Genomic DNA, 57,671 nt, shown 5'->3' with positions numbered 1-57,671 from the left:
ATTGCTGAACACCAAGGTGTTGGCATCGCCGGCGGCGATAACGGCAGGATCATCCGTGGGCAGGCCTTGAATATAGTTGTCTATCCTTTGGACAAACACCCTAGGGGTCAGGTTGAAACCCTGACGGTGTAAATCCAGCCCCAGCTCCAGTTGCCAGGCGGTTTCCAGATCCAGGTCCATCTGGCCCACATAGGTGCGGCCATCGGCCAGCCCGCCGGTGGACTGCATCGGCACCCAGAGATAGCGCTGTTGATAGCTGGCACTGGCCTGTTTTCGTGCCAGGCCGATTATGGCATCCAGCTCATTGTCGATTTCGAAGCGGCCGTTGAGCACCAAGTCCAGCCCGGTATCGTTTTGGCTGCGATCGGCCTGATTGAATCTGTCCATCAGGGTCTTGATTGCCGGTTTCATGGCCGCCATAGAGTGACTCACGGCATCGGCATCAAACCTGTAGTGTTTCACCCGGCTGCCCAGTTGCCAGCTCCAGCGGCCAAAATCCTGTTGCCATTGGGCGTAGAGGCTATAAACACTGTCGTTGATACCGTTGAAGTTATCCACCCGGAACTTGCTGTTGCTGGGGTCTGTCACCACAGTATCGTGTTCGGCATGGCGCCAATCAAAGCCAAATTCCCAGCTGTCTTTCGCCATTTGCCAATGGCCGTCGAAACTCTTGGAGTCGGCTATGGTGTAGCGCGGTGCCATGGTAGGCATTTTCATCCGTAGGCTGAAGTTGTCCATGCCGTGACGGGCATCGCTGTAGCCCAGATGCCAGCGCATCTGCCAATCGGCCAGCAGGTGCTCACCACTGAGTTTGAATCTGTCAGTGCGGATATAGTCGATATCCATCGGCAGCGCCGGGGTGGCGGCATCAGTGGTTTCCAGATGCTGGAACGAGAAGGCTATCGACTCATCATCGGCGTTGCTGTCGGCCAGGTTGAATCTGTATTCACCGCCGAACACCTGCTTGTCGTAGACCCCTGGCAGTAATCTGTGGTTATCGCCGCTCTCGGGCACATCATTGCCCTTGAACAAGTCGCCATACAGCATGAGTGCCTGACGCTCGCCGCCGAAGTTGCTCTTGACGCCGATGCGACTCTGCTCGCCATTATGCTGGTATTGGCCGCTGACCAGGCCGCTGACTTCATCGAAACGGGCCTGGGACTCCACTACCCGGATACTGCCACCCAAGGTATCGACGCCGCTGGCGACTGGGGCTATGCCGCGATCCAGTTCGAGTTGCTCTGTGATTACAGGCACGGCATAACTCAAGGGAGTATCCATGGCGTTGGGACCGGCGCCGGCCATGCTCATGCCGCCGACCTGGGTTTCGACTCTATCGCCAAAGAGGCCTCGGTACTGGGCTATGCCGGTTAGTGGGCCGTTACTGTTGACGTTGGCGCCGGGCAGTGACTTGAGCAGACCACTGATATCGGCCTTGGGCGCGGTGGCTTCAGGCGAGGTCTGCAGCACGCTGCTCTGTACGCTGCCGCGCACCACCAGCACTTCCATGGGAGAATCACTGGCCTTGGCGGCAGTGCCCAGACCGATTATAGGCAGTAAAGCCAGAGCGAGAGGAGAAGGTGAAAAGCGCATATCTTATTGATTTTGGTTGTTTTGGGTGACCCATTCTGGGTCTTGTGCGCGGGCGGGGCAAAGCTAAACAACCAAAGTGCGACAAGCTGTCGCACCCGGGATGGGAGTCAAACCAAGGGAGTGAACTTGATCAGTTCGGCAATACTGTGGACGCCAAGCTTTTTCATGATCTTGGCCCTATGTACCTCTATGGTTCGCAGCGACAGATAGAGAGCTTCGGACATCTGTTTATTGGTCATTCCCTGCACCAGAAGTTGCAATACCTGCTGCTCGCGCTCGGTCAGGGTGGCGTATTTCTGCTGCAGTTGTTGCTGTTCATGGGTCTTGAGGCTGTAGTCGAAGGCTTTTTCGATAGCGGCGGCCAGCGCCTTGCCGGCCACGGGTTTCTGGAAAAAGTCGCAGGCTCCCTGACGAAAGGCGTCAACGGCCATTGGCAGATCGCCATGGCCGGTAAGAAAGATGATCCCCAAGGGACTGTTGGCCTCCAGTAGTCTCTGTTGTACCTGCTGGCCTGTGAGTTCAGGCATGCGGCTGTCGAGGATCACGCAGCCTGGCGCCTCCAACTCAGCGTCCTGGAGAAATGCCTGGCCGCTGTCAAAGGCTTGCAGCTGATAACCGAATTGGCTCAGCATAAAGCCGAGTGAATCCCGGACGGCGGCATCGTCGTCCACCAAATAAAGCGCTACGTCAGTCACATACTTGCCTCTCTCAGGTGAATAAGCCAATCCTAATCTTTGTCGTGGTGAGGCTCAAACTCGGTTGTTGGCTTTTAGAGCCAGATCACTGAGGTGTTGGCCGACATTTGCCCTCCATCAAGTTATTTTTTTGCTGTCTGTATTAGCTTATCTTCATGGATAAAAGGGGAGTGGGAATGGCCAGAATATTAATCTTGATACTGTTGTTGGGGGCCGGGTGTGCTTCGGCTTCGGCGCAACTGTATGAACCGGCGACCGATGCCGAAATGGGTGACGAGCCCATAGAGGCCGTGTTTCGGGTCGGAGTGCTGGCCAATCATGGTGTGGCTCAAGCCAAAGAGAGATGGCGCCCCATGATGCAATATCTCAGCCAAGAACTTCCAGGAAATCGCTTCGAGGTCGAACCGCTGACCTTTGATCAAATGAGCCAGCAATTGCTGGAGCACAGGATCCACTTTATCGTGACCAACCCAGGGCAATACCTTAGCCTCAGCAGCAAGCTGCCCCTGTCATGGCTGGCTACCATGCGTAGTCGCAAGCACCTGGGAACTACCTTTGCTATCAGCTCGGCTATCATAGTGCGGGCCGACAGCCCGGTGCGCAATATTGAGGAGCTGCGTGGTGCTACTGTGGTGGCCAGCGATCCTCAGGCGCTGGGGGGATATCAGGCGACAGTAGGCTTGCTCAACAAGCGTGGCTTTGCTGCCAAGCGTTTTTTCGGCGAAGTGCGTTTTTTGGGGTTTCCGCTGGAGCCTCTGGTTTACCAGGTGCGTGACCGCACTGTCGATGCCGCCATTACTCCCTTCTGTACCCTTGAGGAGATGGTGGAAACCGGCTTGGTGCAACGTCAGGACTATCGGGTAATCAACGGCGTCAAGCCCGAGGGGTATGACTGCGAGACCAGCAGCGCCCTCTATCCCAACTGGTCATTTGCCGCCTCTGATCTGGTGCCCAGTCATATCACCCAAGCGGTGACCCGGGCGCTGTTCGACTTGCCTTCCGACTCTGAAGCGGCGATCAAGGCCGACACCATGGGCTGGACAGCTCCTATCAGTCAGCTCAAGGTGATCAAACTATATGAGGAGCTGGATCTTCACGGCGGCCCACCTCCTCTGTATGAAGCCGCCATCGACTGGGTACGCAAGAACAAGGAGTGGGGCGGAGCGCTGCTGTTACTGTTCCTGATCTCCACTCTCTACCACCTGTGGCTGGAATATAAGTTTCGCCAGAAGAGTGAATTCCTGTTGGCAACAGAGCGACAACTGCGGGACAAAGAGTTGCAACTGGAACGAATGCAAAGTGCCGCTATTCTGGGCGAAATTGGTGCCGGGCTGGCGCATGAGCTCAATCAGCCGATTGCCGCTATTACCCAATACAGTGAAGGCGCCATGATGGTGCTGGAGCAGCGCGCTGCCGAGGGCTGTGGCGAGCGCGCCGATGCCATGCGTGAGGTGTTGACCAAGATCAATAATCAGTCTATCCGCGCAGGGGCCGTGGTGCATCGTATTCGCGGTTTGCTGCGTCGGCGCCGGGCCGAATCTGAGCCAGTGGTGATAGAGTCACTGCTCAGGGATGCACTGGCGCTGTTTCAGCGGCCGATGGAGCAGCAGGGCGTCGAGCTCAAAATAAGTCGCCGCGGGTCGGAGCGGCCGTTGCTGGGGGATGCTGTAGGGCTGAGTCAGATGCTGGTTAATCTGTTGAAAAATGCTATGGATGCCCTGGATGAAGTTTCGGGTAAACGGGAGATCCAGCTCAAACTCGACTATCAGGCTGCGCCCCCCGCAGCCGGGACCAAGGGAGAGTGGCTGCTGCTGGAACTCTTGGATACAGGCATAGGCCTCAGCGCCTCGGCGGCGGAGTTGATGCTGTCTTTTGCTACCACCAAGGAGGATGGCTTGGGGCTGGGATTGGCTATCTGCCGCGACGTGGTGACTCAGCATAATGGTCATCTGGAGCTGGAAAACCGCCGCGAGTGCCGCGGTTGCCGAGTGCGGGTGTGGCTGCCTATGGGGGCACCATCCCGGAATGAATGATTATCCTTGACTCAAGTCGCTGGTGTCGGCTTTATCGCAGTGCCCCAAGGGTTTGCCACTGACGGCGGCCGAACTCCAATACCACGCCTACAGCCAAACCGGCGGCGGCATTGACGGCCAGGCTCACCACAGCGGTCGCCAGGATAACAAAGATACAGAAAGGCTTGCCGTCCAAGAGGCGTTTGGACCAGGCCAACTGCAAGCCGGCGGTGGACAGCAGACTACCGAGAATAGCCAGCGGAATAAGGCTCAGCAGCCAGGCCACGTTTTCCCCCCAGGAGAGGGCTATCAGCAGGCAACTGCCGCCGAAGATTAGCGGCGCCCACAGGCGGCGGGCACCGAAATGGTATTGCACCGCCAACCCTCCGGCACCGTGGCACATGGCCGAAGCACCGAAGGGACTCAGCAGCAGATTGGCCAGGCCAGAGCTGGTGGCAAAGGCCTTGGGGCTGAAACGCTTGCTGTCTTCGGGGAACTTCTCTTTGGCCATTACTGAGGTGGCGATAACGGCATTGGTTAAAGTCAACGCCAGTTGCGGCAGCACCAACAGGGTTGCCGCGGCTCCCCAGTCATTTAACTCGGGCCAGCTCAAGTGCCAAGGCGTGTTGTTGAACACAAAGCTGCTGTCGCTGCCGCCTTGCTGGTATTGCCATAGCATGCCGAGGGCAATCACCAAGGGCATGGCCAGATAGCGCAACGGGATAAAGCGGGCAAAGAAAATCAGTGCGAAGGCGCCGAATCCCAGCACAGGCTCGTCGGCCATCATCTTGAAGCCCATCCACAACAGTTGCAGCCCTATGGCCAGTTGGATGCCGACACTGATAGCCTGGGATATTTGCCGCGACAGCCAACTGATGGCGCCGGAAGCCGCCAGTACCAGCAGTATTACTCCCATCAGCATGGCGCTGGCTTGCATCATGCCAGGTGTCAGCCCCTGGGCGATGACCAGGGCGGCAATCACTTTCATGGGTTGCACGGGAATGGGGCGGCGATAAAACAGGGCTGTGGCCAGGGCAAAGAGACCGAAACCGAGAAAAATGCCTTGGGGAGAAAACTGATTCAGAGCTATCAACCCAAGCACCAGAGGGAGAAAGGTTCCCAGATCGGCAAAGGCGCCGCTAAGCTCACCCAGGGAGCGGTTTAATGAGGAAAAAGTCTTGCCGTTTGTTGTCATTGCACTTGCCACAGAAAAGGATGCCCAGACAACGCAAGAAAAATGCCATTTTTTGTAGGGAGTTGCATCATCAATGACCCGAATTTACCGTCATAGTCTAATTCAGTGTAGTGCCGCTTGGACACTTTGGCCCGATTCTGGGTCTAAATGTCTTTTTTGGGGATAAGTGGCATCTCGTTTGGAGAGTACCAGATGAGAGAGTGGCAGATGAGAGAGTACCAGATGAGAGTGACCGGCTCCCGGGAGGCAGGGAGATGCGGGAGCCGGTCTTCAGGGCTTGCCTGAATCGGATCAGCGGGCGTGGCGAGCGCCGCCTTTGTGCTTCATGGGGTCGCCCTCATAGCCCAGCGCCTGCCAGTCGAGGCGGTCACCGCCGTTGTGGCAGTCGGCGCACTTGAGCGCTTCACTCTTGGGCGAGACCATGTGGTTGATACGCCACCACATTTCGGTTTGAGCAAAGCCGTACTGACCGCTGTAGCTGATGCCCTTGGCCTGCATGGGCTCGCTGGCGGCCATCCCTAAGCGAATCGCCTTATCCCAGTCAAACTCAGACCAGAAACCGCCCTTGCCATAGGTCTTGGGATTGAGCAGCACCTTGTTGACCTTATCGTACACCTGCTTGCCTGTGTGTACCTTGAAGGGGTAGATCTTCGCCTTGGGATCCTGAATGTCACCCAAGGGGAAGGTCAGACGGGTGACCTGCTCGGGATCCATCTTGTCACCGGCCATATAGGCATCGGCGCGGCCGTTGTACCAGGCGTAGCTGGGCTTGACCATCTTGCCCCAAACGAAGCTGCCCTTTTTCTTGGCGTAGCTGTGACGACCATATTGATCCAGGCTCTCTTCCCTGTCTTCACCGGCAGTTGACCAGTCCCAGTGCAGCTTGGTGGGCTCATGGCGGGCAAAGAAGGGAATGTGGCAGGTCTGACAGGCCACGGTCGCTGCGTGCTTGTTCAGCTGTTTGTTGCCGTGTGGTGCACTGTCGTGGCAATTGTCACAGCCGATATGATCTTCACCGCCGGGGGACACACCCATGGCGTTACCGCTGATCATATGCTTCTGGGTGGTGTGGCAGTCCTGACACTGGAAGTCGTTGCCGTCGCTGTCCATATGTACATCCGTGGCCTTGTCCGGGTAGGCCATGGAAGAGTCGAGGTCGCCATGCTTGACCGCATCTCCGCCGCCACCATAGAAGTGGCAGCTGCCGCAGTTATCCCGCACCGGCTTGCCGACATTCTGGGCGACCCGCAGCAAATCTACTGTCTTGAATACCTCACCGGCTGCAACGGGATCTTTAACATAAGTACCCGTGGTGTCATGGCACACCAGGCAGTCCACTTTGGTCTTGTCCTTGAAGTCGAAGTTGTTGTCTTTCCAGCCGTAACCGGCATGGCAGCCGGTACAGCGCGGCTCGTTACCGGCAATGGAAACACAGAAGTTGTTGATGGAGTTTTTCTTGCCCCGTTCGACTGTGCGTCCGGGCAGTTTCTGCTCCAGTTCCCAGGTCCAGTGGGATGACAGCATAAAGTCATCGGCATCCTTTTCATGGCACTCAAGACAGGCCTGGGTGACTTCCGAGCCTGTGTTGAAGGGGCCCTTGAGCACCTCTTTGTGGGGGCTGCTGGCCTGGGCCTGGCTCAGGAGGCCGAGCCAGAGTGCCGTGGCTATAAATGGCAGATAAAATGTTTTCATCTGTGTTCCTCCCTAGAAATTCACTGTCAGTGAGGCGTTGATATCCAGCGCCGTATCCACCACGGGCAATAGCGAATAGGCGCTGCCGTCCAGTACATCATCCACCTTCACAGGTGCACCCACGGGCGTGCCCGAGCCAGTGTATTCATAGTCGTAGTAGAGCCCCGCCAGCTTGATAAACATCCTGGGGTTGATATCGAAGATGTAGTAGGCCTCGGCCACATGGCCGCGGGTGGCCAGCTTGCTGCCGACCGGGTCGTCCTGGGCCTGAGTGAAGGGCGTCCAGTACTTGGAACCATAGTTGTACTCCAGACCGAACTTGCCGTAAGGCGCCGGGATCTGCATGCCGATATAGATGCCGTAACCATCGTGGGAGGCATCGGACTCGGCGCTGGATGGCACCATCAGCAGTTCATCGCCACTGCTGTTGAGCTCTGCTTGAAACACGGCGTCGGTCAACATGCCGCCGAACATGCCGGCGTTGCCGTTGCTTTCAGCGCGGGTCCAACCGAAGGAGGCAAACAGCTTGAGATCGTCATCGGACTCATAGGCATAGCCCAGGCCGCCCAGATACATGTCGCCTATGACCCCGCTGGGTTGCACCCGGGTAACAAAGTTGAAGTTGTCGAATTTCTGCAGATCGCTGTATAGAGTGGGGGCGAAAATTCCGGCCAACTCGTTGGGGAAGGCCATGGTGCCCTTGAAGCCGTCGTTGATATCCCGCGCGGCAAACAGGGTCAACTGCAGGAAGTGGTTACCGTCGTTGATCACATCAATGTTGAAACCGCCCAGATGGGTGTCCTTGCTGACGGTATCGCCATAAAGCTCGCCATTGCCCCATTGGGACTCAAAGCCCTGACCGTAACAGAAACGCACCACCTGGCCTTCTATCCCGGTGAGCTCTCCAAGCTTGTAGCCCAGAGTGGCACCGTCAAAGTTGAAGTTGACCAGGTGTCCGGAAGGGGTGCCGCCACGTTTTTCATTTTCCCGGTAGTGGCTCGGTGGGCCATAGGTGGAGGGACGACGGCCGACAGACAGATAAAACTCGCTGCCGCCGATGTTTTTCCAGTCAAAGTAGGCGCGCTCGACCCGCAGCCAGTCGCCGCTGGGGTTGCCTGAGTTGGTGCCGTCCATGGTGAAAGAGCGCCAGGAATCAAACACCTGCACACCGGTGGAATCGCCCCAGTCCTTGAACATGGTCAGGCGTCCGGCAAAGCTGACGTTGTCCCACACCTTAGCCTTGAGATCGAGCCGTAGCCGAGTAGTGTAGAAGATGTCATTGTCTATGTCGCCACTGCGATAAGGCGCCAGCACATAGGGCATAACGCCCTGCAGTTGCCCCTGGGCAAAGGCGTTGGCCAGCTCAGGGTTGGCAGCCATCATCTTGCCAAGGGGCGAGGAGGGATCCATGGGGTTGCCCAGTTCGCCGGCCATGGCTTTGGCGCCGAAGTCGTTGAAGTCCATCTTGATCGCCGGATGCCAGGTGACATTGCCATAGTGCAGCGAGTGGGCTCGGGTACGAAAGTCGCCGCTGATCTCCAGTCGATCGAGCGCCGTGTGCCGCTCTGTCTTGTCCACCCGGCTGTTGAGTATATCCAGCTCTTCGGTGATCTCCTGCAGTTGCTGTTTAAGCTCGCGGATCTTGGTGCTGTCATCCAGTTCCCCGGCCTGAAGCTGGGGGCTGCCCAGCAGAGCCAAACCCAGTGCCTGGGCCACCGCCAGAGCGATAAGAGTACGCATAGTAGATTCTCCTGACCGGCCTTGCCGGTCGTTTTCAGGCAGCAAGCGGCCCTGGGGTAACCCCATACTTGGCTTACTGACTGTTAATGATTATGGGAAGGTGCGAACAAGTCCCATGTGTGCTCTGCGTCGGCTTACAGGCCTGGATGCAAGGCGTGGTTCGCAGCAAATGGCCTAGTCCTTTGCAAGAAGCACAACACAGCAGGCAGGCCTGTAAGCCACGCCCTTTGGGGCTTTCACAGCAACCGGCTCTCTGCGTTATCCGACTTCGACAGGCCCCGGCATGCCTTCAGCCAGATGCCTTGAACGCCAATTGCTGTGCAAGCCAGAGTGCCACGAGGACTTATTCACACCTTCCCGCGCTATCAACCGCAGGTCTGGGGTTGATCCGAGTCGGCGGCATGGTCGTACAGGAACTGTTGAATATCCTTGAGTTCCTGCTCTGTTAAAGGCTGAAACGCCTCGGGTTTGGCTTTGTGTTTGTCTCTGGCGAAGAATCTGTCCCATTGGCTCATGGTCTTGCTCATGGGAGTCAGTTCGCCGCCTATGCCTGCTTTGCTGTGACACTCTTTACAGACTTTCTTGTACAGGTGTTTGCCTTTCTTGGGGTTGCCGCCGTCGGCTGCGGTGGCGCCTGTGGCCAATGCGCAGGCTAAAAGCAGAAGGCCGAGTTTGCTGCTGGTGTTCATCATCTATTCCTCTGGGGTGACCGCCCGCTCCGTTAATGGGCTGTTATTTTATGTGTCCTTGCGGTTGTCAATTTAGCAATCCTGAGGTGCGTCAGCTTTGAACTGGATCACTTCCATAAAAATAATCTAATTGATAAAAATATCATTGAAATAAATCTAATTGAGATGATGGTTTTGTTTTTAATTATTTGATTTTATTGTATTTTATTTTTTGATCAGAAATCATCACTGTTGTTTTGGCTGATTTTATGAGCGTGATCGGCTTAACAATTGTGAATATTTGTTATCTCTAAAGTGGTTTTTGTTAATCAGTTTGGTGCCTGTGATGGCTTTTTTTTAACGGCTAGAGGCTGGATTACCCTCACACTTTCATGTCCTTTCCGGCATCTTTGCGGGGGCTGGATCACACTCACTCCCCCTATGTGGTTTACCACAATACCCACAGGAATTTAATGGGTAAACAATGAGCTTAAGCCGCTGTAGTCAAGCGGAATCCCATTCAAACAATAACCTGTGTGAGCGACCTTTCCCCGAGGGGAGAGGATGGAGGTAAACCATGATAGAGCTTGATAGGCGCACCTTTCTGAAAGGGGCTGGAGCCGGAGGGGCAACCTGTGCCCTGGCCGGAGTTCTGCCCGGTTCGCTGGCGGCTTTGGGGCGCAGCCCTCTGACCGGCAGTGCCACTGAAGTTGCCAGTATGTGTGAGATGTGTTCGACCCGTTGCCCGATTTCGGCGCGGATAATCGACGGCAAAAACGTCTTTATTTCTGGCAACAAAGAAGCCAAATCATTCGGCGGTAAGGTCTGTGCCCGTGGCGGCGCCGGCCTCAGTTTATTGTACGATCCACAAAGGATTGTCAAACCACTCAAGCGCGTCGGTGAGCGCGGCGAAGGCAAGTGGGCCGAAATCAGCTGGCAGGAAGCCTATCAAACCATCGCCAGCAAGCTGAATCAAATCAAGGCCGACCATGGTCCTGAAGCCGTGGCATTTTCCTCCAAGTCAGGTTCGCTGTCCGGACACCTGTTCTATTTGGGTCAGGCTTACGGCAGCCCCAACTCCTTTACCCATAACACCACTTGCCCGGGCGGTTATGTGGTTGCCGCCAAGGCGATGTTCGGTACCAAGGTGAAGCGGGATCTCTCCAACTCCAAGTACATCATCAACTTCGGTCATAACCTCTATGAGGGGATCAATATGTCCGAAACCCGGGGAATGATGAAGGCCCAGGCTGACAAAGGCGCCAAGTTGGTGGTGTTTGAACCCAGGTTCTCTGTGGTGGCCGACAAGGCCGATGAGTGGTATGCCATTCGTCCCGGTTCGGATGTGGCCGTAGCCCTGGCGCTGTGCCATGTGTTGATTGCCGACAACCTCTATGACAAGGCCTTTATTGAGCGCTATGTTGTGGGTTTTGAAGAGTTTGCCGCCGAGGTCAAGGCTTATACCCCTGAGTGGGCCGAGACAATTTCCGACGTGCCTGCCGCCGACATCCGCCGTATTGCTCACGAGTACGCCGCTGCAGCGCCTCATGCCGTGGTCGACTTTGGCCACAGATCTACTTTCACTCCGGAAGAGTTCGATATGCGCCGGGCGCTGTATGCCGCCAACGTGTTGATCGGCAACCTGGAGCGTAAGGGTGGCCTCTACATGGGCAAGAAGGCCGGTGGCTACAACAAGTTTGCCGGTGAGCTTGTGGCTCCTGAGCTGGGTAAGCCAGGCGTTAAACTGCCCAAGCCGCAAGCCAAACGCATCGACCAGATGGATGAGCAGTTTGCCATGGCCTGGTCCGGTGGTGGTATCTATCAGTCAATCATAGATGCAACTCTGGAAGCCAAGCCTTACCAACTACGGGCCTGGGTTATGAGCCGTACCAACCCTATGCAGACCATGACCGACCGTGCCAAGGTGGTTGAAAGTCTGAAGAAGTTGGAGTTTGTGGTTTCCTGTGATGTTTACATCAGTGAAACCGCCGCCTGGGCCGACATCATACTGCCCGAGTGTACTTATCTGGAGCGGGATGAAGAGGTCGCCGACAAATCCGGCAAGAATCCGGCCTACTACCTGCGTCAGCAAGTGGTAGATGTGATTGGCGATGCCAAGCCTTCCTGGCAAATCTTCCGTGAACTGGGCATAGAGATGGGCCTGGAGCAGTACTATCCCTGGGAAAACATGGAAACCCTGCAATTCCTGCAGGTGAATAAAGACGCCCAGCTGTTACAGCACATCAAGGACAAGGGCTTTGTCAGCTACGGCAAGCCGCTGATGCTGCGTGAACCCAAGATGGTGGCCGACTTTGTCGCCGCCTACCCCAACGCCAGGGGCATGGATGAAGATGGTACTTATGGTAGCGCGCTCAAGTTCAAGACCCCCAGCGGCAAGATTGAACTGACCTCCGCCAAGGTAGAAGACATGGCGCCTGGCCGTGGCACTATCGCCTATCGCGAAGTGACCCTGAAGCAACCGGACGAGCTCTACTTTATCCAGGGTAAGGTGGCAGTGCATACCAATGGTGCGACCCACAATGTGCCTATGCTGGCTAACCTGATGTCCGATAACGCCGTCTGGATCCACCCTGACACTGCCGCCAAGCATGGCATTGAGAATGGGGACGCCATTCGTCTCACTTCCAGTGTCGGCAGTGAAGAGGGTCATGCGCTGGTGACCAAGGGCATACGTCCCGACACTGTGTTCGCCTATATGGGCTTTGGTTCCAAGAACAAGGAGCTGGCACGGGCGACCGGTAAGGGCGTGCACTGCGGCAACCTGCTGCCCAACGTGACTGCACCTGTGTGCGGTATGAACGTACACACCACAGGTGTGAAGCTGGAAAAGGCATAAGGGGAGGCGAAGATGACTAAAAGATATGTGATGGTGCACGACGAGAATAAGTGCATCGGCTGTCAGGCCTGTAACGTCGCCTGCCGCAGCGAAAACGGTGTACCTGAGAGCGTAACCCGCCTGCAGGTACGGGTAGAAGGCCCATTCGGTGATGCGCCGCATCTGCACTTCAAGTATCACAGGGTGTCCTGTCAGCAGTGTGAAGATGCCCCTTGCGTCAAGGTCTGTCCTACCGGGGCGGCTTATGTGGGCGAGGACGGCATTATTTCCATCAAGGCAGAGAAATGTGTCGGCTGTATGTACTGTGTGGCGGCTTGTCCCTACAAAGTACGCTTTATGAACCCGGAAACCAAGGTGGCCGACAAGTGCAACTTCTGTAAGGACACCCGACTGGCACGCGGCGAACAACCCGCCTGTGTGACTGTGTGTCCTACCGATGCCCTGGTGTTTGGTGATGCCAACGAGGCCGGCAGCGAGGTGGCGACTCTGCTCAACACCCGCGTGACTTATCAGGACAAGACCCATCTGGGTACTAAACCCAGAATCTACCGTATTCCTGTCAAGAGAGGGGGGATCCAATCATGAACAATACTTGGGGCGATATGACACAATACGACCCTGTAACCTGGAACTGGGTCATAGCGGTTTACCTCTTCTTGGCTGGGTTGTCGGCGGGTAGTCTGCTGATTGGTATCGGGCTGCGTTGGGTGCAAAACAAGACAGAGGGTGACAGCGGTATTCTCAAGGCGGCAGCCTTGATAGCGCCAGTGGCTATCTGTTTGGGGATGCTGTGTCTGGTGTTTGACCTGACCAAGCCGTTCCACTTCTGGCTGATCCTGATCAACTACAACCTGACATCTGTGATGTCCATCGGGGTGTTGGCGCTGCTGGCCTATATTCCGCTGACCTTTGCCTATGCGTTGGTCGTGCTGAAAGATGATCTCGGTAGCTGGGGTCTGGGCTTTCTTAAAGGGATTGCAGAATCACTGACTGGCCTTCGCAAGACTATGGAAGTACTGCTGTTTGTGCTGGCGATTGTCGTGGGTGCTTACACAGGCTTCCTGATCTCCGCCATGAACGCCTACCCCATGCTGAACACTGCCGTATTACCGGCGCTGTTCCTGGTGTCCGGTCTGTCGGCCGGTGCGGCCGCCAACGCGGTAGTGGCGCTGCTGCTGTTCAAGACAGACAAGCACTGCCCACAGCTGGGACGGATGCACGGTTTGGAACTGCCGGTAATGGCGGCAGAAATCCTGTTCCTGTTCATGCTGTTCTGCGCGCTCTATTTCAAGGGCGGTGCAGCGGCGGCAGCGCTGGCATCACTGACAAGCGGCGTTTGGGCCAGCGTGTTCTGGATTGGGGTTGTGGGTATAGGCTTTGGTATCCCACTGCTTTCAATGTTGTTGCTGCCGGCGAGTACCCGTCACACCAAGGGCGCTATGTTGGCGGTAGCCTGCTGCAGCCTGACCGGGGTGCTGGCACTTAGGCACTTTATTCTCTATGCAGGTCAGAGCTATCTTGGTTAACAAGCACTGCTGAACCTGTTTGAGCCTCAGCCCGTATCATTTGATACGGGCTTTTTTTGTATCTTGATACCATTGTGCCACTGAGATCTGGACTATCTTTAACCCATGTAACTAACGTCTTGCGTCTGGTTACAGATAAAAGCAAGAGGGGGATGAGATGAAACTGAGTCTGTTGACACTGCTTACGACGGGGCTTGCCAGCACGCTGGCGCTGGCAGGGCAGGATGTTTATGAGGCCCGCGCCGATGCCATGGGCGGCGTTGCCGTGGCGGCCGGTAATCGTGAGGCGGCGGCCTTTTCCAATCCGGCGCTGCTGGCTTTGCCCTCGCGCCGCAGCAGTGACTTCAGTTTACTTATTCCCACCATAGGCGCAGATGGCGCAGATAAAGATCAGATGATCGATAAGTTTGATGCCTTGCAGGATAACTATGACGCTCTGGTCGATGCCATAGATGCTGCCGACACAGCGGCTATCGATGACTACCGCAAGCGCCTCAGTGGTGACTTGCAATCGCTGCAGGGCAACAGCGCCTATGCCAGTGCCGGTATCAATATGGCGTTGGTCATGCCTTCGGATGGTTTTAGCTATGCCTTTGTATTCAAGAGTTATCTCGATGCCTTGGGGATTGCCGAAATCGCCGCTGCGGATATTGATGCCCTGGATAATCTGGACCCCAATAACCCGCCGGAAATCCAAGATTTGACCTCCCAGGGGCGGGTAGTGGCCGGGGCGGTTTCCGAGCTCGGAGTTGCCGTGAGCTATCCGCTATCTATCGTCAATATGCCGGTGACAGTGGGAGTCACCCCCAAGCTGCAACGGTTGGATAGTTTTAACTATGCTGTCAGCGCCAACAACTTCGATGCCGATGATTTCAATGATGATGATTATCGCAGTGATGACACAGGCTTTAACCTGGATATCGGCCTGGCATTCCAGCCATTGGATGGTTTGGTTATCGGTGTCAGCGGACGTAATCTTATCGAGCGGGACTTAAGCAGCATAGAGGCCGGCGGCGTGCAGCTTACCTATCAGGTGAAACCTATGGTTACCGCCGGGGTGGCCTATGACTGGGCGGCCTTTTCGCTCAGCAGCGACTTGGACCTTACCGACAACGATAAGTTTGCCGAGCTTGAGGGCAGCCGCTATTGGCGTTTAGGTGGCGAATACCGGCCTGCTGACTGGGTTGCTTTACGGCTCGGTTATCGCCAGGATCTCAATGATCACAGCGCCGATCTCTACTCTCTGGGGACGGGTTTTGCCATAGGCAACAGCTTGCGGCTGGATCTCACCGGCATGTTTGGCAGTGACGATGCCATAGGTGGCGTGCTGCAAACCAGCTATCACTTCTAACAGCGATTTAACCGTTGATGAGCGCCAGAGTTGATTTGATTGTCAGCAGCAGGGCGCTCAGGGCGCACAGCGCCAGCGTCAGGACTCGGGTCTTCTCTTTATCTACCCTGCCCACCAAACGGCCAGCGACCAGAAAACCGAGAAATACCGAAGGCAGTAGCAACAGCGACAGCCATAGGTGTCTCAGGGTCAGGAGGCCAAAACAGCCGAGAATGATCAAGGCTATCAATGAGCTGAAGATAAAGAAGGCCGACAGCGCTGCGCGGAACTGACTGGCGTCTTTTCCCGCCAGCAGCAGGGCCATAGGCGGCCCACCTATGGCGGCCACGGTGCCGAAGATCCCGGAAAAGATCCCGGCGATAAACAAGCTGAGGCGGTTGATTTTGATACTGTACTTTCTGAAGCTGAGAAATACGGCCACGGCCACAATCAGGGCTATGGTCAAGCCCATAATCGGCTGCGGCGCCAGTAACAGCAGGGTGGCACCAATCAGGCCGCCGGGGAGCCGTCCCAGCAAGGCATATTGCAAACCGTTGAATTCCAGGTGACCGCGCTCGCGTACCAGTGTCAGCAGGGCGATGGAAAACCCCATGGCGATAACAGGAGCGGGAACCAGTTCCGGATCGACGATATACAGCAAAGGTGTGGCTACCACGGCCAGGCCAAAGCCTATCAGCGACTGGGTCAGGGCGCCGGTAAATATGATCAGGGATGCCAGCAACAGGGTGACGGGATCTATCAATGACAGCATTCGCAAGCTCCCAAAAGAAAAGGATCGCGCAGCGATCCTTGTTCAACAATAAGATAATTCAGAGGAATAAGACACTTATTCCATGTCTTCCCATTCAATGCCCATGGCATCCATCATGCGTTTGGCTTCTTCCGGGATGCTGTCTGGTTTGTCTTTGGACAAATCCTCATCATTGGGCAGTGGCTGGCCGGTATAGGCATGCAGGAAGGCTTCGCACAACAGTTCGCTGTTTGTGGCGTGCCGCAGGTTGTTTACCTGGCGCCGGGTGCGCTCATCGGTCAATACTTTCAGTACCTTCAACGGAATAGAGACAGTGATTTTTTTCACTTGCTCATTCTTCTTGCCGTGTTCGGCATAAGGGCTGATGTATTCGCCATTCCATTCAGTCATTGATTCACCTGTGATCTCACTAATTCGCAGCAGATTTTAAACCCTTACAGGATACAGTCAAATGATTGCCTGCAAAATCTGTGCAATATGAACAGAAATCCATACATTTGGACGTCCAAACGTCTTGATGCCTATTGACGGCCGGATGGTCATTGGTTAGATTTAGACGTCCAGACATCTTTATGGTGTCGAACTTCAGCATTCAGGAGTCGATTATGACAGAGCGGCGATTAGCAACCACAGCGGTCCGGCAGGGCATCGAATCAGACAGCCAGCACGGGGCCGTGGTGCCACCCATCTATCTGTCGACCAACTATGCCTTTGATGGCCACACCCAGCCAAGAGCCTATGATTATAGCCGTTCGGGTAATCCTACCCGCTCCATTCTGGGAGATGCCTTGGGGGAGCTTGAACAGGGCTGCAGTGCGGCAATCACAGCGACCGGCATGGCGGCCATTACCCTGGTGGTCAACCTGCTGGGGCCGGATGACCTCTTGTTGGTGCCCCATGACTGTTATGGCGGTAGCTATAGGCTGTTCACCCATCTGGCGGCCAAGGGCCAGTTTCGCTTGCAGGTGCTGGATCAAACCGACCCGCAAGCTCTTGCCGCTGCCCTGGCGCAAAAGCCGCGCATGGTGTGGCTCGAGACGCCATCCAATCCACTGCTGCGGGTAGTGGATATTGCCGCCATTGCCGAGGCGGCCCACCAGCAGGGCGCATTGGTGGTGGTCGACAACACTTTTTTATCGCCGGCGCTGCAACAGCCTTTACTGTTGGGGGCCGACATAGTGGTGCACTCGACCACTAAATACATCAATGGCCACAGCGATGTGGTGGGCGGTGCCGTAGTAGCCAAAGATCCCGAATTGGCAGAGCAGCTGCACTGGTGGTCCAACACGCTTGGACTGAGCGGAGGCGCCTTCGACAGCTACCTGACCCTGCGTGGCCTGCGTACTCTGGCGCTGAGGATCCGCGAGCATCAGGCCAATGCCGAGCGCATAGTGGCGCTGCTGAGCCAGAGCCCGGTGGTCGACAAAGTTTATTATCCGGGGCTTAAGAGCCACCCAGGCCATGAGATTGCCGCCAGGCAGCAGAGTGGCTTTGGCGCTATGCTGAGTTTTGAACTCAAGGGTGATGAAGCGCAGGTGGTTGCCTTCCTCGGCGCGCTCAAGCTGTTTTCCGTGGCCGAGAGCCTGGGAGGGGTTGAGAGCCTGGTGGCGGTGCCCGCCACCATGACCCACAGAGCCATGGCGAGTGAGGCTCGCGCCGAAGCCGGTATTAAAGACACGCTTATTCGCTTGTCTGTGGGCATAGAAGATGGCCGGGATCTGCTGGACGATATCGCCGCCGGATTGGCGGCAGCCGCAAACTGTTGAATTGAAGGAGCTTGAGATGGCACGTTGTCACCTACATAAGTTTGGCGGTTCCAGTCTCGCCGATGCCGATTGCTACCGACGGGTCGCCCATATTTTGCTGACCCATGGTCATGCCGATGATCTTGTAGTGGTTTCCGCCGCCGGCAAGAGTACTAATTTTCTCTATAAACTGTTGACCCTGAAGGAGTCGGGCGCTCTGTGGCAGGAGGAGCTACAGGAGCTTGTCGGTTATCAGCAAAATCTGATTGAACAGCTGCTGGGTAATGAACAGGCACGTCAATTGCGGGAGCGTCTGTCTACAGATAAGGCGCAACTGGCCAGTTTATTATCTTTGCCTGAACTCAGCGAATACCAATGCAATCAGGTGGTGGGTTTCGGTGAACGCTGGTCGGCCAGACTGATGGCGGCGCTGCTGCGGGAGTCCGGTGTTGCCGCTTCCCATGTGGATGCCCGCAGTTTGTTGATTGCCGATGAGGGCGCAGTGCCCAGGATTCGCCTAGATGAGTCCCGTGAAAGGGTGCAGCGACTGCTGGCCGAGCATCCCGATGAGCGTCTGGTGATCACCGGCTTTATCTGCGCCAATAGCCAAGGGGAAACTCTGCTGCTCGGTCGCAACGGCTCCGACTTCAGTGCCACCCTGATAGCCAGCCTGGCCGATATCGACAGGGTGACTATCTGGACAGATGTCGAAGGGGTATTCAATGCCGATCCCAACAAGATTGCCGATGCCAAACTGCTGAGCAGCATGTCGCTGGCTGAGGCCGACCGCCTGGCGCGGCTCGGCTCCCCGGTACTGCATTGCCGTACGTTGCAGCCGCTGTTTGATACCGAGGTCAGCCTGGCGGTGCGTTCGAGCTACGCTTCGCATACCGACTTTACCCTGATAGCCCCCAAGAGTGATGCCGCAAGTGCCCCTGTGGTGACCAATCTTAATCAGGTGTCCCTCTTGAGCCTGGAGCTCAATGGCAGCCGGGCTCAGACTCAGACGCTCGATGCGCTCAATGAGGCGGGTTTGACCCCGCTGGCCTACTGGTCTCAAGGGCAACACAAACTTGAGCTGGCCTTTACTCCCGAATTATCCCGCCAAGTCTGGCAGTTACTGGAAGCGCAGACATCCCAGCTCAAAATTCAAAGCATTACCGAGGACAGAGAGCTTGGGCTGGTGGCCCTGGTAAGCAGTGGCGCCGGCAGTTATCGCCGTAGTTTTGCCCGCTTGCTGAGCCGTGAAGCGCGGCCTCTGTATCAGGACCAACTCAGCCTGGTCACCCTGGTGCCCAAATCTCAGGTGAACCTGCTGACCCAGAAGGTGCACAGGCGCTGCGCCGGCCCCCGCAAACGCATAGGCGTTATTCTGCTGGGGGTGGGTAACATAGGCGAAGCCTGGGTGGAACTATTTAGCCGAGCACGCGACGGCCTCAAACGTGAGCTGGAGGCCAGTGTTGAACTCCTGGGCTTGGCGAGTTCGAGCCGTGCCTGGATCTGCAATGAGGGGATCTTTGGGGATGACTGGCAGACAAGGTTTGAAGCCGAAGCTACCCCTTGGCAGTATGAACATCTGTTCGAACAGCTTGCGTTGCTGCAAGCCGATGAACTGGTGGCGCTGGATATCAGTGCCAGCGCCGGATTGACACTGCAGTATCCTGAGTTTTTTGCCCGTGGCATTCATATGGTCAGTGCCAACAAGTTGGCCGGCTCCGGGCCATTGCCTTTCTACCGTGAGCTGAAACAGCAACTGGGTAACCGCCGACTGTTCTGGCGTTACAACGCCAGTTGCGGCGCCGGGCTGCCGGTGCAGCACGCGCTCAATGATTTGCACAACAGCGGCGACAGGGTAGAGGCTGTCGGCGGTATCTTTTCCGGCACGCTCTGCTGGCTGTTTGAGCATTTCGATGGCATCAAACCTTTCTCCGAGTTGGTGTTGCAGGCCAAAGAGCTGGGGATCACAGAGCCGGATCCCAGGGACGATCTTTCCGGGCGTGACATGCAGCGCAAGTTGTTGATTTTGGCTCGTGAAATAGGTCTGGAACTGGAGCTTGAGGATATTCGCTTAAGCTCACTGGTGCCTGAGGCGCTGGCCGATATTCCGCTGGATGAGTTTTTGCAGCGGATCCCCGAATTGGATGCCACTCTCGCGCAGCAGTTTGCCGCCGCGGCCGAGCAAAACAAGGTGCTGCGCTATGTGGCTTCACTGGAGCAGCAAGATGGCCAGGTTAACGCCGAAGTCTCTCTGCAGTGGGTCGAGCGTCAGCATCCATACGCTAACCTGACCCCGGGAGATAATGTGTTTGTCATCCGCTCAGCCTTCTACCAGGGTAATCCGCTGATCATTCGCGGCCCAGGTGCCGGTAGGGAAGTGACTGCCGCGGCAGTACAGTCGGATCTGGTGCAGATCTGTCGCGATCTGCTGCAGGAGTAGGGTTGGTATTAGCGTCATGTTTGAAGCCGGTGGGCTTCTGGTTAGGAAAAGCCTGTGTGAGTGGCCGTTCTCGGACGTCCTGTCCTTCACGGTATTCGGGCTTTCAGCCTATCCGCACCGCAGGTGATGGGCTTGCGGTTTAGCTGGAAGCTGAGATCAAGTTTATTGGTGAGTTTTGGCTTAAAGCCATGCTAGCCGCTGTGCCAGCGGCGTAAAGTCGTGGTGTTCCACACCACACCGGGCAAGGGGCTTTGCTTGTCCAAAGCCCCTTGCATCCCCAAGGACACCCCCGACGTAGCCGAAATCCCCGCTGGCTTATGAAGTAAATTGGCTACACTCAGGACTCGCATCCTTGCTCGACCTTCGAGCCTCGACATCCCTGTCTCGGCTACGCCAATTTGCAACAACGCCCGCGGCGGCTCCGAAGGGGGAATTGGTGCAATTCTTTCCACACAGAGTTGTTTTAAACTGCAGATATATGCCTATTTTCCAGGCACAGGCGGAACTGTGACCGTCGAAAACAGGGACGTTTTCGTCGAGCGCCCAGGGATGGGTCCACAGCGAGTCACAGGATCGCCTGTGCGAAAAGCGCACCGCAGGTGATGGGCTGCATCATGGTTCAGAAGCTCGACCAATACTAACTTAGATACTCTTAGCTGGAAGCTATGATAGCCGCTGTACCAGCGGCCTAAAGTCGTGGAGTAAATGCCTCCATGCACAAGGGCCAGTTCGCCATCCCTGGCTCTCGCTCGTAGCCAGTCGCTACGCGACACTCGCCGCCCCACACCCGAGGAAAGGGGGCTGTATCGACTCGCCCCCTTTCCAAACCCCCAGCGACCCGCGACGCAGCGGACAACCCCTTGTGCTTATGATGCCAATTCGCTATCGCGCCAGACGCTCGGAGTCACATCCATGTGACTCTTATCCAGCTTAACATCCTGTCTAGCGCTCGTTAGCTTGTCGCTAAGCGACACTCGCCCCTGATTCGACTGTCGCTGCTTCGGCATCCATGCCTCAGCCACGTTATTTGCGCCACCGGCTTTCGGCGACACCGAGGGGGAATAGGTGCAACTCTGTTAGTCCTGAGTAGCTTGAAACATCTGAAGTATTTGCAGACATACACCTATTTCCAGGCACAGGCGGGACAGTGACCGTCGAAAACAAGGATGTTTTCGTCGAGGCTACATGGACGTATTCACGCCGTGTCACAGGCTCGCCTGTGCATAAGCCTGCGGCAGGCAATGGGAGACATCCGTTGCTGGAAGTTCAATCTATGTTATTTGGCTATTTTGAGCTGAAAACAATGATAGCCGCTGTTCCAGCGGCGTAAAGTCGTGGAGCTTCGCCCCACACCCGAGGAAAGGGGGCTGTATCGACTCGCCCCCTTTCCAAACCCCCTGCGACCCGCGACGCAGCGGAACCCCCCTTGTGCTTATGATGCCAATTCGCTATCGCGCCAGACGCTCATCCCTGATTCGACTGGCGCTGCTTCGGCATCCATGCCTCGCTACGCGATTGTCATCAACGCCCTGCGGCCGCTTCGAGCGGGAGTCGGTGTAATTCTGTGATAATTGAGTTGTTCTAAGTTACCTATATACCCAAAGATATACGCTCATTTTCCAGGCACAGGATCACCTGTGCGAAAGCTCTCTCCAGGCGTAAAGCCGAGGCTTTGCAGAAACACTCATTAGTGGCTTTTATACTGATTAAGATAAATACACCTTTGAAGCCATCTTTGGGCTTGACTTCAATGACAGTTTCTCTAGTATGTGGACATATAGACGTCCAAACGTCCAGATAGACAGTTGAGGGAATTTTCAATGGCTTTTCATCACGCACAACATGCGCACTCGCTGAACCAGAGCTTGTCTGAGCTCAACGGCGACATCAATGTTTCTTTCGAGTTCTTTCCGCCCTCAACGCCTGAGATGGAAACCTTGTTGTGGAACTCAATTCAACGCCTGGAGCCACTGAATCCCAAGTTTGTTTCTGTCACCTATGGTGCCAACTCAGGGGTGCGGGATCGCACTCACAGCGTGATCGAACGGATCCAGCAGGAAACCGAGCTGGTGGCGGCGCCGCACCTGACGTTGGTGGATGCCAGTGATGAAGAGTTACTGGAGTTGGCACGTCATTACTGGAACAGCGGTATTCGTAACATAGTGGCGCTGCGAGGCGATCTGCCGGAAGGCAGTCCCAAGCCGACACGTTTCGCCTCGGATCTGGTGCGTTTGCTGCGCTCGGTCGCCGACTTTGATATTTCGGTAGCCGCCTATCCAGAGGTGCACCCGGATGCGGCTAATGCCCAGGCTGACCTTATCAACTTGAAACGCAAGATTGAGGCCGGTGCCAGCCGTGCCATCACCCAGTTTTTCTTCGATGTGGAGTCTTATCTCAGGTTCCGCGACCGTTGTGTGGCCGCCGGCATCGATGTGGAAATTGTTCCCGGGATATTGCCTGTGGGCAACTTCAACCAGCTCAAGCGTTTTGCCGCCATGACCAATGTGTCTTTGCCTGGATGGCTGCACCGCCAGTTTGAAGGTTTGGATAACGATCCCGGTACCCGGGCACTGGTGGGTGCCAACGTGGCCATCGACATGGTTAAGGTGCTTTCCCGTGAAGGGGTGAAAGATTTCCACTTCTATACTCTGAACCGCGCCGAACTTACCTATGCCATCTGCCATACACTGGGAGTACGTCCCGGCAAGTGAAGGCCTTTGATAACGGCTAAGCGGATAAAAATGAAGCCCACCAATAGGTGGGCTTGTCTTTAGTGGGTTAAACCTTGAATTGGCTGACCAACTGCTTGAGGCGTACCGATAGCTGTGCCAGTTCTTCACCGGCGACGGCTATCTGGGCAGCACTTTCACTGCCCTGAGCCACTCCATCATTGATATTGTTGAGATTGCGATTGATCTCGGCCGAGACGGCGCACTGCTCGTTGGCGGCACTGGCTATCTGGATATTCATCTGGGTGATAGCGGAAACTGCAGCGCGGATCTCATTGAGAGCCGCATCGGCGTTTTGCACTTCGGCGACACACTTATCCATGGTTTGATTACTGCTTTGCATCACACCGACGGCTGACTGCGCCCCTTGCTGCAGGGTTTCAATCATATGCTGAATTTCGGTTGTCGATGCCTGAGTGCGGCTCGCCAGGGTGCGTACTTCATCGGCGACAACGGCAAACCCCCGTCCTTGTTCGCCGGCCCTGGCTGCTTCAATGGCGGCATTGAGTGCCAGTAGGTTGGTCTGATCGGCAATATTGCGGATCACTTCCAACACAGAGTCTATCGCCTGACTGTCCTGCTCGAGTTTGTCGATAGCAGCCGCGGCGCCACGGATCTCTGACTCCAGTCCGGCCATCAGCTCAACCACACTGTTGACCACCTGTTTACCTGAATCTGTGGCGGCATCGGCTTGCTCTGCCGAGTCGGCGGCAACTGTGGCATTTTGGGCGACCTCCTGAACCGTGGCGGCCATCTCATTCATGGCGGTAGCCACTTGTTCGGTTTCCCTTTGCTGCTGCTCGGCGCTGTGGCGGCTGGCGCTGGTGATGCCGGACATCTCTTCGGCTGAGGTTGCCAGTGAGTCAGTGGCTTGAGTCACCTGCTGAATAGTTTGCTGGATTTTGGCGACAAACAGGTTGAATGCCCGTGCCAGATCGGCAATTTCATCCTTGCTGCTCACTTCGATACGCTTGGTCAGGTCGCCTTCCCCTTGAGCGATATCCTCCATGGCGCTGGTGGTTTGCGCGATAGGGCGGGTGATGCTGCGGGCGATAAAGAAGGCGATAACGGCGCCCGCCAACAGCGCTATGGCACCAATGGCCACCAACTTGAGTTTGATATACCAGAGGCTGGCTTCCGAGTGGCTGCGATCCATGGCGATCGCCAGTACGCCAATGGGGTTATCGGAAAAGTCAGTCACCTGATGCAGGTAGAGGACATGACTATTGCTATTCAAACTTATCAAAGACTTGTCAGCTTTTCCCTGTTGTACTTTCTGCAGCAGCGCCGTGTCTTTGAAAGCCGCGGTTTCAAAGGTTCCGCCAAAACGGCGGTAACCGCTGCTGTCAGGTGTCAGCAGGGCAATTTCGGCCTGATAATTCTGTTTGAAGGCATCAAAGAAAGGTTGACCGAATGACATGCCAAACTCAACCGAACCTGTGTGTTGTCCCTGATAAGTCATTGGAGCCAGGCCGCGGATCCCGAGGCCGGCCACCCCTTTCTCGAGCCCCATTATCGGCTGCTTGCTGTTGTTGGTCTGCACTACGGTTTGGCGAAACCCTGAGAGATCGTCACCGAACTTTTCCGGTTTATGTACCCTGAGGAAAGAGGTGGCCGGTGGCAGATGGAATTGAAACTGCTGCACGGCAAAATCCCGTTTCAACGGGACAAACAGTTGTTGGCTGCGGTTGTTGAGTGAATCCCTGTCGCCGAAGGCGAATTCTTGCTGCATTTCCGGGGTATTGGCCACCACAGTAGCCAACGCCTCAGCCAATCTGCCTGAAGAATCTATTTCAGCAATCGCGGTTTGATACAGCTTATGCAGTTCACGCTGCTCGGCATTATCAATTTGGCTGGAAAATTCCGACAATACCAAGGGCATGATAAAGCTCATCATGGCGATAAGTACGGCGCAGATCCCCAGCACAATTCGAGTGCCGATTTTTAGATGTGAGAACAAGTTAGCCTCCAGGCATGGGGGGGGGGATGAAACGAGTGCGGCAGCTTGATGTGGCCTGGTGATCGCCACGACCTTGCGCCGGGCTCATTGTACCTTCCCAGGGTCAAACAAGGTTGAATAATTATAGTGCTACTAGTGTTAAGTAATTGCGACTTATGACAAATTTTTGTCCAGATCCGTTTACTTACTGAACAGATGTGCGAGGCAGATCGGGTTTATTCCCGATTAGGTATTTACTTAGCAGGCTAAATAAGTAAAATGCTTAGCCTGCTAAGTAACCAGTTAATCAAGATGCACAAATATATAGAACAGCTGACAGAGACCTCTCTGGGAGAGCGCTTGGGGCGTTTACACCGTTTATGGCGCATGGTCGCCGACAATGAATTGGCGCCTTTGGGGCTGACCCATCCTCGTTGGACCGCGCTATGGAAGCTGAGACGCATGGGCGACCATATCAGTCAAAAGCAGTTGGCCGAGTCGCTGGAAATTGAATTGCCTTCTTTGATGCGGACCCTGGGTCAGCTGGAGCAGCAGGGGTTGATCACTCGCCACAGCTGCGAGCATGACAAAAGGGCGCGCATCGTTTCCATGACGGCCCAAGGTGAGGAAGTTATTCGCTCCATGGAGGCCAGGATCATCCAGGTACGGGCCAAGTTGTTGGCGGGCATAGATCCGGATGAGCTGGCTCATTTTGAAGCCGTGATCACCAGGATTTGCGATAACGCCCAACATCAGCTGCAGCAAGAGCAAGCGAAATGAGAGAGACTTTATGACGCCAGATCAACAATTTGCCAGACTCGTTAAATTTTCCATGGTGGGCTTTGTGCTGGTCTTTGCCTATTTCATGTTGGCGGATCTGGAGATGCCGCTGACGCCGCAGGCGATGGCGACCCGCACTGTGGTCAAGGTAGCGCCCCAAGTGAGTGGCCCGGTGCAATCTGTGGCTGTAGCCAACAATCAACATGTAGAGGCCGGGCAGTTACTCTTCGCCATAGATCCGGCTCCTTTTGAGCTCGCGCTGGAGCAGGCCAAATTGGCGCTGGAGCAGGCGATGCAGGATAACGCCGAGCTGGATGCAGCCATAGAGGCCGCCGCCGCAGATGTCAGCGCCAATGAGGCCATGTTGCAACAGAAACAACGTGAGGCCAGGCGCCTGGATGCCCTCTATGCCAGCAATGGTGTGTCACGCCAGCTTAAGGATCAGGCCGATACTGATGCCAGCTCGGCGTTAGCCAAGTTGGCAGCCTCCAAGGCACAACTGGCTAAACTCAAGGTTTCCCGGGGAACAGCCGGGACAGAGAACCTCAAGTTGCGCCAGGCCCGCAGCCGTTTGGCTCAGGCAGAATTGGATCTGAGTTACACCAAGGTGCTGGCAGAACACGAAGGCATAGTCACCAACCTACAACTGGCCAGTGGCAGCATGGCCAACAAGGGCCAACCCGTATTGGCTCTAGTGTCGGAGCAGATGGATATCATTGCCGATTTTCGCGAGAAAACCCTCAGGGGAGTTGAGTCGGGCACTGAAGCCTGGGTGGCGTTCGATGCCGAGCCAGGCAGACTCTACCCTGCCAGAGTCAGCAGCCGCGATGCCGGTGTCAGCGCTGGACAATTCGATGCCAACGGCATGCTGGCGACGCCGACCGAGTCAGATCGTTGGGTGCGGGACGCTCAGCGTCTGCGACTGCACTTTGAACTCCAGAGTGAAGAATACCCCAGGTTGGCGGCCGGTTCCCGAGCCACCGTACAACTGCTGCCGGACAATAGTTTCTATCGTTTCATGGCCAAGCTGCAGATCAAGGCAGTCAGCCTGCTGCACTACATCTATTGAGGTGGCCGATGATCCTGCGTCACCACCCCTTGACTCAGAATGAGCTGCGCCAGTGCCTGCGCATCGCCACCGGCGCCAGCCTCGGCTTTCTGATCTGTAAGCTGATGAATTGGAATTACGGGGTGTTTTATACTGTCATCCCCATGTTGTTGCTGGGACTGGTGCCAGTGATGAACGGCCATGCGGCGCGGCAGTTACTGGCCGCGGCTGTTGTCTGTGGGGTTGAGGTGGGCATCATAGGCGGTTTGTTTGGCAGTCATCCGGCACTGATGACCTTGATTGTCTTTGTGCTGTTTCTGTATCGCTTTGCCTGCATGTCCCGCGGCGCCCTGTTTCTGTTTGGTGCCAACGGGGTGATCAGCCTCAGCATTATGCTGCATTTTGCCAGCTATCCTGATACCGACCTGAACGACCTCATCTTCGGTAACTTTTGGGCCAGTGTGCTGTCTGTGCTGATAGCTTATTTGATGACAGTGCTGATCCCGGATGTTGAACCTCGTAATGCTTATGTCCCCGGGCCCAAACAGCCCCACAGAATGCGCCATGAAGCTTTGATGGGGGCCAGCGTTGCAACCCTGTCGTTTCTGATATTCCAGGCCTTTGATCTGCGCGACTCCATGTCGGCGCAGGCTACTACACTGTTGTTGCTGTTTCCCATGCATTGGAACGGTGCCCTCGACTATGCCCGCAAACGGGCAATGGGTACTGTGCTCGGGGTGGTATACGGGATGGCGGTGCAACTCTTGCTGTATGACTGGTCCGGTGTGCTTTTGTTGGTCGTACCTATGCTCTGGTTCGGTACTTTGTTGTTTGCCCAGGCCCATGTCAAAGAGGCCAGTGGCTCGGCGGTGGGCTTTGGTGCCATGACCACTCTGGGAATATTGTTCGGCCAATATCTGACTCCGGGCAATGATCTGATCTTCAGTGCCCTGTATCGGGTGAGTAGCATTCTGGTGGCCATAGTCGGCACCTTGTTGGCCTGTTATCTATTACATCATTTTCTCAATAGCTTTGAGACGACCCGCTTTGGAGAGTAATAACTTCTAAACGAGAATCGTTATCCAATACATTGTTAGAAAAGGGTTTTTTATAAAACTCAAATCGTAAGCAAATATTTCAAAGCCGAAGATTTATTTGAGCTGCAAACCTTATGGCATCTGGATTATGGCCGTTTTTGCTGGTTTTTTGATATTTATCGCAAACTTCTCATATATGTGATTTGGATCTATGCTATAGCACTTACTCATTATGGGGGATAACAGATGAAATCAATCACGCTCGCCGCAGGTGGCCTGCTGCTGTTGGCTCAGTCCATAGGAACCGCTATGGCAGCAGAGCCGGCTATGCCACCGCAGGCCGCGCTTTGTGGCAGTTGCCACGGCCCTCAGGGACAGGGCGTAGAGCCATTGGGCCCAAGACTCGCCGGACTTTCCAGCCAATATATTCAACAACAGATCAAGCTGTTTCAGGCTGGAACCCGCCAAAACGCTACCATGATGCCCATGGCCATGACCCTGCAAGGGGATGAGGTTATCGGCCAGGTGGCGGATTACTTCGCGGCCCAGAGCGTCGCTGAAGTCAAACCCCAGCTCAGAGGTGAGCAGGTGGTATTTGCCGATCCGACCGAAAAACTGGTGTACCAGGGCGACTGGACCCGGAACCTACCCGCCTGTGTGACTTGTCATGGCCCTTCCGGCCTGGGTGGCGGCACTTTCCCCAGGCTTGCCGGTCAGCAAGCCAGTTATATCAAGACTCAACTGCAAGCCTGGCAGGATGGCAGCCGTAAAGGCGATGTCGATGGCATGATGGAGCATGTTGCCAAACAGCTCAACAGCGCCGAAATCGATGCTATTGCCAGCTATTTTGCCAACCTCAAGTAAGGACGCAGCATGAAAAAATCTACTCTGTTTATCATGGGTGCTGTGGCCGCAATGACAGCTCAGGCCCAGGCCGAGAATCTGCCCGATCGCCAGGCGCAACTGCCATCATCACCTAAGGTACAAGGGCAGGAATATCTGATCCCCAGACCGTTGGATGCGATTCCGGCCGGTGCCTTTGGTGATAAGGTGCGCAAGGGCTATCAGTTGTTCGTCAATACTCAGCAACTGCGCGACAAATACGTCGGCAATGAGTTGAACTGCGTCAATTGCCATATGGATGCCGGTCGTAAGCCCAACGCTTCTCCTATCTGGGGCGCTTATTTCGCTTATCCTGCCTATCGAAAGAAGAACGATAAGGTCAACAGCTTCGAAGAGCGTATTCAGGGCTGTTTTACCTATTCAATGAATGGCAAGGCGCCAGAGAGCGGCAGCCCTGAATTGGTGGCCCTGTCTGCCTATGCCTATTGGCTTGGGGTAGGTGGCTTGATGGATCAATACGGTGTCAAAGGCGAAGTGCCTGAACTGGCCGATGCCGAGCTTATCAAGGGCGGCAAACGGGAAGACTTCCCCATCCCTGAAGCCATTAAGCAGCAGTTGACGGTAGATCAACGCGCCAATCTGCCGGGCCGGGGTTATCCTTCAATACCCAAACCTGAATTGGCTTATGATCCGGCCCGCGGTGAGCAGGTTTATCAGGCCCATTGTCAGGCGTGTCATGGCGCCGATGGTCAGGGGCAAGCGATAGCCGGTGTGTATGCCTTGCCACCGCTTTGGGGACCGCAGAGTTTTAACTGGGGCGCCGGAATGCATAGGGTCAACACGGCTGCCTTCTTTATCCACGAGAATATGCCACTGGGCAAGAGTATGCAGCTGACCACTCAACAAGCTTGGGATGTAGCCGCCTATATCAACTCCCATGAACGTCCTCAGGATCCCCGCTTCAAAGGAAAGCTCGAGGAAACCCAAGGCAAGTATCACAAGCATGCCGGTTACTACGGTAAAGAGGTAAAGGGTACCTTGCTGGGCAAAGAGGCTTATCCCATTTTCCCCAAGAAGTCGTAAGGCAATAGCCTTAATCTATTCGGCGCGCCATAGTAGGCGCGCTTTTTTATTTGGTAGTACAGTGTTGGGAACTTGACTCTGTGGTTTTGGCCCGGGGGAGGTAATTGACTGACTGAAGCCATTAAAAAGTAAAAGGCCGATCTCAGGGGAGGACCGGCCTTGGATACTGATGGGCTCAAACGGAGATGAGCCCAGGTATCACGCTCTGCTCGGATGATCAGAGGTTGTTTTCCAGGTACTGGCGGATAGCTGTGTCGTTAAAGACACAGGCGTGGTTGCCGCCGAAACCGACTTCGAGAGCGAAAACGCCATCGCCGATACGCATATTCTTGGCTTCTTCGGCATTGTCGTTGATGTTCTTGATATGCAGAGTCTTGATCTGCGCAACAATCTCTTCCTTGGCATCCTGGTCGTTGGCGAGTTCTTTAAACGCGGATTTGACACGATCCAGTGCATAGGTGGGCACGTACATGATCTCTTTGGCGCTGTCGAAACTGTCCCAGTCAAAGGTTACGTCCAGGTCGGCATCCAGAATGCTCTTCATGTCCTGTTTGAACTCAACCACATACTGCTCTTCGATAGAGCGCTTCCATTGTTTTTCTTGTAAACCCATTATTTCCTTCTCTATAAGTTGAGGAGAGCGCGTACTGGCTACTCAAGCAACCGATTTACGCCCCCAAATCATATCCCTTGGTTTGTTTCCAAGGAGGTAAACCGGGGGCCAGTCTACCTATTTTGTGGCATGGGATCCATAGGGTTATAACTGAAAAATGCTTCCTTAAAATTAAATGAAAAACTCAGCTAATCAATGAGATTGGTTGTTGCTGTATGGTGACAGGCTCTTTGTTCGCGATCAGAAACACTCGTTGGCAACTCTCTAGCGCTGATGACAAATCCTCGCTGTGATAGGGGCGGAAAGTCCCTGGGTTACTATGCTTAGCGTTATACTGAGGCGGTGGTCGCTGCGCCTTATCACCGACTCCTGGGGTTGAAATTCGGCATTGGCTTAAGCAGGGGGCGCAGCAGATGTGGGTCGCAGTTTGCTCCATTATGATGGGGAGTCTTGGCTATTGGCTGCAGCAATATCGGGGGAAATGCTTACTCTTTGTCAGGGTGATTACTTTCTTTGGCTTGGCAGTTCAGCTTCTGTCTATTGGCAAGCAGTGTACCTTGGGGCAAGATGAAATAGGCCGTATGCCGTTTTACTGTGAAAGCCCAGATTACAGATCTGCCTGCTGTGTTGTGCTTCTTGCAAAGGACTATGACCATTTGCTGCGAACCACGCCTTGCATCCAGGCCCATAAGCCGACGCAGAGCACACATGGGACTTGTTCGCACCTTCTCTAATTAAGCTTGCCCGTTCAATCAGGATTACAAGGATTGTCATGACTCAGACTCACTATATTGCCCGTTGCCATTGTGGCGGGGTTCAGTTGGCGCTCACTTTTCCCGAAGGAGTGAACAATGTTCGCCGTTGTGATTGCTCCATGTGTCGCCGCCGTGGTGCGCCGGTAGCCTCTGTATCCTTGGCTAATCTCAAGCTGGTGAGCGGCGCAGAGCTCACCAGCTGTTATCAGTTCAATACCCATACCGCCAAACATTATTTCTGTAGTCGCTGCGGTATCTATACTCATCATCAAAGGCGCTCGAATCCACAGGAGTATGGCGTTAATCTGGGGTGCATTGACGAGTTGGATCCCTTTGCTTTCAAGGATGCTCCCGTGATGGACGGCATCAATCATCCTGCTGACAGGGAGGCTTCATGACCGAAAAGTCCGCCGCTCGTTGTCCTGTATGCCAACAAGCCAACCAATGCGCCATGGCGGCCGGGACAGATCCTGCGCTTTGCTGGTGCATGAAGGCCGACTTCAGTTACCTGGAACTGGCGCTGCGGGATATTCCCAAGCACAGTTGTATCTGTCGGCACTGCTTAATCAATATAAAGAAAAATGCCGCTCACCATGAGTGAGCGGCATTTTTACCGAGTCTATTTAATCCGCAGGATCAGCTGCGGTCATCACGACGACGGGGCTTACGATCCGGACGGCGCTCTCCTGAGTGCTTGCGAGGGCGACGAGCTGGACGCTGTTCACCTTCGAAGCTCTGGCTACCGGCTTCACGGATATTGATAGGCTTGCCGCATACCCGAACTTTCTTCAGGTGCGCCAGTACGTCTTTAGGCATACCGGCAGGCAGATCGACTGTAGTCAGAGAGTCAAACAGTTGGATCTGGCCTATGTAACGGCTGTCGATACTGGCTTCGTTGGCGATGGCACCTACGATATTGCCCACACCCACGCCGTGCTCACGACCCACATCCAGCACGTAACGGCACATCTGCAGATCCGGGTTATCCTTCAGGGATTCGGCCTTGCCGAGATCGCCGGGAACCGGACGAGAGTCGCGACGACGCGAACCGCGATCTTCCCGTGAGCCACGATCGTCGCGTGAGCTGCGATCATCACGGCTGTCACGCTGACGCTCCTGGATCGGAGGCAACTGCAGCGGACGCTCTTGCTGTACCTGTTGCAGCAGTGCGGCCGCCAGAATATCTGTGTCCACTTCCAACTGCTGACACAGCTGAGCCACAGCGCCTTTCATAAAGTCCAGCTCTTCGTTGGCTATGGTGGCAGCAACCTGTTCGCCAAGGCGAGACAGACGGCGCTCAGCCACAGTTTCAGGGCTTGGCACCTTCATCGGGGAAATACGACTGTTGGTGGCACGCTCAATGGTGCGCAGCATGCGCATCTCTCTGTGGGTCACAAACAGAATCGCCATCCCGGTACGACCGGCGCGGCCGGTACGACCGATACGGTGTACATAGGCTTCGGTATCGTAAGGGATGTCATAGTTGACCACGTGACCGATACGCTCAACGTCCAGACCACGGGCGGCAACGTCGGTGGCAATCAAAATGTCCAGCTTACCGGACTTGAGTTGATCCACGGCGCGCTCACGGGCCTGTTGGTTCATATCACCGTGCAGTGGTGATGAGGCGTAACCGCGGGCTTCCAGTTTCTCGGCCAGTTCCACACAAGAGTTACGGGTACGCACAAAAATGATGATACCTTCGGTGTTTTCCACTTCGAGCACACGTACCAGGGCTTCCAGCTTGTTGTGCTGGGACACCTGTACAAAGCGTTGCTCGATGGAGTCTACCGTGGTGTGGCTGGCGGCAATGCTGATGGTGGCAGGGTTGTTCAGGTGCTTGTTGGCAACCCGCTTGATCTGCTCAGGCATAGTGGCAGAGAACAGTGCCAGCTGACGCTCGGCCGGAGTATGATCCAAGATCCACTCGATATCGTCGATAAAGCCCATTTTCAGCATTTCATCGGCTTCATCAAGCACCAGAGCCTTGAGGCTGTCGAGCTTGAGGGTGCCACGGCGCATATGGTCCATGACCCGGCCTGGTGTACCAACGACTACCTGAGGACCGCGACGCAGCGCCTGCAGTTGTTGGTGCATGCTTTGACCGCCATAGATAGGCAGTACATGGAAACCTTTCATGAATTTGGCATAGCTGGAGAAAGCTTCAGCTACCTGTACCGCCAGTTCGCGGGTCGGTGCCAGCACCAGAATTTGCGGTGCGTTGAGGTTATGATCTGTTGCATTAAGCAGAGGCAGAGCGAAGGCACCGGTTTTACCTGTACCTGTCTGTGCCTGGCCGAGAATATCCTGGCCCGCCATCAGGGGGGCGATACTCGCGGCTTGAATTGGGGTCGGGTTCTCGTAGCCGAGCTCATCTAGAGCACGCAGCAACGCCTCGGAGAGGCCGAGTTCTCGGAAAGTTTTTTCACTGGATGACATGGGTTGTAGCCTTGTGGACGCGTCTGGATGACGCAGAAAGTTTCACAGACAGAAAATCAACCCCGTGTCGATTTCCCGCACCGAAAACGCCAGATTATAACAGCGAAATCTGCTATTTTCTACGATTAAAGGTATTTTTATGGCAAATTTAAAGCAAATAGTAGGCCAACTATCGGTTTTGTAACTGTTCCGATGGCAGTCGCAGCAGCAGATCGGCTGCTTCGGCCACGGCGCCGATAAAAGGATAATCCAGTCTGTCGGGCGTGTCATCACGGGTATGGTACTGGGCGTGGGCAGGGACACCGAAGTAGAGCCAGGGAAGCCCCGCCCGGTGGAAAGGGTAATGATCCGAGGCCCTGAGCCAGTCGCTGCGCTGCACGCTGCGGCCAATGGGGCGCGGATGACTGGGGCGAATGCACAACCCTGTGCCCGCCATCAGATAGGCGCTAAAGTCATCATAGTGGCGGAAATAGCGGCTGCCTTCGAGGTAGATGGCATAGGGAAGCCCGGGCCTGCCTATCATGTCCAGATTGACCGCCAGCGAGATGTGCTCGGCAAAACCGCTTTGCTGTAATGCGCTCACCAAGGCCTTGCTGCCATAGAGTCCCGGCTCTTCGGCGTCACTGGCAATAAACAGCAGGTTATAGCGACCGGGCGCTTGTTTGACTCTCTGGGCTATGGCCAGTAAGGCTGCCACACCAGAGGCATTGTCGTCGGCCCCCGGATAAAAGCCCGGGCCGCGATCGCCCAGGTGATCATAGTGGGCAATCAGCAGGCGCCACTCAGTGGTTGGCCGGGCTGCCGGCAGCCAGCCCTGCAGGTTGATGCCCTGAGCGTCAGCAAAGCCATCGACATAGTTGAATGAGTGTTGAAAGCCGCTCAGAGTCTCGGCCAGGGGCGGAAATACCGAAGATAGCGGTTGCAGGCCGATTTGTTCAAAGCGCTCTGTGAGATACACGCGGCTGAGCGCAGCGCCTTGGGTGCCGCTGCGCCGACCTTGCAGCCTGGGCGAGGCAAGTACTTCGACATCCTGTTGCAGCTGCTTTGTCTCGGCCCAGTTCAGTTGAATCTCAGCGCCGCAGCGTTCGGGCGAACTGCTGCAACCGGCAGCAAGCATAGGCAATATCAATAGGAGTGCCCACAGCGGCGGGTGAATAGAGAGTGCCCACAGCTGCGGGTGAATAGAGAGTGTCATCGGCATCCTGCCTCCGGCAAGGGTAATCAACTCAAGCTATGTTGCAGTTTATACCATTCCCCGAGACAGGTTTGCCTGCTTATTTCGCGGCTTGTGCCACGCCGCCCTGATAGCTAGGCGGTAGGGTATTGCCGCCGCGGCTGGCCGAAGGCGTATCTGCCTTTGTTCTGCCCTTGAGCTTGAATACCTCAATACCCGACACCAAATGACGCTTGGCGCCTATGGTGACCTGCGTCGCCGGGGGCAGGGCACTGGGTTCCACCAGCGCCGTGCGGCCATCGGGCAGGGCGACTGTGGTGCCGTCCGGGCCGGAATGCACCACCTCACCCAAATAGCGTTTGCAGTTGCCTACCAAGGGGTCAAAAGCCGCCAGCAATAAACCCGCCATAAAGATAACCAGGGCCAATAACAGTAGTCTGTTGCCTGTCACAGTCACCTCACAGCATAGGCTTCAGGAAGCGGGCGGTATGGGACTCTGGATGCTCGGCCACCTGCTCCGGGGTGCCGGCCACCAGAATGGTGCCGCCACCCGAGCCACCTTCCGGCCCCAGATCCACTATCCAGTCGGCTGTTTTTATCACATCCAGATTGTGTTCAATCACCACTATGGTGTTGCCCTGGGACTTGAGTCTGTGCAGTACATCCAGCAGCAGCTGGATATCGGCAAAGTGCAGCCCTGTGGTGGGTTCATCCAGAATATAGAGGGTCTTGCCGGTATCCCGCTTCGACAGCTCTTTAGCCAGTTTGACCCGCTGAGCCTCGCCGCCGGAAAGGGTTGTGGCGCTCTGGCCCAAACGTATATAAGACAGACCGACATCCATCAGGGTTTGCAGTTTACGGGCAATGGCCGGCACCGCATCGAAGAACACACGGGCTTCCTCGACCGTCATCTGCAGCACTTCGTGAATGTTCTTGCCCTTGTACTTCACTTCCAGCGTTTCACGGTTGTAGCGCTTGCCTTTACAGACATCGCAAGGTACGTACACATCCGGCAGGAAGTGCATCTCTACTTTAATAAGGCCGTCACCCTGACAGGCCTCACAGCGGCCGCCCTTGACGTTGAAGGAGAAACGCCCCGGCTGATAGCCGCGGGTACGGGATTCCTGAGTCGCCGAAAACAGTTCGCGGATCGGGGTAAATATGCCGGTATAGGTGGCCGGGTTGGAGCGCGGCGTGCGGCCTATGGGGCTCTGATCTATATCTACCACCTTGTCGCACAGTTCCATGCCCTCGATACGCTCATAGGGTGCAGGCTCTTCGGCGGTGGCGCCGTTGAGCATGCGATGGGCAATCTTGAAGAAGGTGTCGTTGATCAGGGTGGACTTACCCGAGCCGGATACCCCGGTGACACAGGTCAGCAGCCCGACCGGGATCTCCAGATCTACCTGTTTGAGGTTGTTGCCGCTGGCACCGAATAGCTTGATCATCTTGCCGGGATCGCAGGGCACCCGACCTCCGGCTACGGTGATCTTTTTCTTGCCGGACATATATTGGCCGGTGACAGAGGCTTCACAGGCCATGATGGCGTTGATGTCACCGTCACAGATCACTTCACCGCCATGAACCCCGGCGCCGGGGCCGATATCGATAATATGATCCGCCATGCGGATGGCATCTTCATCGTGTTCGACCACAATCACAGTGTTGCCCAAGTCCCGCAGGTGAGTGAGGGTGTTGAGCAGGCGCTCGTTGTCGCGCTGATGCAAACCAATCGAAGGCTCATCGAGTACATACATCACCCCGACCAGACCGGCGCCGATTTGGCTGGCCAGGCGGATCCGCTGCGCCTCGCCACCTGAGAGGGTTTCTGCCGAACGAGATAAACTCAGGTAGTTGAGGCCGACATTGACCAAAAAGCCCAGGCGATCGCCCACTTCCTTGAGGATCTTCTCGGCTATCTGCGCCTTTTGCCCCTCAAAGCTCAGGGTGGCGAAGTAGTCGCTGGCCTCACCAATGGACCAGGTGGTCAACTCCGGCAGGTTGATATTGCCGATAAACACGTTGCGGGCCTCTTCGCGCAGGCGTGAGCCGCCACAGCTGGAACAGGCCTGGTTGCTGATGTACTTGGCCAGCTCTTCGCGCACAGAGTTGGACTCTGTCTCCCGGTAGCGTCTGTCCATGTTGTTGAGGATGCCCTCGAACGGATGGTTGCGAACCACTACATCGCCGCGATCGTTGATATAACGGAAGGCGACATTCTCTTTGCCTGAGCCGTAGAGCACTATTTGCTTCACCTTGGCGGGGAGGTCGCCAAAGGGAGTTTCCACATCGAAGCCGTAATGCTCGGCCAGTGAGGTGAGCATCTGGAAATAGTAGAAGTTGCGTCTGTCCCAGCCACGAATGGCGCCGCCCGCCAGCGACAGCTCGTCGTTGGTGATCACCCGATCGGGATCGAAAAACTGCTGTACCCCGAGGCCGTCACAGGTCGGGCAGGCACCCGCGGGGTTGTTGAAGGAAAACAGCCTGGGTTCCAACTCGGCCATGGAGTAACCACAGTGAGGGCAGGCGAAGTTGGCGGAGAACAGCAACTCTTCATTGCTGCCTTCCTCCATGCAGGCCACAGTGGCCACGCCGCCGGACAGCTCCAGTGCGGTTTCGAAAGATTCCGCCAGCCGCTGCTGCAGATCCTCGCGCACCTTGAAGCGGTCAACCACCACATCGATATTGTGTTTTACATGCAGATCCAGCGCCGGTGGGTCGGAAAGATCGCACACCTCGCCATCGATACGGGCGCGAATATAGCCCTGGGCCGCCAGGTTCTCCAGTAATTTGACATGCTCACCCTTGCGGCCCTGCACTACGGGAGCCAACAGCATCAGGCGCTCGCCTTCGGGGCGTTCCAGCACCTTGTCTACCATCTGGCTGACGGTTTGTGCCGCCAGCGGCTGGCCGTGAACCGGACAACGGGGCTCGCCCACGCGGGCAAACAACAATCTGAGATAGTCGTAGATTTCGGTAATGGTTCCCACGGTAGAACGAGGGTTGTGGGAAGTGGACTTTTGTTCAATCGATATTGCCGGGCTCAGGCCTTCGATATGATCCACATCCGGTTTTTCCATCAGACTCAAAAATTGGCGGGCATAGGCCGACAGGGATTCCACATAGCGCCGCTGACCTTCGGCGTAGAGGGTATCGAAGGCGAGAGAAGATTTGCCCGAGCCAGATAAGCCTGTAATAACAATGAGTTTGTCTCGGGGAATGGTCAGATTGATGTTCTTGAGATTGTGGGTTCTGGCACCGCGGATGTCTATCTTGTCCATCAGTCTCTACTTTGGCTAATCACTGGAGAAAAAGAGCACAAGTATCACATATTTTGCCTTGTGCCGATAGCGGCGACGCATTTGTGCTACTGACACCATACTGTCAGTAGCAAGCCCTCAGCCGAGGGCTGAGGGCGACTTGGGTTTTTCTCTTTGAGCTGTTCAAAACCTTCGTGGTAACATGCGCTCCCTTAAAAAATTCTTAATCCAGGGCAAAAACTATGGCCAACGGTGGACTTTCCGGCACTGAAAGAAAAGTCGCGTTCTCATTAGCCAGTGTGTTTGGGCTGCGCATGATGGGCTTGTTTATGATCATGCCTGTCTTCGCGCTCTATGGACAAGATCTCAAAGGCTTCTCACCTCTGTGGGTGGGTATTGCCATCGGCGCCTATGGTCTGACTCAAGCGATACTGCAGATCCCCATGGGGATACTGTCAGACAGAATTGGCCGCAAGCCGGTGATCCTCGGCGGCCTGTTGGTGTTTGCTCTTGGCAGTGTTTTGGCTGCCATGTCCGACAGTATCTACGGCGTTGTCGCCGGCCGCGCCTTGCAGGGCATGGGCGCCATTGCCGCTGCCGTGCTGGCATTGGCGGCGGATCTTACCCGGGATGAACAACGCACCAAGGTGATGGCCATCATAGGTATGTGCATAGGTTTCTCCTTTGCTTTATCGCTGTTGGTGGGGCCTGTGGTGGCGCAGCATCTTGGGCTATCGGGCTTGTTTGCCCTGACGGCAGGCCTGGCGTTGCTGGGAATGCTGATAGTGCAGTTGTTGGTGCCAAACCCTGTGGCTCATGCGCCCAAGGGCGATACCATGGCGGAACCGGGCAAGCTGAAAAATATGCTTAAAGATCCGCAGCTATTTCGCCTCGATGCCGGTATTTTTATTCTGCATTTGGTGCTGACGGCGGTATTCGTGGCATTGCCGCTGGACTTGGTCGATGCCGGTCTTGTTAAAGAAAAGCACTGGATGCTGTACTTCCCGGCCTTTGTCGGCGCCTTCTTTTTGATGGTGCCGCTGATCATCATTGGCGTGAAGCGCAATAATACCAAGGGGATGTTTCAGTTTGCTTTGGTGATCATGCTGGCATCTTTGCTGGCGATGGCGCTGTTTTCCCATAGTCTTTGGGTGTTGGCGGTCGCCATAGTGGCCTTTTTTACCGGTTTTAATTACTTGGAAGCCTCACTGCCCAGCCTGATCGCCAAGTTTTGTCCCGTGGGGGCCAAAGGTTCGGCCATGGGTGTGTATTCTACCAGTCAGTTTCTCGGCGCCTTCTGTGGCGGTTTGCTCGGTGGTGGCGCCTATCAAATCATGGGCGCTGCCGGAGTGTTTAGTGTGGCAGTGGTGCTGCTGATTATCTGGCTGGCATTGACCCTGGGAATGAAAAATCCTGTGCTGCTCAAGAGTTACACTCTAGAGGCTCAAGTGAGTGGTCGAGAGCAGGCGCAGAAGATGGCCGCTGAGCTTTCTCAATTGCCGGGGGTTTCCGAGGCCATAGTGGTTTTGGAAGAAAAAGTCGCTTACCTCAAGGTGAACGATCAATTCGATTTAAGACGAGCCAGAGCTGTGTTAGGCTCTGTCAATTAAGCTAAGTTTAAGTGAAAATCGCAGGAGATTTCGATGGCCAGTCGTGGTGTTAATAAGGTAATTCTGGTGGGCAATCTGGGGCAGGACCCAGAGGTGCGCTACATGCCAAACGGCAACGCCGTAGCGAATATCACAGTGGCCACCAGTGAGTCATGGAAAGACCAGCAGGGCCAACAGCAAGAGCGCACCGAGTGGCACAGGGTTGTCATGTTCGGCAAGCTGGCTGAAATTGCCGGTGAGTACTTGCGCAAAGGCTCACAAGTGTATCTGGAAGGCAAGCTGCAGACCCGCAAGTGGAAAGATCAGAGCGGTCAGGATAAGTACACCACTGAAGTGGTTGTCGATATGGGCGGTACTATGCAGATGCTGGGTGGCCGTAACCAAAATCAAGGTGGTATGAGCCAGGGCGGCAACCAGGGCGGTATGAACCAAGGTGGTATGAACCAAAACCAAGGTGGTTACGGCGGTGGTCAGGCACAGTCTCAGTCCCAATACAATGCGCCACAGCAGTCCGGCGGCTATCAGCCCAAGCCTGCTCAGCAGCCACAGCAACAGTACAACGCGCCGCAGCAGCAAAGTTATGGTCAGCAGCAGAACTCAGGTTATGCGCCCAAGCCACAGCAGCCTGCGCCACAACAGGCGGCTCCACAGCAGCGTCCGGCACCACAGCCTCAGCCACAACAGCAGAACTACACGCCGGATCTGGATGACGGCTGGGATGATGATATCCCATTCTGAGGTCTATTGGAGATAGGCACTTGTGCTTGATACCAGAAAAAGCCACTGCAACTGCAGTGGCTTTTTGCTTGGCGCCTCTCGAGCTATAGTCGCGGCTCTTTTGGTGGTAATAGCTTGAAGCTCGAAAGCGGGCCATTGCTTGTTTGGCTCCGTCTCCTTGAACCTGACCAGGCCTTTAGCAATATTATCGGCGTCATGGACGCTTAACTGAGATGCTTTCCTGATTAGGTACAGATGCGCTTTTGGTCTCAAGTCAGTGCCCGCTATGCCTGATTCGCCAATAGCGGCAGGATATTTTTGGTAAAAATTGACAATCTTTACATTTGTGAGTGGCTTATCTGTCGTTTAGTGTTTGATGGTTTTTTAGGCGGTGGGTCAATTTGACTTGATGACGGTTATTCTGCTCCCCCGGTTGGCTACTGCAGGTAGTGTAAAGGTGTTACTGATGTAATACTTTGTTTTATCTGTTATATTCCTTCATTCAGTTATTTCCCCTTGTCTTAGTTGTCGGCTTTTTTAGCACTATCCTTTTCTCTTTCCCGTCGATTGAACCTCAGTTAATGGCTATTCATCCAGCCTTTTTTATTGCTGGGACAAAATTTACCTATGCATTTGGACAAAATGTCTTTTGGTGTGTTTTTTGTTCGTTTTGGTGTTATAAACCATTTTAAGCTTATTTTTTGAGTTTTAGTTCTGGATTGGTGTTGTTTTGTAGTTCAAGTTGTCATAGCTATCTCTTTGTGATCTTGGTCTCGTGTCATTATTTGTTATCCTGAGTGTCTTTAAGGATAATCCTACATGAAGTGTGGTCTTTAATTTTACTGCACTCGGTAGGTCGCCGCCGAAAGGGGTGACCCCCATCAAAACTCATAACGACAAGAGTGTGAGGACGCTATGAACAGACGTCAGTTTTTCAAACTGTGCGCTGCCGGGGCGGCAACTTCAGCCATATCTGCGCTGGGGTTGTTGTCCGAGAAGGCTTATGCCGCAGTTCGGGAATTCAAACTACTCAGAGCTAAAGAGACCCGCAACAACTGCCCGTATTGCTCGGTGGGTTGTGGCTTGCTTATGTATAGCCAAGGCAGCGGTGGCAAAAACTCTGAACATGCCATTTTTCATATTGAAGGTGATGCCGATCATCCGGTAAACCGTGGGGCGCTCTGCCCTAAAGGCGCAGGCCTGGTGGACTATGTTAACAGTCCGCACCGTCTGCAGTACCCTGAGTATCGCGCTCCGGGTAGCAATGAATGGAAGCGTATCAGTTGGGGCGAAGCTTACAAGCGTATTGCCCGTTTGATGAAAGACGATCGTGATGCCAACCTGATTGAGAAGAACGCCGATGGCGTAACAGTCAACCGTTGGTTGACTACAGGGATGATGACCTCATCCGGTATGGCGAACGAGAGTGGTTTTGCGACTCAAAAGTTTGCTCGTTCTCTTGGCTTAGTCGCCATCGATACCATTGCACGTAACTGACACTCCCCAACGGTAGCAAGTCTTGCTCCAACATTTGGGCGCGGTGCCATGACCAACCACTGGATCGACATAAAGAACTCTAATGTAGTGATCATTATGGGCGGTAATGCTGCAGAAGCGCACCCTGTCGGTTTCGGCTGGGTCACGGAAGCTATGCAACATAACAATGCCAAATTGATTGTGGTTGACCCTCGTTTCAACCGTAGTGCTGCTTTGGCCGATCACTATGCTCCTATCCGCTCAGGCACAGACATTGCGTTCTTGCTGGGTGTGATCCGCTATCTGATCTCCACCAACCAGATCAACTTCGACTATGTGAAGGCCTATACCAACGCCAGCTATCTGGTGCGGGAAGACTTTGAATTCCACGAAGGTCTGTTCTCAGGTTTTGATGAAGAGAAGGGCGACTACGATAAAGAATCCTGGTTCTATCAACTCGACGAAAACGGCTATGCCAAGGTGGATGAATCCCTTGAGCACCCTCGTTGTGTGTGGAACCTGCTGAAACAGCACGTAGAACGTTACGACTTTGCCACTGTCAGCAACATTACAGGGACACCGGTAGACGACTACCAAGTGGTCTGTGAGGCGATTGGCAGCACTTACACCAAAGACAGGGCGGCGACCTTTATGTATGCCCTGGGCTGGACTCACCACAGTAAGGGTGCGCAGAACATTCGTACCATGGCGATGGTGCAGTTGCTGTTGGGTAACATTGGCCAGTTGGGTGGTGGGGTTAACGCCTTGCGTGGTCACGCCAACGTTCAGGGTTCTACCGATATGGGTCTGCTGTGTCAGAGCCTACCGGGCTACCTTAAGCTACCCAATGATAAAGACGTCAATCTGCAGACTTATCTGGATCACTATACGCCTAAGCCGTTGCGTCCGGGTCAGACCAACTATTGGCAAAACTATCCCAAGTTCTTTATCTCGCAAATGAAGGGCTTCTGGGGCAAGCATGCCACAGCTGAAAACGACTTTGGTTATGACTGGTTGCCTAAGTGGGATCAGATGTATGACTTTGGCCGCTATCTCGACATGATGTATCGCGGTCAGATCAACGGTTGTATTGTGCAGGGGGTTAACGCGATTAACTCTATGCCAAACCGCAACAAGAACCTTAAGGCGTTGAGCAAGCTCAAGTATTTGATTGTACTTGATAACTTGGCATCTGAAACTGCGACCTTCTGGCAAAATGAGCCGGATTACAACGAAGTTGATACCGCCAGTATCCAAACGGAAGTGTTCCGTCTGCCCACAACCTGTTTTGCCGAGGAAGAAGGTTCCATCGTCAACTCGGGTCGCTGGATGCAGTGGCATTACAAGGGTGCCAATGCTCCCGGCGAATCCATGCCCGACTCTGAGATTGTGGCTGGTATTTTGCTGGAGATGAAAAAGCTGTATCGCGAAGAGGGCGGCAAACTGCCTGAGCCTGTGGAAGCGGTCAAGTGGGACTATGCCGATCCGCATAACCCAAGCTCGGTGGAGCTGACCAAAGAGTTGAACGGATACGATGTTAACACCGGCCGTCAACTGAGCAGCTTTAGTGAACTCAAGGACGATGGCAGCACCGCCTGTGCCTGTTGGATCTATGCCGGTTCCTGGACCGAGCAAGGCAACCAGATGGCACGCCGCGACAACCATGATCCATCCGGCAAGGGGGTTACCCCGGGATGGGCATTTGCTTGGCCTGCCAACCGCCGGGTGCTCTACAACCGCGCCTCTTGTGATGTCAACGGTAAGCCTTGGGATCCAAAACGCACCATAGTCGAGTGGAAAGATGGCAAGTGGGAAGGCATAGACGTGCCTGACTTCAACGCCAAGCTCAATCCACAAGACAGCGCGCACCCATTCATCATGCAGGCAGAAGGTGTGGGCCGTTTGTTCGCCCTGAAGCTGCTGAAAGAAGGGCCGTTCCCTGAGCACTATGAGCCGGTGGAATCACCAATCGGGACCAACCCATTGCATCCGAAAGTGGTGCACAGCCCAGTGCTGCGTTGGTTTGAGGGTGTGAAAGAAACCATAGGCACCAAAGAGGAGTTCCCTTACGCCTGTACCACATACTCGCTCACAGAACACTTTAACTTCTGGACGACTCACTGCCGTTTGGCGGCGATCTCCATGCCAGAGACCTTTGTGGAAATGAACGAGCAGTTGGCGGCAGAAAAAGGCATCAAGAATGGTGATTTGGTGAAGGTGAGCTCCAAGCGTGGCCACATCTTTACCAAGGCTCTGGTGACCAAGCGTTTGCAGCCACTGCAAGTCAATGGTCAAACGGTACACACCCTGGGTATTCCACGTCACGGTAGTCATAACGCCCTCACCAAGAAGGCATATACCTGTAACGTGCTGACCACAGAGATGGGTGATGCCAACACGGGTGTTCCTGAGTACAAAGCGTTCCTGGTGAACGTTGAGAAGGCGGAGGTCTGATAATGGCAACACAAGATATTATTCGACGCTCAGGCACCTCAGCGGCAACGCCGGCATCGCAAACTCGGATTGGTGATATCAAGCAGGTAGCAAAACTGTTTGATGCGACCAAGTGTAACGGTTGTAAGGCCTGTCAGGTGGCGTGTTCCGAATGGAACGATCTGCGTGAAGAAGTGGGCAGTTTCGAGGGCAGTTATCAAAACCCGATGAAACTCTCCGGCCAGGTCTGGACCTTGATGGAGTACAACGAGGTGATGGACGAGCGCAACAAGTTGCGCTGGCAGTTCACTCACTCAGCTTGTATGCACTGCGCCGATCCTGCCTGTCTCAAGGCGTGTTCGACCGCAGGCGCCATTATCCAGCACGCCAACGGGGTAGTGGATTTCGATTCAGACAAGTGTGTTGGTTGCGGTTACTGCGCCAGTGCCTGTCCGTTCGATATCCCCAAAATCGACCCCAAGGATAACAAGGCCTACAAGTGCACCATGTGTTCCGACCGCTTGGCAGTCGGACTGGAGCCTTCTTGCGTCAAGACCTGTACCACAGGCGCACTGCGCTTCGGTACTCGTGAAGACATGTTGTTCTATGCCGACAAGCGGGTGGCCGAGCTCAAAGAGCGTGGCTTTGCCAAGGCTGGGTTGTACAACCCGGAAGGTGTGGGTGGCACAGCGATGATGATGATATTGCACGATGTCACTCAGCCCGAAAGCTACAACATGCCGGAAGATCCACAGATCCCACTGTCTGTCACTCTGTGGCAGGACTGGGTCAAGCCTCTGGGTACTGTGGGGATCCTGGCAACAGCTGCTGTGGCTTGTCTGCACAAGATCACCGTTGGTCGCAACATAGTCGAAGAGGATCAACCCGGTTATCAGCCGCCTGAGGAAGATCAGCAAGCGGCTCAGAAAGAGGAGGACGGCAAATGAGCAAGCATCACAAGCAAGAGATGATAGTGCGTCATAAGCTGTTTGACCGCATCTGCCACTGGTTCATTGTGGCGGCAGGTTTGGTCACCTTTCTGACCGGGTTTTCGTTCTTTTATCCTTCCTTCCAGTGGATGGGGGCTATTGCGGGCACGCCTCAATTGGCGCGCTTCGTTCACCCCATTGCCGGGTTGTTTATGTGTCTGCCGCTGATGTTGATGTTGGTGCGTTACTACCATCACAACAAGTGGGAGAAGAACGACCTGAAATGGATGCTGTCCATCAAGGATGTGATGTTTGAGAACGAGGACAAGATCCCGCCAATCGGCCATTACAACCCTGGGCAAAAGGTGCTGTTCCGTGCTTTCGTGGTGACCTCCATCGGACTGACGGTGACTGGCTTCATCATGTGGCAGCCCTATTTTGCACCTTATTTCTCAGCCACAACCATTGGCTGGGCGATTCTGGTGCACGCCATCTGTGCTCTCATCATGCTGATTTTCGTGATGGTGCACTTCTGGATGGCGACCTGGGTAGAAGGTTCGGTTGCGGGCATGCTCTACGGCAAGGTCTCCAAGGCCTGGTGCCGTAAGCACCACCCCAGAATGCTGGAAGAAGATTCGGAAGCGGAGAAACACTAAATGAGTCAAACAGCCGAGATACCCCTGGCCCCCGGCAGCGAGTCGCCGCTGGAGCTCAAACCACTGAAAGCCGCCGATCCTGTCAGCGTTTATCTGCGCAGAGCCAAGCGTCTGGAAGTGTTGGCCAAGGACTCGCCGCTGGCTGATTACCTGGAGCTGTGTCGCCGTTTGGTCGCCGTACAGGCCAAACTGGCGGCGGAGGAAGACTTCGGTCTTCCTCCCGCCTGGGACAAGTCCGAGGGGTTGCCCCTCGCAGACTTGGGCCCCAGTGCCGACAGCTATTGGCAGAGTTTGCTGCAGCAACTGCTCAGTGAACTCCTGCCTCAGGTGGATGAGTCGGTCGCCCGGGTGCTGCGTCTTTTGATGCAACAGGCCCCCGAGCAATTGAGTGCCTGGGGGCAGGCGCTGCGTCAGGGCAACCTGAGTGCAGTGCCTGCCAGGTTCAGTCTGTTTCTGTGGGCTGCCATGGGGCTTTATTGGTCTCACTGGGCGCCGGCAGTTATTCAGCGCATGGATCAGCGCCAGGTCAAACAGCAGAGCCTGTGTCCGGTTTGTGGCAGTCATCCGGTTGCCAGCGTGATAGTCGATGAACCCAGAGCCGGTTTGCGTTATCTGCATTGCAGCCTGTGTGAGAGCGAGTGGCACTTCATACGTGCCCATTGCACTTGCTGCGGGCATGACAAGGAGATGACCCTCTGGTCTTTGGACGACTATCAGGCCGAAGTTCGCATCGAAAGCTGCGAGGCCTGTCATGGTTATACCAAGATGATGTTCCTCGAAAAGTCGCCGCTGATGGATGTGGCCGCCGATGATTTGGCGACCCTGATGCTCGACAGTCAGCTCAACGAGAAAGGCTATGGTGCCACCACAGTCAATCCTTTGTTGCTGGCCCACGAGACGGAAGACAGCGAGTAACCAGCTAGTAAGAAAGCCGGGAGGGCTAAGGCCCTCCCTTTATTCAGTCAATGATGAAACAGATGATGACCCAAACTGCCGATACCCTCAAAGACCTCTATCGGGCTTTGCCTTCCATGGATAGCCTGCTGGCCGAGCCAGCGCTGGCTCCGCTGCTGAGCCGCTTTGGCAAGGCCGCCGTCAAACAGGCGTTGGATGGACAACTTCGGCTGGCAAGAGCCGGGATAGGCCGTGAGCAACGCCTGCCCGACTGGTGTCACTCACACCAAGCCTTGTATGGCATTTTGGTTGATCAGCTGTCCAGCGATTATCGCCATAGTTTACGGCCGGTATGGAACCTCACCGGCACCCTGTTGCACACCAACCTGGGACGGGCGCAGCAGTCCGAGGCGGCCATAGAGGCCGTCACTTCTGTGATGCGTTACCCGACCCCACTGGAATTTGAGCTGCAGGCCGGCAAGCGCGGCCATAGAGACAATGCCGTCAGCTCACTCATTCACCGCCTCACCGGCGCCGATGCCTGCTGTGTGGTTAACAACAATGCCGCCGCTGTGCTGTTGATGCTGTCGGCGGTGGCCACAGGTAAAGAGGTGATAGTTTCCCGCGGCGAGCTGGTGGAGATAGGCGGCGCCTTCCGGATCCCCGACATCATGCGTCAGGCCGGGGTTACTCTGGTAGAAGTGGGCAGCACCAACCGAACCCATCTCAGGGATTACGAACAGGCGATAACCGAAAACACCGCCGCCATTATGAAGGTGCACACCAGTAACTACCATATTCAGGGCTTTACCGCCTCGGTGGAAGAGTCGCGGCTGGCGACCCTGTGCCGCGAGCATGATATTTCGCTGATCTCGGATCTCGGCAGTGGCTCGCTCACCGACTTGCGCCGCTTCGGGCTCAAGCAGGAACCTACTCCGCAGGCGATGCTGGCCGATGGGGTCGATTTGGTGAGCTTCTCCGGCGACAAGCTGCTCGGTGGCCCTCAGTCCGGGCTGATTGTCGGTAAACAGTCGCTTATCAATAAATTGCAAAGCCATCCGCTCAAGCGGGCGCTGCGCTGCGACAAACTGATTCTGGCGGCGCTGGAAGCCACACTGATCCACTATCTCAACCCGGAAACCCTGGATACTGAACTGCCTATGATGGCTAAGTTCGGCCGCAGTCAGCAGCAACTCAAGCTGCTTGGCAGTCGTTTACACCAGGCGTTGCAGCCCCTGTTTGCCCCCGGCTATCAGCTGGAGCTGGTGGAGTGCCGCACCCAGGTGGGCAGTGGCTCACAGCCGGATACCTTCCTGCCTTCGGTGGCGCTGGCGTTCAGCGCCAATCCGGGGGCTAGCCTGATTGAGCTTGAGCAACATTTCAAGCAGGCCGAGCGGCCGGTGATCGGCCGGATCAGTAATGAGCAACTGCTGCTGGATCTGCGCGGGGTAGACGATGAAGCCGAGCTGCTGGCCGAGCTGAGCACCCTGGGAGTATCGCTGTGATCCTGGTAACTGCCGGCCATGTAGACCATGGCAAGACCAGCCTGATTCGGGCCCTGACAGGGCAAAATACCGACAGATTGCCGGAAGAGAAACGCCGCGGCATGACCATAGATCTGGGTTATGCCTTTATGCCGTTTGCCGACGAACAACGGCTGGCCTTTATCGATGTGCCGGGTCATGAAAAGTTTATCAACAACATGTTGGTGGGCGTCAGTCATGCCAGACACGCGCTCTTGGTGCTGGCCTGTGATGACGGCGTGATGCCGCAGACCCGTGAACACCTGCAAATTTTAGCCATGTTGCCGCTTAAGAGCCTGACACTGGTGCTTACCAAGAGTGATCTGGTGGAGCGGGCCCGCATCGATGAAGTGGTTGCAGAGAGTGAGGCGCTGCTTTGCGAGTTTGCCCTCAAGGCCTCCGGCGTCTTTAGCGTTTCGGCCAGTAATGGCCAGGGGATCGACTCGCTCAGAGAGCATATTCTGGCGCTGGCATCGAGCGAGCTGCAGCTTGAGAAGGCTTGTATTGCAGCAGACGCGCAGCAGGCCTTTCGCATGACCCTGGATCGGGCATTCAGCGTTAAGGGCGCCGGTTGGGTGGTCACTGGCACAGTGATCAGTGGCAGTGCCAAGGTCGGTGATAACCTCTACAGCTCGGGTCAGAAAGACAAGCTGAGGATCCGCGGCATTCACTGCCAGGGACAGGAGTCGCAGACGGCGTTGCCGGGCACCCGCGTTGCCCTCAATCTCAGTGGTGTCGATAACCACAGAGCGCCGCAGCGCGGCGATTGGCTCAGCAGCTTGCCACAGCCGGATGCCTGTGGTCGCCCTGTGGTGCAGATCCGTGCCTTTGAACCTGTGACTCACTGGCAGAGCGTACATTGCCACCACGGCGCCGAGCATACCCTGGGACGCATATCCCAGTTGACCGAGGCTGATGAGCGCGGCTACTGCCTGGCTGAGCTGGTGTTGGATAAGCCGTTGTTATTATGTCAGGACGACCCCATAGTACTGCGTCACGCCAGTGGCAAGCACACCCTGGGTGCCGCCAGAGTGCTGGCGCTGACTGTACCCAATCGCAAGAAACGCACCGAAGAGCGGCTCGCTCTTATTGGCTGTCTCGCCGATGCCGAAACTCCGGCTGCCGCATTGGCTTACCTGGGTAGACAGCAGGCCTTGGCCGTGTCTGATTTGGCCTGGCGTTGGCAACTGACTGAAGCCGGTTTGACCCGACTCATTCAGGAAGCCGGACTCAGCCGCCACGGCGGCTTCCTGTTGGCACCTGAACTGCTTGAGGCCGAGCAGCAGCACTATTTGTCCTTATTGGAGCAATACCATCAGCAGCACCCGGATCAATTGGGGTTGGGGCGTAATCGCCTGCTGCGTATGAGTCACAGTAAGTTCCCCTTGCCACTTGCCAGTTTGATCCTGGAGCGCCTCTGTCGCGATCGCCGCATGGTACTGCGCGGCGCCTTACTGCAGTTGCCACAACACAGAATGACTTTGGATCCCCAAGCTGAAGCTTGTTGGCAGCGTTTATCTCCCTGGCTCGAGCAGCAAGATACCCCTGTGTGGGTAACTGAGATGGCCGAATATCTTGAGCTGGATCCGGGCGAACTGCGGCCGCTGTGCTTCCAGTTGGTGCAGCAAGGGTTTATCACCGCAGTGGTGAAAGACAGATACCTGCTCAGCAGTAAGTTGTGCCACTACGCGGATCTTATTCGTGGTCATTTAGCGCTAAAGGGGCAACTGGAAACCGCCGAGTTCAAGGCGATGATAGGTCTTGGCCGCAAGGTGAGTATCCAACTGTTGGAGTTTTTCGATCGCAGCGGTTTTACCCGCAGGAAATATCGCAGTAACAGTCGGGAGATCCGGGACGCTGAACTTTTCTGGTCCCATGAAGATTGGCGGAAGAACATAGGAGTCGAACCTACCCGGGACTGCTGGCAGCCCCACCCGGATTTGAAGTCCGGACGCCTCACCGGAGACGACGTTCTTCCATCGAAAGACACAAGGATAATAGAAAATGAATTCAGTTGAAGCAACCCTGTTTTTATTTACTTTATAAGTTTGTGATATAGCTCTTGTTTTATTTTAAAGTCTGTAAATTTTTATTATTTAGATAGGTTAAGAGGGTACTTATGGATTATTATTCGCATGACGTTGTCACCGAGAAACAAGTCACCCTTATGGAACAAGGGCAGGCTTCTGAATTAACTGACTACTTAGCGAACGAAGTGAGAATCGCCCTGGTCTATAACGGCATTGCCCACACGGTAATGTTAGCCAGTCCGCAGGATCTCGAAGCCTTTGCTATCGGCTTTACCCTGTCGGAGCGCATAGTCAGAAATATAAATGAAATCAAGGGTATTGAACTTGAGCATACCGAAGAAGGTGTGCTGGTTCAGATTGAGATAACCCAAAGATGTTTTATGGAATTAAAGCAACAAAGACGCAATATGGCCGGTAGAACCGGTTGTGGACTTTGCGGTGTTGCCCAACTTGAAGAAGCGGTTAAACCTGTTATTCGAGTTGATAATGGTGCCGAGTTTAATATCAACAATTTAAAGGTTGCTTTGAATTTTGTTAAGGACAATCAACAGCATTTTAAATTAACTGGCGCCACCCATGCTGCAATGGGTTTAAATAATGATGGGCATATTATTGATGCCTATGAAGATATTGGAAGACATATAGCACTGGATAAGTTAATTGGTGCCTTTTCACAGAAACATGCCGAGCGGCCAATCGCGGTTTTATTGACCAGCAGAGCCAGTTTCGAGATGGTGCAAAAGGCTGCCAGTGCCAATATTCAGATTCTTTTTGCCATGTCCGCCGTGACCTCACTGGCGTTGGAGTTGGCCGAGAAGAGCAACATCACGCTGGTGGGCTTTTGCCGCAACGGTCGTGCGACGCTCTACACCCATGGTCACAGACTGACGGGGTTGAGCCGCGATCGCCTGGCCAAGGCCATTTAAGTAAGTAAAGACAAAGTCCTCGCGGGACTTGTTCGCCCTTTCTTTAGCACAGCGCCTACTGTCTGCTCATCATCGTTGTTAAACACTGTTTATGGCCGGTCGGAACCCAGTTTCGGCCGGTCTTTAGTGCTTTGATGATGCCAGACAGCCGTCGTTTGCTGCACTCCAGCGGTTTTATCGCCGTAAAGGCATGAAATAAGGTGCGACAGGTCAGTTGCTGTGGGCTGTTTGTTCGCACCTTACAAAATGGTTGACGGACACCCAGTGTCCGTTTTGGCAAGGTCTCGTTCATTAGGGTAATGACATGACATGGCAACAATTTAAACAACAATATCTGGTCCGTTTTTGGGCTCCCATGCCGGCTGTTATCGCTGCTGGTATTCTTTCCACTTACTATTTTGGTCTGACCGGTACCTTCTGGGCCGTGACCGGCGAATTCACCCGCTGGGGTGGCCACTTGCTGCAAATGCTCGGTGCCGAGCCGGAAACCTGGGGTTATTTCAAGGTGATAGGTCTGGCCGGTACGCCGCTGGATCGCATCGACGGCATGATGATTATCGGCATGTTCGGTGGCTGTATCGCCGCGGCGCTATGGGCCAATAACGTCAAGCTCAGAATGCCACAGAGCCGGGTGCGCATCATGCAGGCCCTGGTTGGCGGCATCATTGCCGGCTTCGGCGCCCGTTTGGCCATGGGTTGTAACCTGGCGGCCTTCTTTACCGGTATTCCGCAGTTCTCGCTGCATGCCTGGTTCTTCGCGCTGGCCACTGCCGCCGGTTCTTACTTTGGCGCCAGGTTCACCTTGCTGCCCATGTTCCGCATTCCGGTGGCGCTGAAGAAGGTCACCAAGGCCAGCTCGGTCAAGCAGGATGAAAACCAGGCCAGAAGGCGTTTTCGTATCGGTATGCTGGTGTTTATCGGCATAGTCGGTTGGGGACTCCTGACCCTGTTCAACGCACCCAAGCTGGGTATTGCCATGCTTTGCGGTGTCGGTTTCGGTCTGCTGATTGAAAGGGCACAGATCTGCTTTACCTCGGCATTTCGCGACATGTGGATCACCGGCCGTACCCATATGGCCAAGGCGATCATCATAGGTATGGCGGTCAGTGCCATAGGGATTTACAGCTATGTGCAACTAGGGGTTTCACCCAAGATCATGTGGGCTGGTCCCAACGCGGTTATCGGTGGCTTGCTGTTCGGTTTCGGTATAGTGCTGGCCGGTGGCTGCGAAACCGGTTGGATGTACCGCGCCGTGGAAGGGCAGGTGCACTTCTGGTGGGTTGGCCTGGGTAACGTTATCGGCTCCACCATTCTGGCCTACTACTGGGACGACTTGGCCGAACCACTGGCCACCAGTTGGGACAAGGTCAACCTGCTTTCCAGCTTGGGGGACAAGGGCGGCTTGCTGGCCACCTACCTGATGCTGGGCCTGGCGTTTGTCGCCATGCTCGCCTGGGAAAAACAATTCTTTGCCCGTAAAGCCAAACGGGATGCACAACTGACTGCGGAGGCCGCGTAATGAGCCAATATACTCCTGATTACCAATTGGATATGGTTGGTGAACCCTGTCCATATCCCGCTGTTGCCACCCTGGAGGCCATGCCCCAGCTCAAACCCGGTGAAATTCTGGAAGTGATCAGCGACTGCCCACAGTCGATCAACAATATTCCATTGGATGCCAAGAACCACGGTTACAAGGTGCTGGAGATAGAACAGAACGGCCCGACTATCCGTTATCTGATCCAGCGCTGAATTAACATTAATTTCCGCTGTTTCAATCGTTCAAAGACGCTGCTTTTGCAGCGTTTTTTTATGCTGGTTTAATGGTGGGCTATTGCGGGAGCCAGGCATCTGGATATGAGCGGTATTCGACTTTCGAGCCAGCTGAAAGTCGTGCGCCGATGGCCGCCATGACTCTATGTCAGATTTGCACTGCAACGAGTTAAAGGCAAATATAAGCTGTGGTTCGGCTCTTCCCTACATCAAGGAGCAGTAATGAAACAGGTTATTTTTGATACTCCAGGGCAACCGGAAGTGCTCTATTTGGCTGATGCCGAGATCCCTACTCCCGGCCCGGGGCAGGTGTTGATCAAGGTGGCTGCGGCCGGAGTCAATGGCCCGGATTTGGCACAGCGCAAGGGCAACTATCCGCCTCCGGCAGACGCTTCCCCCGTGTTGGGGTTGGAAGTGGCCGGCGAGATAGTGGCATTGGGGCAGGGCGTAGACCAATGGCAAAATGGGCAAGCGGTCTGTGCCCTGGTGCCTGGCGGTGGTTACAGTGAGTATGTGCTTACCTGGGCGGGGCATTGCTTGCCTGTGCCCAAGGGCTGGAGCCTGGAAGAGGCTGCAGCGATTCCCGAGACTTTCTTTACCGTGTGGGGCAATCTGTTTATGCGAGCCGGGTTGCAGCCAGGCGAGACAGTGCTCATTCACGGCGGTTCGGGCGGCATCGGCAGCAGCGCCATTGCCCTGGCCAAGGCTTTTGGTGCCAGGGTACTGGTGACTTCCGGTAGCCCGGAGAAATGTGCCTGGTGTCGGCAACTGGGGGCTGAGCTTGCGATTGATTACCGCCGACAGGACTTTGTCGAACCTGTAATGGACTGGACCGAGGGCAAGGGGGTCGAAGTGGTGCTGGATATGGCTGGCGGCGACTTTGCCAACAAGAATCTCAAGGTACTCGCCTGTGATGGCCGCATGGTGTCTATTGCCATGCAAAGGGGAGCCAGGGCTGAAGTGGATATCTTTCGCCTGATGGCCAAACGCATTGTTTGGACCGGCTCAACCTTAAGGCCTCAAAGCGTCGCGGCCAAGGCGGCAATTGCTGCCGAACTCAAGGCCAAGGTCTGGCCGTTATTGAATGAAGGTGCCCTGAAGCCACATATCTTTGCCCGTTTTTCGCTGCAAGATTGCGCTGCTGCACATCACTTGTTGGAATCCGGCAATCACTCGGGCAAGGTGGTGCTGACACTGAAGTAAGTAGCTACTGACGCGCCACTCCCTATGGCTGCTGAATATTCCTTCGGCAGCTTTTTCTTCATTGTTGCTGGTTGGCTGTAACATGCAGCCTTAAGGCGTTTGCGTGCAAAATTCAACTTGCCCTGGTGGAAATTTCGGCTAAAGTCCTTTGTGAGAGCACTCTAGGGTGCTGTCATGAAAAATTAATCGTTATTTAGTTGGAAAAATCACGGTTTGCAGCATTGATTCTCGGAAAGATTCTGTAAGAATACGCACTTGAAAACGCCACCTTCCAAAGGTGGAAACCTATTTGTGGCAAAGTGAGCAGTAGTGCGCTTCTTTGGCCGAAAAACTTTAGGGAAGGCGTGAGCAAGTCTAGGCACAAAGCGCAGCGACTTATTGGCAACTTCTCTGGTGTATGTGTTGATTTAAGGGTATTGGCATATATGTATAACACTGCAAAGAAACAAGTTTGGTATGGCGAGCTCAGAACCGCACGTGGCAATGCTATCGTCGTCCATGACAATCAGTTACCCGAGGCATCTCCTGGACGTATCTACCTGTTCAACTCTCAGCGCAATGCGATTATTGAATATGTGGAAGATATAGTTAAACCCAACTTGCATGATCTGGGTGAGGATGAAGCCAAGGCTGCCGAGCGTGAGTTCGGTAGTGCATTCAAAGCGGTCCGCAGCGAGTTTATGCAAAAGCAGCAGGCCAGAGTCAATCTGAACAACGTCAAAGACAGCGCTCCCGCGCGTAAGCCCAAGCCGGAACCTGAGGTCGAGGTTGAAACCGACAACATGGGTGATGATTTCGATGACGATTGGGATGACAGCTTCGACGACTGATATCCCTATACCCGGCCGTCCGTCTTCAGTTTACTGAAGCGGTGGCCCGGGTATACCGGACAGTCGAATACTGACATTATCTATTGGATAGCCGATTATTCTTTATCGAAGCTATCGACTATGATGGCGCCCATAGAGGCCGGCATGGCGATCAACAGGGTGCGTTTCAGCGCCAGTAAGGGATCGCTCAGTAATGGCCATTTATCCAGGGCCAGCAAGACGACACTCACCACCAGCAGGGTCAGGGCATAAGCCAGCAGGATCCGCAGCCAAAACACCCACACCCTGGCCTTGATGTTGGCCTGAAACACACTCTGATAGGCAAACAGGGCGATAAAACTCAGGCTCAATACCACCACCAGTACCAGATTTACTACCGGTAGATTGGCCGCCAGCATCCAGGCTTCCTCGGAAAAGGAGATGGGCACGGACAAGGCAAAGGCGCCTATGCTGATCTGGCCGAGATCCTCGGCGTTGAAATAGAGTTTGGTCATGCCTGGGTATCGAACTCGTAGCGGCTCAAATGATGATAAATTTGTCCGGGGGCTATCCAGGGATCGCCGTGCAGTTGTGGCTGATTGGCAGCGTCCGGCAGCATTTGTGGCTCGAGACAGACGCCCTGCCAGGCCTTCAACGCCTGGCCCTTACGACCCTTGACGTCTTCGAGCCCGGCGCCGGTGTAAAGCTGCACTCCGGGTTGATTGGTATACAGTGTCAGGCCGCGACCCGATAGCGGCGCGCTCAAACGGCCCACACGCCAGAGCTCATCTTTCTGTTGTCGGCTGATAAAGCAGTGATCCAACCCTTGGCTGGCGGCCAGTTCCGGCTGCCCCAGCAGTGCTTTGAGAGTCTTGCCCTGGCTGAGATCCAACATGCTGCCTTGGGTATCGATTATGCCGCTGGGAATGCCTTCGGAATCGGTTGCCAGGACTCTGCTGCTATCGAGTTGCAACTGGTGCTCAGCGATATCCGCCCGGCCATCGAGGTTGAAATAGCTGTGCTGGGTCAGGCTCACCGGGCAGTCTTGGCTGCTTGAGGCCATAAACTCAACAAACAGGTTGTTGCCCGCCAGACGATAGTCCAGCTGTACCCGGCATTCACCGGGAAAGCCCATGTCGCCATCCGGGCTTATCAGGCTGAGGCGCACCCCGTCCGGCAGTGTGCCCAGTTGCCACAGGCGCCGATGAAAGCCTTCGCGGCCGCCATGCAGGCAGTGGCCGTTGAAGTTCTTATCCAGAGAAAAAGTCTTGCCGCGGCAGTTGATTTGACCTTGCTTGATGCGATTGGCGTAACGCCCAACAGCGGCGCCCAAACAGGCGTCCTGGGCCAGATAATCGGCTGCAGAGTCACAGCCAAGCACGATATTGGTTCGTTCACCGTGGCGATCCGGCGCCCACAGTGAGCGAATAATGCCACCGAGACTGAGCACTTCCAGCGCCAGAATGCCGTTGTCGATTCTGACTCTTTCTATCTGGCCGCCGCGGGGATCTTCCCAACTGTCGAGTGCGCTGAAACGTATCATCTGCTAGTTCCTTTTGGCTTTAGGGCTACAACTCAGTCCAGGCGGCTGGCTCCGTCGCTGGGGCTGCATAGGTACACACTGGCCTCCAGCTCGGTTTTAGCCGGATATTGCTGCTCGACGGCGGCGATCACCTTGTCGGTCAGCTCATGTTCCACCAGGGCGATGACGCAGCCGCCAAAGCCCTTGCCTGTCATCCGTACTCCGCCGCGTTCGCCGACGACTTCGGCTATCAGCTCCACCAGGGTATCTATCGCCGGATGGCTGATTTCAAAGTCATCGCGCATCGAGCGGTGTGATTCGGCCATCAGTTTGCTGAGCCTGGCGATATCTCCCTGCTCCAGGGCGCGGCAGGCGCTCTGGGTGCGTTGGTTTTCACTGATCACATGGCGGGCGCGGCGAAAGGCAACCGGGTCCAGTTCATCTTCGGCGCTTTGCAACGCCCTGAGTGACAAGTGGCGCAGGGTATCCAATCCGAAATGACCGGCCACCTGTTCGCATTGCAAGCGGCGTTCGCCAAACTCTGTGCTGTGGGCGATGGAGGGTAAGCCGGAATTAATGATCAGCAGGCTGAGATCGTCTGGGAAGGGCACGCTCTCGCAGTCCAGATCCAGGCAATCGATCAACAGTGCCGCACCGGCTTCGGCCATGGCACAGGTGATCTGATCCATTATGCCGCAGCCATAGCCGACATAGTGGTTTTCACCCCGCTGCGCCAGTTGTGCAATCGCCAGCGGCGACAAGTGCAGTTGACTGGTGTCATTGATGGCGGTGCCGAAGGCGATTTCCAGCGAAGCCGATGAGGCCAATCCGGCGTTGGCCGGCACATTGCCGATCACTGCCAGGTCCAGGCCGCGAGCCGGCAGGCCACTCTGGGCCATGGCCGAGGTAAAGCCCTTGAGATAACTGACCCAGCCCTCATCCTCGCTCATGCTGCCTTCATCGCCATAGTGCCATTCAAAAATGCCGGGAAAGGCAGCCGATACGGCGCGGAACTTGTTATCGTCACGGCGTTTGACCGCGATTATGGTGTGAAAGTTGATTGCCGCCGGCAGCACCAGACCTTCGTTATAGTCTGTGTGTTCCCCGATAAGGTTGACCCGCCCGGGGGCCTGATACAGGGCATCCGGCTTGGTGCCGAAGGTTTTGACAAAGAGTTTGGTAACGCTGGGGGCAGGATTCGACATGCT

General features: G+C 55.1%; 44 protein-coding genes, 1 tRNA gene and 1 pseudogene (1 of these 46 only partly in view). 28 read left to right on the top strand and 18 right to left on the bottom strand.

Features of this window, described 5'->3' with window-relative positions:
- Positions 1-1,593, bottom strand: partial view of a TonB-dependent receptor gene (locus CX650_RS10260; RefSeq protein ID WP_101095735.1) — the 5' portion only. Its footprint begins 453 nt before the window's first position; 1,593 of the gene's 2,046 nt are visible here — the first part of the coding sequence; its start codon is at positions 1,591-1,593; its stop codon lies off the left edge, out of view.
- Between the two features lie 107 nt (positions 1,594-1,700).
- Positions 1,701-2,318: a response regulator transcription factor gene (locus CX650_RS10255; RefSeq protein ID WP_226685048.1), complete on the bottom strand. Its 618-nt coding sequence runs from the start codon at positions 2,316-2,318 to the stop codon at positions 1,701-1,703.
- A 236-nt stretch (positions 2,319-2,554) separates the two neighbouring features.
- On the opposite strand from CX650_RS10255, the gene CX650_RS10250 reads away from it, so the two are divergent.
- Positions 2,555-4,321, top strand: a complete 1,767-nt coding sequence (locus tag CX650_RS10250; RefSeq protein WP_101095773.1) for a sensor histidine kinase — start codon at positions 2,555-2,557, stop codon at positions 4,319-4,321.
- A 31-nt stretch (positions 4,322-4,352) separates the two neighbouring features.
- Here the strand turns inward: CX650_RS10250 and CX650_RS10245 are convergent, their stop codons facing one another.
- From CX650_RS10245 to CX650_RS10230, 4 genes are all read right to left on the bottom strand, one after another.
- The gene (locus tag CX650_RS10245) at positions 4,353-5,495 is read right to left on the bottom strand and encodes a putative sulfate/molybdate transporter (RefSeq protein WP_101055982.1); all 1,143 of its coding nucleotides are present in this window, start codon (positions 5,493-5,495) and stop codon (positions 4,353-4,355) included.
- Between the two features lie 291 nt (positions 5,496-5,786).
- Positions 5,787-7,187 (bottom strand): tetrathionate reductase family octaheme c-type cytochrome, encoded by a 1,401-nt coding sequence (locus CX650_RS10240; protein WP_101095734.1) that lies wholly within the window; start codon positions 7,185-7,187, stop codon positions 5,787-5,789.
- A gap of 12 nt (positions 7,188-7,199) precedes the next feature.
- Positions 7,200-8,927, bottom strand: coding sequence for a DUF3373 domain-containing protein (locus CX650_RS10235; protein ID WP_071476790.1), 1,728 nt, complete (start codon positions 8,925-8,927; stop codon positions 7,200-7,202).
- A gap of 365 nt (positions 8,928-9,292) precedes the next feature.
- The gene (locus CX650_RS10230; protein WP_025010197.1) at positions 9,293-9,619 is read right to left on the bottom strand and encodes a c-type cytochrome; all 327 of its coding nucleotides are present in this window, start codon (positions 9,617-9,619) and stop codon (positions 9,293-9,295) included.
- A 553-nt stretch (positions 9,620-10,172) separates the two neighbouring features.
- On the opposite strand from CX650_RS10230, the gene phsA reads away from it, so the two are divergent.
- The 4 genes from phsA (at position 10,173) to CX650_RS10210 (ending at position 15,329) form a co-directional block, all read left to right on the top strand.
- A complete protein-coding gene (gene phsA, locus CX650_RS10225) occupies positions 10,173-12,452 on the top strand; it encodes a thiosulfate reductase PhsA (RefSeq protein WP_101095733.1) in 2,280 nt (759 codons plus the stop codon).
- A gap of 12 nt (positions 12,453-12,464) precedes the next feature.
- Positions 12,465-13,037: a 4Fe-4S dicluster domain-containing protein gene (locus tag CX650_RS10220; protein ID WP_039033542.1), complete on the top strand. Its 573-nt coding sequence runs from the start codon at positions 12,465-12,467 to the stop codon at positions 13,035-13,037.
- A complete protein-coding gene (gene nrfD, locus CX650_RS10215) occupies positions 13,034-13,978 on the top strand; it encodes an NrfD/PsrC family molybdoenzyme membrane anchor subunit (RefSeq protein WP_039033541.1) in 945 nt (314 codons plus the stop codon). Before CX650_RS10220 ends, nrfD begins: the two co-directional genes overlap by 4 nt.
- 157 nt (positions 13,979-14,135) lie before the next feature.
- A complete protein-coding gene (locus CX650_RS10210) occupies positions 14,136-15,329 on the top strand; it encodes a conjugal transfer protein TraF (RefSeq protein ID WP_101095732.1) in 1,194 nt (397 codons plus the stop codon).
- Positions 15,330-15,336: 7 nt separating this feature from the next.
- On the opposite strand, the gene CX650_RS10205 is transcribed toward CX650_RS10210, so the two are convergent.
- Together CX650_RS10205 and metJ are read right to left on the bottom strand one after the other, a co-directional pair.
- Positions 15,337-16,080 (bottom strand): sulfite exporter TauE/SafE family protein, encoded by a 744-nt coding sequence (locus CX650_RS10205; protein ID WP_101095731.1) that lies wholly within the window; start codon positions 16,078-16,080, stop codon positions 15,337-15,339.
- Positions 16,081-16,155: 75 nt separating this feature from the next.
- Positions 16,156-16,470, bottom strand: a complete 315-nt coding sequence (gene metJ / locus CX650_RS10200) for a met regulon transcriptional regulator MetJ (protein ID WP_039033538.1) — start codon at positions 16,468-16,470, stop codon at positions 16,156-16,158.
- A 215-nt stretch (positions 16,471-16,685) separates the two neighbouring features.
- Here metJ and metB point away from each other — a divergent pair, with 215 nt between their 5' ends.
- The 3 genes from metB (at position 16,686) to metF (ending at position 22,973) form a co-directional block, all read left to right on the top strand.
- Positions 16,686-17,846, top strand: coding sequence for a cystathionine gamma-synthase (gene metB, locus CX650_RS10195; RefSeq protein ID WP_101095730.1), 1,161 nt, complete (start codon positions 16,686-16,688; stop codon positions 17,844-17,846).
- Between the two features lie 16 nt (positions 17,847-17,862).
- Complete coding sequence (locus CX650_RS10190) at positions 17,863-20,262, top strand: bifunctional aspartate kinase/homoserine dehydrogenase II (protein ID WP_101095729.1); 2,400 nt, start codon at positions 17,863-17,865, stop codon at positions 20,260-20,262.
- A 1,820-nt stretch (positions 20,263-22,082) separates the two neighbouring features.
- Positions 22,083-22,973, top strand: coding sequence for a methylenetetrahydrofolate reductase (gene metF, locus CX650_RS10185; RefSeq protein WP_025887953.1), 891 nt, complete (start codon positions 22,083-22,085; stop codon positions 22,971-22,973).
- A 67-nt stretch (positions 22,974-23,040) separates the two neighbouring features.
- Here metF and CX650_RS10180 read toward each other — a convergent pair whose 3' ends face one another.
- Positions 23,041-24,888 carry a methyl-accepting chemotaxis protein gene (locus tag CX650_RS10180; protein WP_101095772.1) on the bottom strand — a complete coding sequence of 616 codons (1,848 nt, stop codon included), beginning with the start codon at positions 24,886-24,888 and terminating at the stop codon, positions 23,041-23,043.
- A 354-nt stretch (positions 24,889-25,242) separates the two neighbouring features.
- On the opposite strand from CX650_RS10180, the gene slyA reads away from it, so the two are divergent.
- The 5 genes from slyA to CX650_RS10155 all read left to right on the top strand — a co-directional run bounded on the left by slyA (position 25,243) and on the right by CX650_RS10155 (position 29,721).
- Positions 25,243-25,710, top strand: coding sequence for a transcriptional regulator SlyA (gene slyA / locus CX650_RS10175; RefSeq protein ID WP_071477203.1), 468 nt, complete (start codon positions 25,243-25,245; stop codon positions 25,708-25,710).
- A gap of 10 nt (positions 25,711-25,720) precedes the next feature.
- On the top strand, positions 25,721-26,779 hold the full coding sequence (locus tag CX650_RS10170) for an HlyD family secretion protein (protein WP_101095728.1): 1,059 nt from the start codon (positions 25,721-25,723) through the stop codon (positions 26,777-26,779).
- 8 nt (positions 26,780-26,787) lie between these two features.
- Positions 26,788-27,816 carry a DUF2955 domain-containing protein gene (locus tag CX650_RS10165; protein ID WP_039033533.1) on the top strand — a complete coding sequence of 343 codons (1,029 nt, stop codon included), beginning with the start codon at positions 26,788-26,790 and terminating at the stop codon, positions 27,814-27,816.
- A 288-nt stretch (positions 27,817-28,104) separates the two neighbouring features.
- Positions 28,105-28,659: a c-type cytochrome gene (locus CX650_RS10160; protein WP_226685072.1), complete on the top strand. Its 555-nt coding sequence runs from the start codon at positions 28,105-28,107 to the stop codon at positions 28,657-28,659.
- Between the two features lie 9 nt (positions 28,660-28,668).
- Positions 28,669-29,721 (top strand): c-type cytochrome, encoded by a 1,053-nt coding sequence (locus CX650_RS10155; RefSeq protein ID WP_039033531.1) that lies wholly within the window; start codon positions 28,669-28,671, stop codon positions 29,719-29,721.
- 217 nt (positions 29,722-29,938) lie between these two features.
- On the opposite strand, the gene CX650_RS10150 is transcribed toward CX650_RS10155, so the two are convergent.
- Positions 29,939-30,334 (bottom strand): hypothetical protein, encoded by a 396-nt coding sequence (locus CX650_RS10150; RefSeq protein WP_039033530.1) that lies wholly within the window; start codon positions 30,332-30,334, stop codon positions 29,939-29,941.
- A 772-nt stretch (positions 30,335-31,106) separates the two neighbouring features.
- Between CX650_RS10150 and CX650_RS10140 the strand changes: the two genes are divergently transcribed.
- Positions 31,107-31,487: a GFA family protein gene (locus CX650_RS10140; RefSeq protein WP_039033528.1), complete on the top strand. Its 381-nt coding sequence runs from the start codon at positions 31,107-31,109 to the stop codon at positions 31,485-31,487.
- Entirely contained in the window at positions 31,484-31,690 is a 207-nt protein-coding gene (locus tag CX650_RS10135) for a cysteine-rich CWC family protein (protein WP_039033527.1), read from the top strand. Before CX650_RS10140 ends, CX650_RS10135 begins: the two co-directional genes overlap by 4 nt.
- Before the next feature lie 35 nt (positions 31,691-31,725).
- On the opposite strand, the gene CX650_RS10130 is transcribed toward CX650_RS10135, so the two are convergent.
- The 4 genes from CX650_RS10130 to uvrA all read right to left on the bottom strand — a co-directional run bounded on the left by CX650_RS10130 (position 31,726) and on the right by uvrA (position 37,983).
- On the bottom strand, positions 31,726-33,528 hold the full coding sequence (locus CX650_RS10130; protein ID WP_039033526.1) for a DEAD/DEAH box helicase: 1,803 nt from the start codon (positions 33,526-33,528) through the stop codon (positions 31,726-31,728).
- A 169-nt stretch (positions 33,529-33,697) separates the two neighbouring features.
- Positions 33,698-34,729: a M28 family peptidase gene (locus CX650_RS10125; RefSeq protein WP_229799875.1), complete on the bottom strand. Its 1,032-nt coding sequence runs from the start codon at positions 34,727-34,729 to the stop codon at positions 33,698-33,700.
- A gap of 73 nt (positions 34,730-34,802) precedes the next feature.
- Entirely contained in the window at positions 34,803-35,153 is a 351-nt protein-coding gene (locus tag CX650_RS10120) for a hypothetical protein (RefSeq protein ID WP_157823013.1), read from the bottom strand.
- 7 nt (positions 35,154-35,160) lie between these two features.
- On the bottom strand, positions 35,161-37,983 hold the full coding sequence (gene uvrA, locus CX650_RS10115) for an excinuclease ABC subunit UvrA (RefSeq protein WP_101095723.1): 2,823 nt from the start codon (positions 37,981-37,983) through the stop codon (positions 35,161-35,163).
- A gap of 221 nt (positions 37,984-38,204) precedes the next feature.
- Here uvrA and CX650_RS10110 point away from each other — a divergent pair, with 221 nt between their 5' ends.
- The 8 genes and pseudogenes from CX650_RS10110 to selB form a co-directional block, all read left to right on the top strand.
- Complete coding sequence (locus CX650_RS10110; protein ID WP_101095722.1) at positions 38,205-39,572, top strand: MFS transporter; 1,368 nt, start codon at positions 38,205-38,207, stop codon at positions 39,570-39,572.
- 33 nt (positions 39,573-39,605) lie between these two features.
- Entirely contained in the window at positions 39,606-40,310 is a 705-nt protein-coding gene (ssb, locus tag CX650_RS10105; RefSeq protein WP_101095721.1) for a single-stranded DNA-binding protein, read from the top strand.
- A gap of 894 nt (positions 40,311-41,204) precedes the next feature.
- Positions 41,205-44,219 carry a formate dehydrogenase-N subunit alpha gene (fdnG, locus tag CX650_RS10095; RefSeq protein WP_101095719.1) on the top strand — a complete coding sequence of 1,005 codons (3,015 nt, stop codon included), beginning with the start codon at positions 41,205-41,207 and terminating at the stop codon, positions 44,217-44,219.
- A gap of 2 nt (positions 44,220-44,221) precedes the next feature.
- Positions 44,222-45,145 (top strand): formate dehydrogenase subunit beta, encoded by a 924-nt coding sequence (gene fdxH, locus CX650_RS10090; RefSeq protein WP_039033520.1) that lies wholly within the window; start codon positions 44,222-44,224, stop codon positions 45,143-45,145.
- Positions 45,142-45,783, top strand: a complete 642-nt coding sequence (locus CX650_RS10085) for a formate dehydrogenase subunit gamma (RefSeq protein ID WP_039033519.1) — start codon at positions 45,142-45,144, stop codon at positions 45,781-45,783. Before fdxH ends, CX650_RS10085 begins: the two co-directional genes overlap by 4 nt.
- Entirely contained in the window at positions 45,784-46,698 is a 915-nt protein-coding gene (gene fdhE, locus CX650_RS10080) for a formate dehydrogenase accessory protein FdhE (protein ID WP_039033518.1), read from the top strand.
- Positions 46,699-46,760: 62 nt separating this feature from the next.
- Positions 46,761-48,182: an L-seryl-tRNA(Sec) selenium transferase gene (gene selA / locus CX650_RS10075; RefSeq protein WP_039033576.1), complete on the top strand. Its 1,422-nt coding sequence runs from the start codon at positions 46,761-46,763 to the stop codon at positions 48,180-48,182.
- Positions 48,179-50,014, top strand: a pseudogene (selB, locus tag CX650_RS20620) (selenocysteine-specific translation elongation factor); the annotation flags it as partial. The gene selA and the pseudogene selB, both read left to right, overlap by 4 nt.
- Before the next feature lie 69 nt (positions 50,015-50,083).
- Here the strand turns inward: selB and CX650_RS20035 are convergent.
- A tRNA-Sec gene (locus tag CX650_RS20035) sits at positions 50,084-50,178 on the bottom strand.
- A gap of 141 nt (positions 50,179-50,319) precedes the next feature.
- On the opposite strand from CX650_RS20035, the gene fdhD reads away from it, so the two are divergent.
- The 5 genes from fdhD to CX650_RS10045 all read left to right on the top strand — a co-directional run bounded on the left by fdhD (position 50,320) and on the right by CX650_RS10045 (position 54,962).
- Positions 50,320-51,156 (top strand): formate dehydrogenase accessory sulfurtransferase FdhD, encoded by an 837-nt coding sequence (fdhD, locus tag CX650_RS10065; RefSeq protein WP_101095717.1) that lies wholly within the window; start codon positions 50,320-50,322, stop codon positions 51,154-51,156.
- A gap of 304 nt (positions 51,157-51,460) precedes the next feature.
- Positions 51,461-52,675 (top strand): selenium metabolism membrane protein YedE/FdhT, encoded by a 1,215-nt coding sequence (gene yedE, locus CX650_RS10060; protein ID WP_039033515.1) that lies wholly within the window; start codon positions 51,461-51,463, stop codon positions 52,673-52,675.
- Entirely contained in the window at positions 52,675-52,908 is a 234-nt protein-coding gene (gene yedF / locus CX650_RS10055) for a sulfurtransferase-like selenium metabolism protein YedF (RefSeq protein ID WP_025010175.1), read from the top strand. The genes yedE and yedF overlap by 1 nt, the downstream gene beginning before the upstream one ends.
- A gap of 243 nt (positions 52,909-53,151) precedes the next feature.
- A complete protein-coding gene (locus tag CX650_RS10050) occupies positions 53,152-54,132 on the top strand; it encodes an NAD(P)H-quinone oxidoreductase (RefSeq protein WP_101095716.1) in 981 nt (326 codons plus the stop codon).
- 425 nt (positions 54,133-54,557) lie between these two features.
- The gene (locus tag CX650_RS10045; RefSeq protein WP_039033513.1) at positions 54,558-54,962 is read left to right on the top strand and encodes a hypothetical protein; all 405 of its coding nucleotides are present in this window, start codon (positions 54,558-54,560) and stop codon (positions 54,960-54,962) included.
- A 95-nt stretch (positions 54,963-55,057) separates the two neighbouring features.
- Here CX650_RS10045 and CX650_RS10040 read toward each other — a convergent pair whose 3' ends face one another.
- The 3 genes from CX650_RS10040 to galK are packed head-to-tail and all read right to left on the bottom strand — an operon-like array spanning position 55,058 to position 57,668.
- The gene (locus CX650_RS10040; RefSeq protein ID WP_039033512.1) at positions 55,058-55,456 is read right to left on the bottom strand and encodes a DUF2391 family protein; all 399 of its coding nucleotides are present in this window, start codon (positions 55,454-55,456) and stop codon (positions 55,058-55,060) included.
- Complete coding sequence (locus CX650_RS10035; protein ID WP_101095715.1) at positions 55,453-56,484, bottom strand: aldose epimerase family protein; 1,032 nt, start codon at positions 56,482-56,484, stop codon at positions 55,453-55,455. Before CX650_RS10035 ends, CX650_RS10040 begins: the two co-directional genes overlap by 4 nt.
- A 32-nt stretch (positions 56,485-56,516) precedes the next feature.
- On the bottom strand, positions 56,517-57,668 hold the full coding sequence (gene galK, locus CX650_RS10030; protein WP_101095714.1) for a galactokinase: 1,152 nt from the start codon (positions 57,666-57,668) through the stop codon (positions 56,517-56,519).
- Between the last annotated feature and the right edge of the window lie 3 nt (positions 57,669-57,671).

It is taken from the genome of Shewanella indica (genome assembly GCF_002836975.1).
Lineage (GTDB): Bacteria > Pseudomonadota > Gammaproteobacteria > Enterobacterales > Shewanellaceae > Shewanella > Shewanella indica.
The sequence above is the reverse complement of the archived record's forward strand: the minus strand, read 5'-3'. Positions and strand labels throughout refer to the sequence as shown.

Coding starts and splice junctions, on each gene's coding strand:
- CX650_RS10250 (WP_101095773.1), top strand. CDS start 2,555: ATGGGTGACGAGCCCATAGAGGCCGTGTTTCGGGTCGGAGTGCTGGCC.
- CX650_RS10245 (WP_101055982.1), bottom strand. CDS start 5,495: ATGACAACAAACGGCAAGACTTTTTCCTCATTAAACCGCTCCCTGGGT.
- CX650_RS10240 (WP_101095734.1), bottom strand. CDS start 7,187: ATGAAAACATTTTATCTGCCATTTATAGCCACGGCACTCTGGCTCGGC.
- CX650_RS10235 (WP_071476790.1), bottom strand. CDS start 8,927: ATGCGTACTCTTATCGCTCTGGCGGTGGCCCAGGCACTGGGTTTGGCT.
- CX650_RS10230 (WP_025010197.1), bottom strand. CDS start 9,619: ATGATGAACACCAGCAGCAAACTCGGCCTTCTGCTTTTAGCCTGCGCA.
- phsA (WP_101095733.1), top strand. CDS start 10,173: ATGATAGAGCTTGATAGGCGCACCTTTCTGAAAGGGGCTGGAGCCGGA.
- CX650_RS10220 (WP_039033542.1), top strand. CDS start 12,465: ATGACTAAAAGATATGTGATGGTGCACGACGAGAATAAGTGCATCGGC.
- nrfD (WP_039033541.1), top strand. CDS start 13,034: ATGAACAATACTTGGGGCGATATGACACAATACGACCCTGTAACCTGG.
- CX650_RS10210 (WP_101095732.1), top strand. CDS start 14,136: ATGAAACTGAGTCTGTTGACACTGCTTACGACGGGGCTTGCCAGCACG.
- CX650_RS10205 (WP_101095731.1), bottom strand. CDS start 16,080: ATGCTGTCATTGATAGATCCCGTCACCCTGTTGCTGGCATCCCTGATC.
- metJ (WP_039033538.1), bottom strand. CDS start 16,470: ATGACTGAATGGAATGGCGAATACATCAGCCCTTATGCCGAACACGGC.
- metB (WP_101095730.1), top strand. CDS start 16,686: ATGACAGAGCGGCGATTAGCAACCACAGCGGTCCGGCAGGGCATCGAA.
- CX650_RS10190 (WP_101095729.1), top strand. CDS start 17,863: ATGGCACGTTGTCACCTACATAAGTTTGGCGGTTCCAGTCTCGCCGAT.
- metF (WP_025887953.1), top strand. CDS start 22,083: ATGGCTTTTCATCACGCACAACATGCGCACTCGCTGAACCAGAGCTTG.
- CX650_RS10180 (WP_101095772.1), bottom strand. CDS start 24,888: ATGATGAGCTTTATCATGCCCTTGGTATTGTCGGAATTTTCCAGCCAA.
- slyA (WP_071477203.1), top strand. CDS start 25,243: ATGCACAAATATATAGAACAGCTGACAGAGACCTCTCTGGGAGAGCGC.
- CX650_RS10170 (WP_101095728.1), top strand. CDS start 25,721: ATGACGCCAGATCAACAATTTGCCAGACTCGTTAAATTTTCCATGGTG.
- CX650_RS10165 (WP_039033533.1), top strand. CDS start 26,788: ATGATCCTGCGTCACCACCCCTTGACTCAGAATGAGCTGCGCCAGTGC.
- CX650_RS10160 (WP_226685072.1), top strand. CDS start 28,105: ATGGCAGCAGAGCCGGCTATGCCACCGCAGGCCGCGCTTTGTGGCAGT.
- CX650_RS10155 (WP_039033531.1), top strand. CDS start 28,669: ATGAAAAAATCTACTCTGTTTATCATGGGTGCTGTGGCCGCAATGACA.
- CX650_RS10150 (WP_039033530.1), bottom strand. CDS start 30,334: ATGGGTTTACAAGAAAAACAATGGAAGCGCTCTATCGAAGAGCAGTAT.
- CX650_RS10140 (WP_039033528.1), top strand. CDS start 31,107: ATGACTCAGACTCACTATATTGCCCGTTGCCATTGTGGCGGGGTTCAG.
- CX650_RS10135 (WP_039033527.1), top strand. CDS start 31,484: ATGACCGAAAAGTCCGCCGCTCGTTGTCCTGTATGCCAACAAGCCAAC.
- CX650_RS10130 (WP_039033526.1), bottom strand. CDS start 33,528: ATGTCATCCAGTGAAAAAACTTTCCGAGAACTCGGCCTCTCCGAGGCG.
- CX650_RS10125 (WP_229799875.1), bottom strand. CDS start 34,729: ATGCCGATGACACTCTCTATTCACCCGCAGCTGTGGGCACTCTCTATT.
- uvrA (WP_101095723.1), bottom strand. CDS start 37,983: ATGGACAAGATAGACATCCGCGGTGCCAGAACCCACAATCTCAAGAAC.
- CX650_RS10110 (WP_101095722.1), top strand. CDS start 38,205: ATGGCCAACGGTGGACTTTCCGGCACTGAAAGAAAAGTCGCGTTCTCA.
- ssb (WP_101095721.1), top strand. CDS start 39,606: ATGGCCAGTCGTGGTGTTAATAAGGTAATTCTGGTGGGCAATCTGGGG.
- fdxH (WP_039033520.1), top strand. CDS start 44,222: ATGGCAACACAAGATATTATTCGACGCTCAGGCACCTCAGCGGCAACG.
- CX650_RS10085 (WP_039033519.1), top strand. CDS start 45,142: ATGAGCAAGCATCACAAGCAAGAGATGATAGTGCGTCATAAGCTGTTT.
- fdhE (WP_039033518.1), top strand. CDS start 45,784: ATGAGTCAAACAGCCGAGATACCCCTGGCCCCCGGCAGCGAGTCGCCG.
- selA (WP_039033576.1), top strand. CDS start 46,761: ATGATGACCCAAACTGCCGATACCCTCAAAGACCTCTATCGGGCTTTG.
- fdhD (WP_101095717.1), top strand. CDS start 50,320: ATGGATTATTATTCGCATGACGTTGTCACCGAGAAACAAGTCACCCTT.
- yedE (WP_039033515.1), top strand. CDS start 51,461: ATGACATGGCAACAATTTAAACAACAATATCTGGTCCGTTTTTGGGCT.
- yedF (WP_025010175.1), top strand. CDS start 52,675: ATGAGCCAATATACTCCTGATTACCAATTGGATATGGTTGGTGAACCC.
- CX650_RS10050 (WP_101095716.1), top strand. CDS start 53,152: ATGAAACAGGTTATTTTTGATACTCCAGGGCAACCGGAAGTGCTCTAT.
- CX650_RS10045 (WP_039033513.1), top strand. CDS start 54,558: ATGTATAACACTGCAAAGAAACAAGTTTGGTATGGCGAGCTCAGAACC.
- CX650_RS10040 (WP_039033512.1), bottom strand. CDS start 55,456: ATGACCAAACTCTATTTCAACGCCGAGGATCTCGGCCAGATCAGCATA.
- CX650_RS10035 (WP_101095715.1), bottom strand. CDS start 56,484: ATGATACGTTTCAGCGCACTCGACAGTTGGGAAGATCCCCGCGGCGGC.
- galK (WP_101095714.1), bottom strand. CDS start 57,668: ATGTCGAATCCTGCCCCCAGCGTTACCAAACTCTTTGTCAAAACCTTC.